Annotated in this window: 53 protein-coding genes, 2 pseudogenes, 1 riboswitch and 1 other annotated feature (1 of these 57 only partly in view); of the genes and pseudogenes, 38 read left to right on the top strand and 17 right to left on the bottom strand. The window is 44.1% G+C overall.

The window, feature by feature from the left end:
* The first annotated feature begins 128 nt into the window (after positions 1 to 128).
* From AB5Z12_RS02850 to AB5Z12_RS02835, 4 genes are all read left to right on the top strand, one after another.
* Positions 129 to 2,087, top strand: coding sequence for an FMN-binding protein (locus AB5Z12_RS02850; RefSeq protein WP_264467151.1), 1,959 nt, complete (start codon positions 129 to 131; stop codon positions 2,085 to 2,087).
* 3 nt (positions 2,088 to 2,090) lie between these two features.
* Positions 2,091 to 2,726 carry an FMN-binding protein gene (locus AB5Z12_RS02845; RefSeq protein ID WP_227200255.1) on the top strand — a complete coding sequence of 212 codons (636 nt, stop codon included), beginning with the start codon at positions 2,091 to 2,093 and terminating at the stop codon, positions 2,724 to 2,726.
* Positions 2,723 to 3,511, top strand: a complete 789-nt coding sequence (locus AB5Z12_RS02840) for a 4Fe-4S binding protein (protein WP_294423272.1) — start codon at positions 2,723 to 2,725, stop codon at positions 3,509 to 3,511. The genes AB5Z12_RS02845 and AB5Z12_RS02840 overlap by 4 nt, the downstream gene beginning before the upstream one ends.
* Before the next feature lie 193 nt (positions 3,512 to 3,704).
* Positions 3,705 to 4,760 (top strand): FAD:protein FMN transferase, encoded by a 1,056-nt coding sequence (locus AB5Z12_RS02835; protein ID WP_227200252.1) that lies wholly within the window; start codon positions 3,705 to 3,707, stop codon positions 4,758 to 4,760.
* 297 nt (positions 4,761 to 5,057) lie between these two features.
* Here AB5Z12_RS02835 and AB5Z12_RS02830 read toward each other — a convergent pair whose 3' ends face one another.
* Both AB5Z12_RS02830 and AB5Z12_RS02825 read right to left on the bottom strand, forming a co-directional pair.
* Positions 5,058 to 5,543, bottom strand: a complete 486-nt coding sequence (locus AB5Z12_RS02830; protein ID WP_148461028.1) for a Gx transporter family protein — start codon at positions 5,541 to 5,543, stop codon at positions 5,058 to 5,060.
* Positions 5,544 to 5,546: 3 nt separating this feature from the next.
* Entirely contained in the window at positions 5,547 to 5,915 is a 369-nt protein-coding gene (locus tag AB5Z12_RS02825; protein WP_226815079.1) for a NusG domain II-containing protein, read from the bottom strand.
* Positions 5,916 to 6,298: 383 nt separating this feature from the next.
* Here AB5Z12_RS02825 and prfB point away from each other — a divergent pair.
* The 11 genes from prfB to AB5Z12_RS02770 all read left to right on the top strand — a co-directional run bounded on the left by prfB (position 6,299) and on the right by AB5Z12_RS02770 (position 18,389).
* A protein-coding gene (gene prfB, locus AB5Z12_RS02820; protein WP_368356738.1) for a peptide chain release factor 2 occupies positions 6,299 to 7,427 on the top strand; the annotation gives its coding sequence in 2 pieces (ribosomal slippage) (positions 6,299 to 6,373 and positions 6,375 to 7,427; 1,128 coding nt in all).
* Between the two features lie 123 nt (positions 7,428 to 7,550).
* Complete coding sequence (locus AB5Z12_RS02815) at positions 7,551 to 8,003, top strand: ACT domain-containing protein (protein ID WP_173735268.1); 453 nt, start codon at positions 7,551 to 7,553, stop codon at positions 8,001 to 8,003.
* Between the two features lie 7 nt (positions 8,004 to 8,010).
* Positions 8,011 to 9,228 carry a homoserine dehydrogenase gene (locus tag AB5Z12_RS02810; protein WP_173735267.1) on the top strand — a complete coding sequence of 406 codons (1,218 nt, stop codon included), beginning with the start codon at positions 8,011 to 8,013 and terminating at the stop codon, positions 9,226 to 9,228.
* Between the two features lie 97 nt (positions 9,229 to 9,325).
* On the top strand, positions 9,326 to 10,534 hold the full coding sequence (locus AB5Z12_RS02805; protein ID WP_118580501.1) for an aspartate kinase: 1,209 nt from the start codon (positions 9,326 to 9,328) through the stop codon (positions 10,532 to 10,534).
* A 31-nt stretch (positions 10,535 to 10,565) separates the two neighbouring features.
* Positions 10,566 to 11,777: a hypothetical protein gene (locus tag AB5Z12_RS02800; RefSeq protein ID WP_148461033.1), complete on the top strand. Its 1,212-nt coding sequence runs from the start codon at positions 10,566 to 10,568 to the stop codon at positions 11,775 to 11,777.
* A 49-nt stretch (positions 11,778 to 11,826) separates the two neighbouring features.
* Entirely contained in the window at positions 11,827 to 12,714 is an 888-nt protein-coding gene (locus AB5Z12_RS02795) for a DegV family protein (protein WP_148461034.1), read from the top strand.
* 162 nt (positions 12,715 to 12,876) lie between these two features.
* Positions 12,877 to 13,704 carry a DUF975 family protein gene (locus AB5Z12_RS02790; RefSeq protein WP_173716544.1) on the top strand — a complete coding sequence of 276 codons (828 nt, stop codon included), beginning with the start codon at positions 12,877 to 12,879 and terminating at the stop codon, positions 13,702 to 13,704.
* Between the two features lie 30 nt (positions 13,705 to 13,734).
* Entirely contained in the window at positions 13,735 to 15,894 is a 2,160-nt protein-coding gene (locus tag AB5Z12_RS02785) for a Tex family protein (protein WP_173771544.1), read from the top strand.
* Positions 15,895 to 15,974: 80 nt separating this feature from the next.
* Positions 15,975 to 16,268: a DUF1294 domain-containing protein gene (locus AB5Z12_RS02780; protein ID WP_368368543.1), complete on the top strand. Its 294-nt coding sequence runs from the start codon at positions 15,975 to 15,977 to the stop codon at positions 16,266 to 16,268.
* 179 nt (positions 16,269 to 16,447) lie between these two features.
* On the top strand, positions 16,448 to 17,356 hold the full coding sequence (locus AB5Z12_RS02775; protein ID WP_226840995.1) for a mechanosensitive ion channel family protein: 909 nt from the start codon (positions 16,448 to 16,450) through the stop codon (positions 17,354 to 17,356).
* Positions 17,357 to 17,450: 94 nt separating this feature from the next.
* Positions 17,451 to 17,588, top strand: a riboswitch (FMN riboswitch).
* Between the two features lie 165 nt (positions 17,589 to 17,753).
* Positions 17,754 to 18,389, top strand: a complete 636-nt coding sequence (locus tag AB5Z12_RS02770) for an ECF transporter S component (protein ID WP_118580386.1) — start codon at positions 17,754 to 17,756, stop codon at positions 18,387 to 18,389.
* Here the strand turns inward: AB5Z12_RS02770 and AB5Z12_RS02765 are convergent.
* Positions 18,353 to 18,532, bottom strand: coding sequence for a DUF6783 domain-containing protein (locus AB5Z12_RS02765; protein ID WP_319017188.1), 180 nt, complete (start codon positions 18,530 to 18,532; stop codon positions 18,353 to 18,355). The two genes, AB5Z12_RS02770 and AB5Z12_RS02765, sit on opposite strands and share 37 nt — an antisense overlap.
* Between AB5Z12_RS02765 and AB5Z12_RS02760 the strand changes: the two genes are divergently transcribed.
* Complete coding sequence (locus AB5Z12_RS02760) at positions 18,464 to 18,607, top strand: DUF6783 domain-containing protein (protein WP_319017810.1); 144 nt, start codon at positions 18,464 to 18,466, stop codon at positions 18,605 to 18,607. The two genes, AB5Z12_RS02765 and AB5Z12_RS02760, sit on opposite strands and share 69 nt — an antisense overlap.
* Positions 18,608 to 18,622: 15 nt before the next feature.
* Entirely contained in the window at positions 18,623 to 19,237 is a 615-nt protein-coding gene (locus tag AB5Z12_RS02755; RefSeq protein WP_118580392.1) for an NUDIX hydrolase, read from the top strand.
* Between the two features lie 31 nt (positions 19,238 to 19,268).
* Here the strand turns inward: AB5Z12_RS02755 and AB5Z12_RS02750 are convergent, their stop codons facing one another.
* Positions 19,269 to 19,778: a hypothetical protein gene (locus tag AB5Z12_RS02750; protein WP_148461039.1), complete on the bottom strand. Its 510-nt coding sequence runs from the start codon at positions 19,776 to 19,778 to the stop codon at positions 19,269 to 19,271.
* 264 nt (positions 19,779 to 20,042) lie between these two features.
* Here AB5Z12_RS02750 and rsxC point away from each other — a divergent pair, with 264 nt between their 5' ends.
* The 4 genes from rsxC (at position 20,043) to AB5Z12_RS02730 (ending at position 25,637) form a co-directional block, all read left to right on the top strand.
* Entirely contained in the window at positions 20,043 to 22,007 is a 1,965-nt protein-coding gene (rsxC, locus tag AB5Z12_RS02745) for an electron transport complex subunit RsxC (protein ID WP_368356739.1), read from the top strand.
* A 1-nt stretch (position 22,008) separates the two neighbouring features.
* Positions 22,009 to 22,629, top strand: coding sequence for a methylenetetrahydrofolate reductase C-terminal domain-containing protein (locus tag AB5Z12_RS02740; RefSeq protein WP_173716540.1), 621 nt, complete (start codon positions 22,009 to 22,011; stop codon positions 22,627 to 22,629).
* A 41-nt stretch (positions 22,630 to 22,670) separates the two neighbouring features.
* Positions 22,671 to 23,549 carry a methylenetetrahydrofolate reductase gene (locus AB5Z12_RS02735; RefSeq protein ID WP_173716538.1) on the top strand — a complete coding sequence of 293 codons (879 nt, stop codon included), beginning with the start codon at positions 22,671 to 22,673 and terminating at the stop codon, positions 23,547 to 23,549.
* Positions 23,550 to 23,915: 366 nt separating this feature from the next.
* A complete protein-coding gene (locus tag AB5Z12_RS02730) occupies positions 23,916 to 25,637 on the top strand; it encodes an MATE family efflux transporter (RefSeq protein ID WP_173716537.1) in 1,722 nt (573 codons plus the stop codon).
* Positions 25,638 to 25,937: 300 nt separating this feature from the next.
* On the opposite strand, the gene AB5Z12_RS02725 is transcribed toward AB5Z12_RS02730, so the two are convergent.
* Both AB5Z12_RS02725 and AB5Z12_RS02720 read right to left on the bottom strand, forming a co-directional pair.
* Positions 25,938 to 26,840 carry a helix-turn-helix domain-containing protein gene (locus tag AB5Z12_RS02725; RefSeq protein ID WP_173716535.1) on the bottom strand — a complete coding sequence of 301 codons (903 nt, stop codon included), beginning with the start codon at positions 26,838 to 26,840 and terminating at the stop codon, positions 25,938 to 25,940.
* A complete protein-coding gene (locus tag AB5Z12_RS02720) occupies positions 26,837 to 27,001 on the bottom strand; it encodes a DUF6783 domain-containing protein (RefSeq protein WP_368072602.1) in 165 nt (54 codons plus the stop codon). Before AB5Z12_RS02720 ends, AB5Z12_RS02725 begins: the two co-directional genes overlap by 4 nt.
* Positions 27,002 to 27,099: 98 nt before the next feature.
* On the opposite strand from AB5Z12_RS02720, the gene AB5Z12_RS02715 reads away from it, so the two are divergent.
* The 6 genes from AB5Z12_RS02715 (at position 27,100) to AB5Z12_RS02690 (ending at position 37,833) form a co-directional block, all read left to right on the top strand.
* On the top strand, positions 27,100 to 28,281 hold the full coding sequence (locus tag AB5Z12_RS02715; protein WP_118580427.1) for a sugar MFS transporter: 1,182 nt from the start codon (positions 27,100 to 27,102) through the stop codon (positions 28,279 to 28,281).
* 212 nt (positions 28,282 to 28,493) lie between these two features.
* Positions 28,494 to 30,251 (top strand): S8 family peptidase, encoded by a 1,758-nt coding sequence (locus tag AB5Z12_RS02710; RefSeq protein WP_347087770.1) that lies wholly within the window; start codon positions 28,494 to 28,496, stop codon positions 30,249 to 30,251.
* A 247-nt stretch (positions 30,252 to 30,498) separates the two neighbouring features.
* Positions 30,499 to 33,513: a glycoside hydrolase family 3 C-terminal domain-containing protein gene (locus AB5Z12_RS02705; protein WP_368356740.1), complete on the top strand. Its 3,015-nt coding sequence runs from the start codon at positions 30,499 to 30,501 to the stop codon at positions 33,511 to 33,513.
* A gap of 179 nt (positions 33,514 to 33,692) precedes the next feature.
* A complete protein-coding gene (locus AB5Z12_RS02700) occupies positions 33,693 to 34,403 on the top strand; it encodes a LytTR family DNA-binding domain-containing protein (RefSeq protein ID WP_173716530.1) in 711 nt (236 codons plus the stop codon).
* Positions 34,400 to 35,740 carry an ATP-binding protein gene (locus tag AB5Z12_RS02695; protein WP_294423269.1) on the top strand — a complete coding sequence of 447 codons (1,341 nt, stop codon included), beginning with the start codon at positions 34,400 to 34,402 and terminating at the stop codon, positions 35,738 to 35,740. The genes AB5Z12_RS02700 and AB5Z12_RS02695 overlap by 4 nt, the downstream gene beginning before the upstream one ends.
* Before the next feature lie 61 nt (positions 35,741 to 35,801).
* Positions 35,802 to 36,055, top strand: a binding site (T-box leader).
* 74 nt (positions 36,056 to 36,129) lie between these two features.
* On the top strand, positions 36,130 to 37,833 hold the full coding sequence (locus tag AB5Z12_RS02690) for a carbon starvation protein A (RefSeq protein ID WP_173716527.1): 1,704 nt from the start codon (positions 36,130 to 36,132) through the stop codon (positions 37,831 to 37,833).
* Positions 37,834 to 37,908: 75 nt separating this feature from the next.
* Here AB5Z12_RS02690 and AB5Z12_RS02685 read toward each other — a convergent pair whose 3' ends face one another.
* The 3 genes from AB5Z12_RS02685 to AB5Z12_RS02675 all read right to left on the bottom strand — a co-directional run bounded on the left by AB5Z12_RS02685 (position 37,909) and on the right by AB5Z12_RS02675 (position 41,101).
* Positions 37,909 to 39,252, bottom strand: a complete 1,344-nt coding sequence (locus AB5Z12_RS02685; RefSeq protein WP_368356741.1) for an MATE family efflux transporter — start codon at positions 39,250 to 39,252, stop codon at positions 37,909 to 37,911.
* Complete coding sequence (locus AB5Z12_RS02680) at positions 39,242 to 39,694, bottom strand: MarR family winged helix-turn-helix transcriptional regulator (protein ID WP_227198892.1); 453 nt, start codon at positions 39,692 to 39,694, stop codon at positions 39,242 to 39,244. The genes AB5Z12_RS02685 and AB5Z12_RS02680 overlap by 11 nt, the downstream gene beginning before the upstream one ends.
* A 273-nt stretch (positions 39,695 to 39,967) precedes the next feature.
* Positions 39,968 to 41,101, bottom strand: coding sequence for an ROK family transcriptional regulator (locus AB5Z12_RS02675; RefSeq protein ID WP_368356742.1), 1,134 nt, complete (start codon positions 41,099 to 41,101; stop codon positions 39,968 to 39,970).
* Positions 41,102 to 41,508: 407 nt separating this feature from the next.
* On the opposite strand from AB5Z12_RS02675, the gene AB5Z12_RS02670 reads away from it, so the two are divergent.
* The 4 genes from AB5Z12_RS02670 to AB5Z12_RS02655 all read left to right on the top strand — a co-directional run bounded on the left by AB5Z12_RS02670 (position 41,509) and on the right by AB5Z12_RS02655 (position 45,269).
* Positions 41,509 to 43,128, top strand: coding sequence for a mannitol dehydrogenase family protein (locus AB5Z12_RS02670; protein ID WP_195590558.1), 1,620 nt, complete (start codon positions 41,509 to 41,511; stop codon positions 43,126 to 43,128).
* Between the two features lie 119 nt (positions 43,129 to 43,247).
* Positions 43,248 to 44,606 carry a GntP family permease gene (locus AB5Z12_RS02665; protein ID WP_368356743.1) on the top strand — a complete coding sequence of 453 codons (1,359 nt, stop codon included), beginning with the start codon at positions 43,248 to 43,250 and terminating at the stop codon, positions 44,604 to 44,606.
* A 13-nt stretch (positions 44,607 to 44,619) separates the two neighbouring features.
* Positions 44,620 to 44,880, top strand: coding sequence for an HPr family phosphocarrier protein (locus AB5Z12_RS02660; protein ID WP_195379637.1), 261 nt, complete (start codon positions 44,620 to 44,622; stop codon positions 44,878 to 44,880).
* Positions 44,880 to 45,269, top strand: a complete 390-nt coding sequence (locus tag AB5Z12_RS02655; RefSeq protein WP_173770033.1) for a VOC family protein — start codon at positions 44,880 to 44,882, stop codon at positions 45,267 to 45,269. Before AB5Z12_RS02660 ends, AB5Z12_RS02655 begins: the two co-directional genes overlap by 1 nt.
* A gap of 35 nt (positions 45,270 to 45,304) precedes the next feature.
* Here the strand turns inward: AB5Z12_RS02655 and AB5Z12_RS02650 are convergent, their stop codons facing one another.
* Positions 45,305 to 45,517 (bottom strand): hypothetical protein, encoded by a 213-nt coding sequence (locus tag AB5Z12_RS02650; RefSeq protein ID WP_202017070.1) that lies wholly within the window; start codon positions 45,515 to 45,517, stop codon positions 45,305 to 45,307.
* Between the two features lie 345 nt (positions 45,518 to 45,862).
* Between AB5Z12_RS02650 and AB5Z12_RS02645 the strand changes: the two genes are divergently transcribed.
* Complete coding sequence (locus AB5Z12_RS02645; protein WP_195590586.1) at positions 45,863 to 46,168, top strand: MGMT family protein; 306 nt, start codon at positions 45,863 to 45,865, stop codon at positions 46,166 to 46,168.
* Between the two features lie 84 nt (positions 46,169 to 46,252).
* A complete protein-coding gene (locus AB5Z12_RS02640) occupies positions 46,253 to 47,728 on the top strand; it encodes a phosphatidylserine/phosphatidylglycerophosphate/cardiolipin synthase family protein (RefSeq protein WP_368356744.1) in 1,476 nt (491 codons plus the stop codon).
* Between the two features lie 374 nt (positions 47,729 to 48,102).
* Here the strand turns inward: AB5Z12_RS02640 and AB5Z12_RS02635 are convergent.
* Positions 48,103 to 48,255: pseudogene (locus AB5Z12_RS02635) on the bottom strand (DUF6783 domain-containing protein).
* On the opposite strand from AB5Z12_RS02635, the pseudogene AB5Z12_RS02630 reads away from it, so the two are divergent.
* The 5 genes and pseudogenes from AB5Z12_RS02630 to AB5Z12_RS02610 form a co-directional block, all read left to right on the top strand.
* Positions 48,205 to 48,321, top strand: a pseudogene (locus AB5Z12_RS02630) (DUF6783 domain-containing protein); the annotation flags it as partial. The pseudogenes AB5Z12_RS02635 and AB5Z12_RS02630 overlap by 51 nt on opposite strands.
* Before the next feature lie 123 nt (positions 48,322 to 48,444).
* Positions 48,445 to 49,839: a magnesium transporter gene (gene mgtE / locus AB5Z12_RS02625; protein WP_148461056.1), complete on the top strand. Its 1,395-nt coding sequence runs from the start codon at positions 48,445 to 48,447 to the stop codon at positions 49,837 to 49,839.
* Between the two features lie 280 nt (positions 49,840 to 50,119).
* A complete protein-coding gene (hisC, locus tag AB5Z12_RS02620; protein WP_237963195.1) occupies positions 50,120 to 51,184 on the top strand; it encodes a histidinol-phosphate transaminase in 1,065 nt (354 codons plus the stop codon).
* A gap of 112 nt (positions 51,185 to 51,296) precedes the next feature.
* Positions 51,297 to 54,125 carry a C1 family peptidase gene (locus AB5Z12_RS02615; protein WP_368356745.1) on the top strand — a complete coding sequence of 943 codons (2,829 nt, stop codon included), beginning with the start codon at positions 51,297 to 51,299 and terminating at the stop codon, positions 54,123 to 54,125.
* Positions 54,126 to 54,213: 88 nt separating this feature from the next.
* Entirely contained in the window at positions 54,214 to 54,366 is a 153-nt protein-coding gene (locus AB5Z12_RS02610) for a DUF6783 domain-containing protein (RefSeq protein ID WP_334297236.1), read from the top strand.
* Here AB5Z12_RS02610 and AB5Z12_RS02605 read toward each other — a convergent pair.
* The 6 genes from AB5Z12_RS02605 to AB5Z12_RS02580 all read right to left on the bottom strand — a co-directional run.
* Entirely contained in the window at positions 54,359 to 55,429 is a 1,071-nt protein-coding gene (locus tag AB5Z12_RS02605; protein ID WP_173717895.1) for a type IV pilus twitching motility protein PilT, read from the bottom strand. The two genes, AB5Z12_RS02610 and AB5Z12_RS02605, sit on opposite strands and share 8 nt — an antisense overlap.
* A 4-nt stretch (positions 55,430 to 55,433) precedes the next feature.
* Positions 55,434 to 55,982 (bottom strand): hypothetical protein, encoded by a 549-nt coding sequence (locus tag AB5Z12_RS02600; protein WP_173717896.1) that lies wholly within the window; start codon positions 55,980 to 55,982, stop codon positions 55,434 to 55,436.
* Positions 55,979 to 56,440, bottom strand: coding sequence for a hypothetical protein (locus AB5Z12_RS02595; RefSeq protein WP_368356746.1), 462 nt, complete (start codon positions 56,438 to 56,440; stop codon positions 55,979 to 55,981). Before AB5Z12_RS02595 ends, AB5Z12_RS02600 begins: the two co-directional genes overlap by 4 nt.
* 61 nt (positions 56,441 to 56,501) lie before the next feature.
* Positions 56,502 to 56,990, bottom strand: coding sequence for a DUF4860 domain-containing protein (locus AB5Z12_RS02590; protein ID WP_173716506.1), 489 nt, complete (start codon positions 56,988 to 56,990; stop codon positions 56,502 to 56,504).
* A complete protein-coding gene (locus AB5Z12_RS02585) occupies positions 56,987 to 57,337 on the bottom strand; it encodes a hypothetical protein (protein ID WP_118584198.1) in 351 nt (116 codons plus the stop codon). Before AB5Z12_RS02585 ends, AB5Z12_RS02590 begins: the two co-directional genes overlap by 4 nt.
* 21 nt (positions 57,338 to 57,358) lie before the next feature.
* Positions 57,359 to 57,671 carry the 3' portion of a type II secretion system F family protein gene (locus AB5Z12_RS02580; protein ID WP_173716505.1) on the bottom strand. It continues 731 nt past the right edge of the window, so only the last 313 of its 1,044 coding nucleotides appear in the window; its start codon lies beyond the right edge, outside the window; its stop codon occupies positions 57,359 to 57,361.

The following is a 57,671-nucleotide window of genomic DNA, read 5'->3' as shown; positions in this document are numbered from 1 at the left end:
AAAGTTTTTACTGGTAACAAATAAGACTTGTGTGAAACAAGGCAAAGGAACGGGGGCCGTTTTTAACAGCCCCTGCTTTTGCTTGTAAAGAGAAATTTAATTTGCTACATATTTTAACAGGAGACAGCATGAAAAAACGAGACAGTGATAAGAATCCTTTTGAAAAAAAGAATCTGGTGAAACTTGCTCCAGCAGCAGTGGTTATTGCGGCTGTGGCTGCAGCAGGTGCTCAGGCTGGCAGCAGTGGAAAAGAAGTGACTGCTGAAACCAGAGAGGTTGTAAAATCCCAGGATCTGGAATCGCTTCTGAAAACAGCCTATTCCTATGAGGCAGCAGATGACGAGGCAAAAGAGGAGAGTCTGCTGAAAGCAGGCAAAAATACATCATCATCTTCAAAGAAAAAAACCTCCAAAATTTCAAAGAAAAAAAGTGGTATAAAAAAAGGAAGCTCAAAGACCCTTCCAGTAAAAACGGCTGCATCTTCAGGGGTAGGTCAGGGCTCCACCACTACACCAACTACAGAAGTTCCAGAAGGCGGCTATAAAGATGGAACTTATCAGGGCAGCGGTACTGGCTTTGGAGGAACGATTACCGTACAGGTAACTGTATCAGGTGGGAAAATCACAGCTGTTGATATATTGAGTGCCTCTGGAGAAACAGGCTCTTATTTTGCCTCTGCACAGGGCGTTGTAAGTAAGGTTTTATCAAGCCAGTCCCCGAATGTGGATGCAGTCAGCGGTGCAACTTATTCCTCAAACGGGATTATCCAGGCAGTACAGAATGCCCTTTCACAGGCAGGAAACAGTGATTCTGCCACACCGGCTGCCACACCAACTCCAACGCCAAAACCTGCAAAGAAACCGAAGAAAGATACTTCTGTCAGCTATAAAGATGGCGTATATGAGGGACAGGCAGAAAGCTTTGATGGAATCGTAACGGTAAAGGTTACAATAAAAAATGGAAAAATCAAAAAAATAAGCAACACAAATACAGACACACCTGAATTTTTTAATAAAGCATGGAAAACAATCAAGTCCAATGTGATTTCCAGACAGAGTACTTCTGAAATTGATACTGTAAGTGGTGCAACATTTTCTTCCAATGGAATTCTTGGAGCTTTATCCCAGGCTCTTTCAAAGGCTGATCAATCAGGAACTACAGACTCAAAGGAAGAAGATATAACTCCAACCCCGACTACTGTACCTGATGAAACTGTAACACCAATTCCAACGGAGATTCCACATCCTACCAAGACTCCGGATAATCCGTCAGATGAACAGCCGGTTGTAAAGCTTTTGAAAGATGGTACCTATACAGGGTCTGCAATGGGATATTCTGGAAAGGTTAACATAACACTGACAATTAAAGACGGAAAAATTACGGAAGTAACCAATACAAACTCAGATACCAGAAGCTTTTTCAATAAGGCATGGAGATCCATACAGCCTAAAATACTGGAAAAGCAGAGTACAGAAGGAATTGACACTGTAAGTGGTGCAACATTTTCTTCTATGGGAATTCTGGATGCGTCCAAAATAGCATTGGAGCAGGCAAAAAATACAGAGGTACAGCCTTCAGTAACGCCAGAGCCCACTGAGGCGCCGGATTCCACCGAGAAGCCAGAACCCACAAATACGCCAAAGCCGACTTCTGTTCCGGAACCAACGACTGCACCGGAGCCTACAGCTGTACCAGAGCCTACTGAAACGCCAGCGCCAACTTCTGCACCGGAACCGACGGATACACCGGAGAATTCTGTGACGCCGGAACCGACAGCTACGCCAGAACCCACGCCTGTGCCTGCTGGTGCATATACAGATGGAACCTACACTGGCATTGGAGAAGGCAATGACGGACCAGACAGTGTACAGGTTACCGTAACAATATCCGGAGGACAGATTGTGGGAGCAACTTATTTTTCCTATGATGATGAAGAATATGCAGATACAGCCTGGGAGGGAATTCTTGGACAGGTTATGGGAAAGCAGTCCGCAGACAGTGTAGATACAGTATCTGGATGCACATATTCCTCCCAGGGATTTATTCAGGCATTTAGAAATGCATTAAATCAGGCAAAAGGAGCATAACCCATGAAATACCAGAGTTTTATTATGAGAGTTTTATGTCTGCTTCTGATCGTTGGTGCCGTCCTTGGCTACAACTCCATGCAGAAAAAAGATAGTGATACCGAAAAAGACCAGCAGATCGCCAGTCTGACAACCAGAGTGGAGGCCTTGGAAAAACAGCAGGATGAGATATTAAGTGCCCTTGAAGAGGCTGCAAAAGCGCAGGAAGAGGCGAAGAAAAAGGCAGAAGAGGAAGCGAAGAATCAGAAAGCCCAGACGGAAGAAGCGGCTTCCGGGGATGCTTCCGAGGACGCGAAAAAAGATGACAAGAATACAGATGAGACAGAGGCTGAGGACGCTTCTTCTGAGGAAGAAAGTGAAGATCTTGTCTACAAAAACGGGACCTACACAGGAGACGGCCAGGGCTTTGGCGGCAATATCCAGGTTCAGGTTACACTTGAAAATGACACGATTACAGACATTCAGGTGGTAAGTGCACCAGGCGAAGACTCTGCATACCTTTCCCAGGGACAGGGCGTGATCAGTACCATTCTGGCTGCCCAGAGTACAGATGTTGACACCATTTCCGGAGCAACCTTCAGTTCCACTGGAATTATCAACGCTGTAAATGATGCACTTGGAAAGGCGGAAAATCAATGAAAAAGAGACAGAGAAAAATCCGGCTGATCCGCGCCGGCATCCAGCTTCTGTTTTTCATTTTTGCTCCGGCACTTTTTTCCACAGCATTCGCAGGCGTGAAGTCCGTTTTTCAGGCAATCGCAGCACATCAGGCAATCAGCTGGAATTCCTTTCTGGATGTGACTGCTGTGCTGCTGGTGGTAACCTGCCTGTTCGGACGGCATTTCTGCGGATATGCCTGCGCATTTGGTTCCCTTGGGGATGCATTGTACGAGCTGACTGTGTTTATCCGCCAGAAGGTTTTTCATAAAAAAGGCCGTCACGGATACTCAGAAAAAGCCATCCGCATTTTGCAGAAGGTGAAATATATCTGGCTTCTGGTGCTTCTTGTATCTATCCTTACCGGCTGGTACAGCAAGCTTCAGGGCATGAGCCCCTGGGATGTGTTTTCCATGCTCACCGCTGGCAGACTTCCCGGTGCTACCTACAAGGTGGGGATTGTGCTGCTGATTCTGCTCATGATCGGAATGTGCACTCAGGAAAGATTTTTCTGCCAGTTCCTCTGCCCAATGGGCACAATTTTTGCTATAATGCCTATAGCGCCCTCTGCGCTGTTCAACCGTGACAGAGGCACCTGTCCGGCGAAATGCGGAGCCTGCAAAAAGCGCTGTCCTGCTCATCTGGACATTGACGGTGATACCCCTCTCTCAGGAGAATGTATCTGCTGCCACGCCTGCCAGGGAATCTGCCCGAAGAGGAACATCCGGATCGGGATTCCGAAGGCGAAAGATGAGAGCCTTTTTTAAACACGAGCTGGGAAAAGATGGGCGAACGCTATTGGAAAATAAGAGAAAATAAAATCAGAAAGAACAGGATATGAGTAAAAAAAGAAGTAAAGTAAGATTTCAGAATGAAGTCGATTTAATTAAGGTACATTATAAAAAGCAGTCCAGAGGTCAATCACTTACCTGCTTGGATATGTTTAATGGGAGAAGGCATTTGAGAAAGAGAAGTGCGGCAGGAATCCTCTGCGGCAGCCTGCTTCTCACTGTCATTTCTGCAATAGTACTGGGAAAAACAATTACAGTTGTTTATGCATCTGACATAGAAAAATACACCAACGCAGATTTCGCAATGGACACGGTAGTTTCCGAAACCCTTTACACCTCAGGCGCGGACATCAATACCCAGATTGGTGAAAAGCTCCGCGAAATGGAAACCACCCTCCTTTCCTGGACAGAGGAAAACTCCCAGATTTCCCAGCTGAACAATGCTGATGGCAAGACCATGGAAGTTTCTGATGATCTTGCCGCCGACCTTGAGAAAATCCGCCAGCTTTCCCAGGATTCCAACGGTGCTTTTGACCCCACCCTTGGAAAAATTATCCGCCTGTGGGACATTGCCGGCGAGAACCCTCATGTCCCAGATCAGTCCGAAATCGACACCCTTCTTCCCGAAGTGGGCTACGAGAAAATTCAGGTGGACGGAAACAATGTAACCCTTCTTGATGGCTGTACCCTGGATCTTGGTGCCGTTGGAAAAGGCATGGGCTGTGATTTGATCATGGATTACCTGCAAACCCAGCCAGATGTCTTCGGTATGATCCTGAACCTTGGCGGCAGCAGTGTCATGACCTACGGCGAAAAGCCCGACGGCTCCTCCTGGAAAGTAGCCCTTACCGATCCCCGTGACACGGAAGGCGACTATCTTGGAGCCATCACCCTGGACGCCAACCAGTTCCTTTCCACCTCTGGTGACTACGAAAAATACTTCATAGAAGATGGAATCCGCTACCACCACATTCTGGATCCAAAGACCGGCTATCCTGTACAGAACGGTCTCACCTCCGTCACCATCGTCTGCGACCAGGGTTACCTGGCCGACGGCCTCTCCACTGCCTGCTTCGTTCTGGGTCTGGACGCCGCGAAACCTCTTTTAGAGAAATATGATGCAGAAGCCGTATTCGTTGATGAAGACAAAAATGTGTATGTGACAAGTGGATTGATGGATAAATTCGAATTAATGAAAGACGGATATGTAGTAAACGAATTATAAGTTGTCCATGATAAATTCATAGAAAATGATAACTTATGGAATAGCAAGAAGAGCTCCCGACGATAGTTCAAAACTATCGTCAGGAGCTCTTTTTCAATCAACAGCATTTGGGCTGAATATATTCCTAAGCGGGGCATTCAAGGCGCGCCTTTAATGGAGCGGAGATCCACTGCTTACGAAGACTTAACATCGAAGGCTCTCCTGAGATGTTTAGTCGCAGTTAGCAGTTAGCTCCGCGGAATGTTGCGCCTCCCCGCGTGGAATATATTCAGCCCAGATGCGTACGGTGGTAACATATTACGGAATCCTCTTAAGCACTTCCTTCGTCAGCACTCCAATCAGCAGTCCTGTAATCACTCCCGACACCATCAGCGCCGGAGCATAATAATACAACAGTCCCACCGTATGCGTTGCCGGAATCGCCACCAGCAGCTGACCGATGTTATGGGAAACGCCACCAGCCACACTTACACCCAGCTGCCCGAATCCAATCTTATTTTTCACAAAAACCATCACAATCAAACTAAGGGTCGCCCCCGCCAGGCTATACATAATACTGGAGCCGCTTCCAAACATAAAACCGATAATAAAAATTCTCACAATGGAAACCAGCGCCGCTTCTTTCCACGTATACCTCTCCAGCACAAAAAGCACCGCCAGATTTGCAAGCCCTAGTTTCATTCCTGGAATTCCCGCAAAAAACGGAATCAACGATTCCACATACCCGAAAATAATGGCAATGGCTGCAAACAGCCCAAGATACGCTGTCTTTTTCTGATTCATCACTTACACCACTGCGTCAAATCCACTTTCGGAATCCTGTGAATCTGAATCGCCCTCTCCCTGAATGACTACTCTGTTTGGCAGGCACACAATATATCCGCCTGCACTGCCCACTGCCGGCTGCTTCATGCAAAGATGATCCGGGCAGTCCGCCTCTGTCATCTTTACCTCGCCGTCCTTAATTTCACACACATTGGTATCCCCAATCTGGATCACCTGATCCTCCGCCAGTGAATAAGTCCCATAAAGTTCCCCATCCACCGTAATCTGGATCGACCCATGAGTTCCATGTGGAACCGCATAAACAAAAATACAAAGCACCACTGAAATAACCAATAGTGCACCAATAAATACCGCTTCTTTCTTCTTCAAAAATGATACCTCTTCATTAATAGCTTTAACCAAAATCATCATATCATAGAACCATGTTCCACAAACGAACCATTAGTTTATGATATAAGAAATACAGAGATTTTTCAACCTATTCTAAAATCCATTTTTGAGAAAAAATCGCAACAGAGAGAATGACTGTTATTCACAGAGGAAACGGTAACGGGTGGCTGTTCCTTTCCACACCGCTTTTTATTGTAATTTCCCACGGAATATGCTATTGTATAGTTTGAAAGTCTGTGTGCCGTGCGGATCGCGGGAATGATTTTTCAAACACGTTCCAGGCCGGCGGCATTGTTGAAGAAATGTAACGATTCAGAAAACACTGGACAGTTACACAGAAATATTAGAAAGAAGGTGAAGCTATGGTTGAATTAGACCAGTTCAAGAGCATTCTTGCAACATACACAGAACCATTAGTGGAAGTGAGGGATTCACTTTGACCTGGCTAACAAAGAAAAGCGGGTTGAAGAATTAGAGCGTGAAATGGAAGCGCCTAATTTCTGGGACAATGCAGAAATATCCCAGAAGAAAATGAAAGAATTAAAGAGCATGAAGGACGACATGGAAACCTATCAGAATCTGGTAACCCAGAAAGAAGATATGGAGACCCTGATCGAGATGAGCTATGAGGAAAATGATCCGTCCATGATCGAAGAAATCCAGGAAATGCTGGATGAGTTCCAGGCACAGTTTGACAGTATCCGTGTGAAGACACTTCTTTCAGGAGAGTATGACGGCGAGAATGCCATTATCAAACTGAATGCAGGAGCTGGTGGAACAGAAGCCTGCGACTGGTGCAGTATGCTGTATCGTATGTATACACGCTGGGCTGAGCGCAAGGGCTTTTCAATTGAAGTTCTGGACTATCTGGACGGCGATGAAGCTGGTATAAAATCTGTTACGTTCCAGGTAAACGGAGAGAACGCATACGGACTTCTGAAGTCTGAGAAAGGTGTTCACCGTCTGGTACGTATTTCCCCGTTCAATGCGGCTGGAAAGCGCCAGACCTCTTTCGTATCCTGCGATGTAATGCCGGATATTGAGAAAGATCTGGACGTAGAAGTCAATGATGAGGACATCCGTATTGATACCTACCGAAGCAGTGGTGCCGGCGGACAGCATATCAACAAGACCTCATCCGCTATCCGTATCACTCATTTCCCAACAGGAATCGTGGTACAGTGTCAGAATGAGCGTTCCCAGCATATGAATAAAGATAAGGCTATGCAGATGCTGAAAGCGAAGTTATATCTTCTGAAACAGCAGGAAGCAGAAGCCAAGCTTTCCGGAATCCGAGGCGAAGTAACGGATATCGGCTGGGGCAACCAGATCCGTTCCTACGTTATGCAGCCATATACCATGGTCAAAGATCACCGTACCAATGAAGAAACCGGAAATGTAGATGCAGTTATGGATGGTGCCATTGATATCTTTATTAATGCATATCTGAAATGGATCGCACTTGCGAAGAGACCTGCAGAGCAGCAGTAAAAGCATGCTGCTGTTCACGAAGTAACGGTAACAGGGCAATGCCAGTTTCCGGATTATGTCTGGATACAGCGGCTGTAATGGCAGAGATTTGCAGGGCGCAGTGAAAGTGGAAGGAAATGCAGGATGCCAAAGACAACAGATAAGAATAAATATTTTGTAGTAAAAGAGCGGGCTGTGCCGGAAGTGCTTCTGAATGTAGTTGCAGCGAAGAAGCTTCTGGAATCAAAGCGGGCAGTTACAGTTCAGGAAGCTGCAGACGCTGTGGGAATCAGCCGAAGCTCTTTCTATAAATATAAAGATGATATTTTTCCCTTCCACGAGGAAGCCAAGGGAAAGACCATCACTTTTATTATACAGATGGATGATGAGCCGGGAATTTTATCCAATGTTCTTCGGGCTATTGCGGAAAATCATGGCAATATTCTGACTATACATCAGAGTATTCCCATCAGTGGTATTGCCACTCTTACCTTAAGTGTGCAGATCCTTCAGGGAGAAGGGGATGCAGAGGCAATGGTGGATGACATTGAACAGATGGAAGGAATCCATTATTTAAAAATTTTAGGCAGGGAGTAACGGACAGATGATAAATATTGCAGTGTTAGGATATGGCACAGTTGGAAGTGGTGTAGTAGAAGTCATCCGCACCAATCATGAATTGATTAACAAAAGAGCCGGGGAAGAGATTAAGATCAAATATGTACTGGATCTTCGTGAGTTCCCGGGAGATCCGGTAGAAGAGATTCTTGTTCATGATTTTGAGCAGATCGTAAATGATCCGGAAGTTAAAATTGTAGTAGAAGTAATGGGAGGAACCGGTGCTGCCTATACTTTTACAAAAAGAGCACTTGAAGCCGGCAAGAGTGTGTGCACCTCAAATAAAGCTCTGGTTGCCAAATACGGTCCTGAGCTTATGGAAATTGCAAAAGAGAAAAAGATCAACTTCCTTTTCGAGGCAAGCTGCGGCGGTGGAATCCCGATCATTCGTGCCATCAACGGTTCTCTTACCGCAGATGAGATCGATGAGGTCAGCGGAATTCTGAACGGAACTACCAACTATATGCTGGATAAGATGATCACAGAAGGTGCTGATTTCAATACTGTTCTGAAAGAGGCTCAGGAAAAAGGCTACGCAGAGGCTGATCCTACCGCTGACGTGGAAGGACAGGACGCATGCCGTAAGATTGCCATTCTTTCCTCTCTGGCATATGGAAAATTCCTGAATTTTGAAAATGTTTATACAGAAGGAATTACAAAGATCACACCAGAGGATATGGAATACGCAAGAGAAATGGGCAGAAGCATCAAGCTTCTTGGCACAAGCAAGAAATTGGGAGACGATTCCTTCTACGCACTTGTAGCACCTTTCCTTGTTGGACAGGATAATCCTCTTTATGGCGTAAAAGGTGTGTTCAACAGTATTTTTGTACATGGAAATATGCTTGGCGATGCCATGTTCTATGGAAGCGGAGCTGGCAAGCTTCCTACTGCCAGTGCAGTTGCAGCAGACGTTGTGGAGGCTGCAAAGCATCTTCATGACACCATTCCGAATAACTGGAGCAATGAAGAGATGACCCTGATGGAGCCGGATTCTGTAGAAGGCCGTTTCTTTGTCCGTGTGAAGGATACTTCCCTGGATGAGGTGGATAAGGCTTTTGGTAAGGTTGAGGCTGTGATCGAGCCGGATTCCCTTCCGGAAGAATTTGGTTTTATTACCAGACTTATGACACAGGGCGAGTACAAAGCGCGTGTGAAAGCGCTTGGAGAGAATGTTCTGGGCATGATCCGCGTGAAAGACTGATAACATGAAACCGCAGTTATTCAGGTAATGGGCAGCTGCGTGAAACTGTCTGTATGCGCAGATAAAAAATAAAACTGACAGCGTGAAAGGAAAAACTATGCTGATAGTTAAGAAATTCGGCGGTACTTCCGTTGGGGACAAACAGAGAATGTATAATGTTGCCAACCGTTGTATCGAGGAATATAAAAAAGGAAATGACGTGGTGGTGGTTTTGTCCGCCATGGGAAAATATACAGATGAGCTGATCCGTATGGCTCATGATATGGACGACAAGCCTCCGAAGCGTGAGATGGATATGCTCCTTACCATCGGTGAGCAGATGTCCGTATCTCTGATGGCCATGGTAATGCACAAGCTGGGCGTTCCGGCGGTTTCCCTGAATGCTTTTCAGGTGACCATGCATACCACAAGCAGCCATCAGAATGCAAGATTGAAAAGAATTGACACAGAGCGTATCCGCCGTGAGCTGGATGCCCGCAGGATTGTCATCGTTACCGGATTCCAGGGAGTGGATAAGTATGATGATTATACCACCCTGGGACGAGGCGGTTCTGATACCACTGCCGTGGCACTGGCAGCAGCGCTTCATGCAGACGCCTGCGAGATTTATACAGATGTGGACGGCGTTTATACAGCCGACCCACGTAAGGTTCCAAATGCCAGAAAGCTGAAAGAGATCACATACGATGAGATGCTGGATCTGGCAACATCAGGAGCGGGTGTACTTCACAACCGTTCTGTGGAAATGGCGAAGAAATACGGAGTGCCCCTTGTGGTCCGCTCCAGCCTGAATAACAGTGAAGGAACGGTAGTTAAGGAGGTAGTTAGCGTGGAAAGAATGCTGATCAGCGGTGTTGCGCTGGATACAGACGCTGTGAGGATCGCAGTACTGGGACTTCGTGATGTGCCTGGTGTTGCATTTAAGGTATTTGATACCCTTGCAAAGAAAAATATTAATGTAGATGTTATCCTGCAGTCTATCGGACGTGCAGGAACAAAGGACATTTCTTTTACCGTAAATAAGGATGATCTGGATGATGCAGTTGCCACTCTGGAGGAGAGCCAGGAGCGCCTTGGCTTCAAGGAGCTTCACTCTGAGCGCAATATCGCCAAGCTTTCCATTGTTGGCTCCGGTATGCTCAGCAATCCTGGCGTGGCTGCCAAGATGTTTGAGAGCCTTTACAATGAAGGCGTAAACATTAATATGATCTCCACATCTGAAATCCGTATTACCGTCCTTATCAACGAAAAAGACGGAATCCGGGCTATGAATGCAGTACACGATGCTTTCGGCCTTGCCGACTGATCAAATATACATTCTAAGGAGGAATTTCTGTATGAAAAGAAAAGTATTGGGAGTGCTTTTTACAGCAATGTGCCTGTGTGCGGTTCCGTCCGCGGCTTATGCAGAGGCACAGGAAGCCGAAACTACAGAGGCAGCAGGAGAGGCTGCTGATGAGCCTGAGGCTGGTGCAGAAACGGTTACAGAGCTGTCCGACAGCCTGTACGATTTTCAGGTGAAGATCGGGGATAAGGTTTACCAGTTCCCTATGTATTACCAGGATTTTGCAGCAGACTGGACACTTGGCAAGAACGAGGACCCGGAGATGGGCGTTGGAACCAATTCCTATGGTTCCATCAGTTTTTACAAAGGGGACGACCGCGTTTCCGTAGATGTGATCAATCTTGGAATCAACCAGCTGCCATTAAACCAGTGTCTGGTAGCAGGAATTGATATTGATGCAAGCTATGATTTTGATGTGGCGGCTACTCCTGTAGAACTGCCTGGCGGAATCGTAATGGGAAAATCCAATTTTGATGATATCAAAGCTGCTTATGGTGATCCAAGCGATACTTACGAGGGAGACCTGTATACCAAGTATTCCTACTCGAAAGATTATTACGAGGAAGTTCATTTCTATGTATATAAGGATGACAATACTCTGAAGCAGGTAGATATGCGTAACTTCGTAGAGCCAGAAGGATATGACAAGGGAAGTGTAAGCGAGGAAGTTCCAGAAATCGTATCTTCCTATACCGCTCCTACTGAGCTGGGAGATGATCTGCTGGCTCCACAGTTGGAATTCTGCGGAGATCTTTATTCCCTTCCGGCTCCGGTGTCTGCATTCCTTGAGAATGGCTGGGAGCTTCAGGATGTGGAAGATGGCGCTTATGTGGCTGGCCGGGATCTGGAATTTGTAGACATGATGAAGAATAACCAGAGTGTGCATTTCAGTGTTTACAATTTTACCCAGGATGCAACTGCCATCGAGAACTGTTTTGTACGGGAGCTTGAGGTAGGCAATTACGACAGTGATGCTCTTACCCTTACTCTTTCCGGTGGATTTACCCTGGGTGCGAAGAAGGCGGACCTGATCGCAGCTGCAGAGGAAAAAGGCTATGCGTGTGATGAGGACGGAGATTACCTGAATATTTATAAGACTGCAGATACCAAGATTGACAACCGGGCACAGTTCTGGTTTAACAAGGATGAGGATCCGGATACAGTGGCAAGTGTTGCGTACAGAAATGAAATTCTTCCAGAATAAGGGAGAACCCGATCTGGAGGTTTTGCAAAATTAGTAACAGGAGGGAAATATGAGCGACTATGTGATCAGCTGCTGTTCCACAGCAGACCTTACGAAAGAACATTTTGAGAAAAGAAATATTTCCTATATCTGCTTTCATTATGAACTAAATGGAAAAGAATATGCAGATGATCTGGGACAGTCTATGCCATTTGACCAATTTTATAAGGCCATGCAGGATGGTGCATCCACCAAGACTTCCCAGGTAAATGCAGATGAATTCGAAGAATATTTCGAAGGATTTCTGAAAGAGGGAAAAGATGTGCTCCATGTCTGCCTGTCTTCAGGAATTTCTGGCGTTATCAATTCAGCTAACGTTGCAAAAGCGGATCTGGAGGAAAAATATCCGGGGCGTAAGATCCTGGTGGTGGATTCTCTGGGAGCATCCTCCGGATATGGGCTTTTTATGGATAAACTTGCAGACCTTCGGGATGAGGGCAGACCCATTGAGGAGGTTCATGCCTGGGCGGAGGAACACAAGCTGAACCTGCATCACTGGTTTTTTTCCACAGATCTTACGTTTTATATCAGAGGAGGCCGTATTTCCAAGGCCAGCGGCTTTTTCGGCACGATGCTGAATATCTGCCCGCTGCTGAATATGGATGATCAGGGAAAACTGATCCCAAGATTTAAGATCCGTACCAAGAAAAAGGTGATCCGGGCTGTTGTAGACAAAATGGAAGAGTACGCTGAGGGCGGACTTGACTATAGTGGGAAATGTTATATTTCCCAGTCCGCATGTATAGAGGATGCCAGGGAAGTGGCAAGGCTGGTGGAAGAGCGTTTCCCGAAATTAAATGGGAAGGTTGAGATCAATAACATCGGAACTACCATCGGAAGCCATACAGGTCCTGGTACGGTAGCGCTGTTTTTCTGGGGAAACAAGAGAACGGCGTAATTAAAAAATTACAGATGTCAGATGGAAGAATGCTATATTGGGAACAACTGGCATGGCTTAATGGAGCAAAAAGTGAAAACAGCGAAATGGTGCTGCAATATATCTGGCCGGGATGCATCAGAATCCCGGCCTGCTGTTTCACTGCAAAGGAGAATGATGATTATGAAAAAAAGAAGTACGAAGGAAATCAAACTGCAGGCAAAAAAGGCATTGCAGGGACATGTTGGAACTGTGATCCTTGGGCTTCTGGCAGTGTATGGTCTGAATACTTTAGGAACAATCCTTTCTACCAATTTATTTTCTGGCACATCCGCGCTGGATCTGGTTCTCAGTGAAGTATTTATGCTGGTGGTGTCACTGATCGTGGGGATCATTTCCGCTGGTCTGGGGTATATGCTTTTGAATATTTCCAGGGGAAAGGAGTTTTCTCTGGGAGATCTGGGCTACTTTTTCAAAAACCAGCCAGACAGGGTGATCGTTGCAGGCTTTGTGCTGGCGCTGATCCAGCTGGTCACAGCAATCCCTTACTATTATGTGAGCTTTACCACAGATCCGGGACTGACTGTGGATTCCCAGATCCAGTGGCTTTCCATGACTCTGGGACTGCTGGCTGTAAGCACTTTGCTGAATTTTCTTATTTCCCTTCCATTTGCCATGACCTACTTTCTCATGGCGGATGACACAGAGCTTGGAGGAATCCAGGCACTGAAAGAGAGCGCAAGGCTGATGAAGGGAAATATCTGGAGATATGTGAAGCTGAATCTCAGCTTTATCCCGCTTTTGTTATTATCTGTGTTCACGTTCTATATTGCACTTTTCTGGATCATGCCTTATATGGAAATGTCCATGGTGGCATTTTATCGGGATCTGGATGGGGAACTGGACTACAGACTGCCAGGAGATGGAACTGCTGACGGCGGCTTTCATAACTGGACCAATGATTCTGGAAACGGATATGATACAGAAAATAATGACGGTTACAGAAATTAGAAATACAAGCAACAAGAGGAGATTGAAAAAATGGATATTTTACAGGTAATCACCCAGGAACTTGGGGTGCAGAAATGGCAGGTAGAAGCTGCTGTTAAATTGATCGATGAGGGAAACACCATCCCTTTTATTTCACGATATAGAAAAGAAGCTACTGGAACCTTAAATGATGAGCAGCTTCGTAACCTGAACGAGAGACTGACTTATCTTCGAAATCTGGAAGACAAGAAGAATCAGGTTCTTTCCAGCATTGAGGACCAGGGAAAACTGACAGAAGAGCTGAAAGCACAGATCCTGGCAGCACAGACACTGGTAGTGGTAGAGGATCTTTATCGTCCGTACCGTCCGAAGAGACGTACCAGGGCAACAATTGCCAAGGAAAAAGGTCTGGAGCCGCTGGCAAATATTATTATGCTTCAGATGACAGGCAAGTCCATCGAGGAAGAAGCAGAAGCCTTTGTTTCCGAGGAAAAAGAGGTTGCTTCTGTGGCAGATGCCATTGCTGGTGCAAAGGACATTATTGCAGAGCATATTTCCGATGAGGCAGATTATCGAATCCACATCCGTGATCTTACTGCCCAAAAAGGAACTATCAATTCTACGGCAAAAGATCCGGAGGCACAGTCTGTATACGAGATGTATTATGAGTTTGAAGAGCCGGTGAAGAAGCTGGCTGGACATCGTGTGCTGGCGCTGAACCGTGGTGAGAAAGAGAAATTCCTCACTATCAAGGTAGCTGCACCAGAAGAAGATATTCTTCGTTACCTTGAGAAGCAGGTGATCACCCGAGACAATCCATTTACTACACCGATTCTGAAAGAAGTGACAGAGGACAGTTACAAGCGTCTGATCGCTCCTGCAATCGAGCGCGAGATCAGAAGTGACTTGACTGAGAAGGCAGAGGACGGAGCCATCAAAGTATTTGGCAAAAATCTGGAGCAGCTTCTCATGCAGCCTCCAATCGCCGGACAGACTGTCCTTGGATGGGATCCGGCCTTCCGTACAGGCTGTAAGCTGGCCGTTGTAGATCCTACTGGAAAAGTTCTGGATACCACAGTTGTTTATCCAACTGCTCCTACTAACGAGAAGAAGATTCGCGCTGCGAAGGATACAGTAGAAGCTATGATCAAGAAGTATGGCATTTCCCTGATTTCTGTTGGAAATGGTACTGCTTCCAGAGAGTCTGAGCAGGTTATTGTTGATATGCTGAAGGAGATTCCGGAAGCGAAGGTTCAGTATGTGATTACAAATGAGGCAGGTGCTTCTGTTTACTCTGCAAGCAAGCTTGCTACAGACGAATTCCCAAATTTTGATGTAGGACAGAGAAGTGCTACCTCCATTGCAAGACGTGTGCAGGATCCTCTGGCTGAGCTGGTTAAGATCGATCCGAAATCCATTGGTGTAGGGCAGTATCAGCATGATATGAACCAGAAGAAGCTTGGCGAGGCTCTGACAGGTGTGGTTGAGGATTCTGTAAATAAAGTAGGTGTGGATTTAAATACTGCTTCTGCTTCCCTTCTTGAGTATATTTCCGGTGTTTCCAAGGCTATTGCAAAGAACATTGTAATTTACCGTGAGGAGAATGGCCGTTTCACAAGCCGAAAAGATCTTCTGAAGGTTGCGAAGCTTGGACCGAAAGCATTCGAGCAGTGCGCTGGTTTCATGCGTATTACAGGCGGCTCCAATCCTCTTGACGCGACAAGCGTTCACCCGGAGAGCTATGAGGCGGCTTCCAGGCTTCTTGAGAAACTGGGATATTCCGCTGAGGATATTGCAGGAGGCAAGCTTGCCGGACTTTCCAGACAGATCAGGGATTACAAGAAGACTGCTGATGAACTGGAAATTGGAGAGATCACTCTTCGGGATATTGTAAAAGAGCTGGAGAAACCGGCACGAGATCCGCGTGATGAGATGCCGAAGCCGATTCTCCGCACAGATGTACTGGATATCAAGGATCTGAAAGAGGGTATGATCCTGAAAGGAACTGTCCGCAACGTAATCGATTTCGGAGCTTTTGTTGATATCGGAGTTCATCAGGACGGACTTGTTCATATTTCCCAGATGAGTGAAAAATTTATCAAACATCCGTTGGAAGCTGTAAGCGTCGGAGATGTTGTGGAGGTTCGTGTTCTCGGTGTGGATGAGAAGAAGAACCGGATCAGCCTTTCTATGAAAGGGTTAAATAAATAAAGAGAAGAGGGAAAGCATTATTTCTCTTCTCTTGACATTGCCTTGCAGAAAGCCTTTTTCAAACACGCTTTATAGCGTGTTTGGCAGAGGAATTAGAGAGTTGGATTAAAATGTTAGAAAATATGCTTGTTGTGTATCTGGTTTTAGTTAATATCGCAGCCTTCGGGATGTACGGCATGGACAAGCAGAAAGCCATCAGAAAACAGTGGCGCATCCCAGAGGCTCAGCTTCTTGCGGTGGCTGCCATTGGCGGTTCCGCTGGGGCTCTTCTTGGAATGCAGTTTTTTCATCATAAAACCAGAAAGTGGAAATTTCGCCTGGGTGTGCCGTTAATTCTGGCAGCGCAGTTGATACTGTGGAGAGTCTTGCAGTAGACGGTGGATAATTTGCTTCCAAAATGAATTTCCTGTGGAAAACAGGACAGATTGCTCTGTTTTAAATGGGTATTAGTTCCTGCCGCTTTTGCGATTTTGAGCGGGGTGGACGAAATTGTTTTTGGATAATAAGGGACAGAGTTGTTTGTGAGAAAGGACTGAAAAAAGGAGATGGGAATTTGGAAGGACAGGTTATAGAGAATGCAGTTCAGGAGACTGTCCAGGAAACAGTGGATAAAGTAAACTCCAACTGGGATCAGATCAAGGCTTACTTTAACGGTCATATGCCGGATTTGATCAGCTTCGGAATGAAAGTGGTTCTTTCTATTGTAGCGTTTTATGTGGGAACAAAGCTGATCAAGTGGCTGCTGAAGGTTGCGAAGCGTTCCATGGAAAAGGCCGGCATAGACATGGGGGTTGCCCAGTTCATCTGTTCTTTTGGAAAATTTTTGCTGTATCTGATTCTGATTTTTAATATAGCTACTAATTTCGGTGTGAAGGAATCTTCCGTAGCAGCTCTTCTGGGAACTGCCGGCGTTACCATTGGTCTTGCTTTGCAGGGCGGTCTGGAGAATCTGTCTGGCGGTGTTATGCTGCTTTTGTTTAAGCCCTTTCAGGTAGGAGATTATATTATACAGGATCAGGCTGGTGGAACGGAGGGAACCGTATATAAGGTTGAGATGTTCTATACGACCCTGATCACCATTGACAATAAGCACGTAATCATTCCAAATGGAAAATTATCCAACAGCACCATTATCAATGTAACTGCGCAGAATTTGCGTAACCTGGAAATCAAAGTGGGAATTTCCTATGATTCCGATATTAAGAAAGCAAAAAAGCTTTTGCAGCACATTTTACAGGAAGATCCCGGAACCAAATCGGACAAAGACATGCTGGTCTTTGTAGACGAACTTGCTGACAGTGCCGTAGTCATGGGTCTTCGCGTCTGGGTGCCTACCGATAAATACTGGAAGATCAAATGGCGCCTCAATGAGAAAATCAAAGAATCTTTTGATGCCAACGGAATTTCCATTCCGTATCCGCAGATGGATGTACATGTGGTGGAGACAAATAAAGACAAATGATAATAGATATATAATAGAAAATATGAAATAGATGTACAAATAGATTTCCTATTGAAATTATCTTATTTCTATTGTATAATCCACCATGAAAAGAAAATTTCTTCGGGGCAGGGTGATCGAAATCCTTGGAAATCGAAATTCCCTACCGGCGGTATAGTCCGCGACCCGCTTTGGCGGCTGATTTGGTGAAATTCCAAAACCGACAGTAAAGTCTGGATGAGAGAAGAACGCGCAGAATATTTAGATCGGTTGATATTTTTTTGTACGTGCTCATTGCCCCGGAAGAGATTCCGGGGCTTTTTATGTGGTGATTTTAATGTTACTGGTTACTGGTAACATTTTAATCCCATACTTGCAGAAATTTTCTTTAAATATTATAATTTAAGGAGCAATGAGTATGAGCGAACAAGTAATCAAAAATGGAAACGTAATGGAACGAAGCCGTACCAGAACCATTGCCCAGGTAGCGATGTTAGGTGCTGTGGCAGGTGTGTTGATGAATTTTGAGGTACCGCTGCCATTTCTGGCACCGTCCTTTTATCAGTTGGATTTCTCTGAGATTCCAGCACTGATCGGTTCTTTTGCAATGGGACCTGTAGCAGGTATACTGATTGAACTGGTGAAAATTCTGGTACATCTGGTAACCAAGGGAACTATGACAGCAGGCGTTGGTGATGTGGCAAACTTCCTCTTTGGCTGTTCTTATGTAGTTCCAGCCGGACTGATTTATCGTTATCAGCATAAGAAGACAAGAACACACGCAGTGGCAGGTATGGCAGCAGGTGTAATTCTTACCACAGTGCTTGCATGCTTTGTAAACGCATTTGTACTTCTTCCGGCATACGGAAAAGCATTTGGAATGCCGGTACAGGCATTTATTGAAATGGGTGCAGCAGTACACAGCGGTGTAACCAACCTTCTTACTTTTGCAATTATGATCCTTGTACCATTCAATTTATTCAAATACACATTAACCTCAGTGATCGTGTTCTTTATTTATAAAAGAATCCGTGTGATTCTTCGCGGTGACTGATTCTCTGTTCCTTGATGAGATCTAGAGCCTGTTTGAAAAATCATTCCCGCAATCTGCACGCCCCACTTTGCGGTATATTTTGCCCGAATTCGGTTGCCGTAGCCCGCTACGGCGCCCTTATCCGGACAAAATCTCCCACAAATTGTGACGCACATCTTGCAGAAAGCTTTTTTCAAACACGCTGTAGCGAGACCTCTGACCAGAACAGCAAGAACTGACGAAAAGAGGTTCCTATGGGAAAAATCAACAGCATTACCAAACAGACAGATAATCGTTATGTAAACCTTTATAATGTAAAAGCCACCAGTGTGCACAATACCCCGGTAAACTATTTTGTGTCTTCCCGTGCAAAAGATGTAGACAGCCTGAAAATGGTGACACATAAGAACAATCCGGACGGTGTGATCATTTATAGCATTTATGGCGAAAAACATGACAAAGTGGTGTTGATTCGCCAGTATCGTTATACATTAGGCGATTATATTTATGAATTTCCAGCTGGTCTGGTAGAGCCAGATGAGAATTACCATGAAGGCGCAATTCGTGAAATGTACGAGGAAACCGGACTGAAGCTTGATCCCATTCCGGTAGCAGAAGCTTACCAGAAGCCCTATTTCACTACTGTAGGAATGACAGACGAGTCTTGTGCGACTGTATATGGATATGCCAGCGGCGAAATCAGTTCCAAGGCACAGGAAGATACGGAAGAAATTGAAGTGATTCTGGCGGACCGCGAGGAAGTGAAGCGGATTCTGAAGGAAGAGAATGTAGCAATCATGACGGCATATATGCTGATGCATTTTCTGGAAGATAAGGAACCATTTGGATTTTTGAATAAGATCAGGTAAAACAAAATCCCCGAAATTTTCGGGGATTTTGTTATTCATAGTATTCAATATCCTGACCGGAAGTATCGGATGAGCTGTCTCTATTATCGGAACCGGTACCAGAGCCATCCTCTGTATAATCAAGGTCTCCGCTGTCTTCTGTTCCGTAGTCCTCTGAAGGATCCTCTGTATAATCAGGAATATCGGTATTATCGGTAGTGTCGCTTCCTGAACTGTCTTCGGAATCTTCTGTAGGATAAGTAATCTGACCACTGTCAGAGGAATCCGTATCTGAATTATCATAGCTGCCGTCTACCTGGCTGCTGTCATAAGAAGTATCGTTCTGGCTGCTATCGTAAGAACTGTCATAGTTGCTGTCCTGGCTGTAAATCGGAAATTCAGCCTGTTCAGCCTGTTCAGCTGCAGTTTCCGGTGCTTCTGTCAAAGTGGTCTTGGCTGTGGGAACACGGCTCTCCTTGGGAACCACTACGGAAATTCCAAACATAGCCATACTAAGCAGAACCGCTGTGGATGCGATATGGAATTCATCTTTGTATCTCATAAATATTACACCTCATAAGTATCTTTATTAACGGTTATTCAACAGATATCCCAATTATAACACATCCAGGAATGATTTTGTAAAAAATAAAAACAGTATGGTTAAGAATAGTTACAAAGTCTGGATAAAATAGTCAGTTTATGTTATATTATATAGGAAAAAAACAGTAACTTATTTATCTGCTTTTATAAGTTTTTTTGTGGAGGGAACGGATAAGAACAGATAGTATAAGAATATAATTTCTATTATAAGGAAGGTGAGCAATTGGAAAATTATACTAAGTACAAGCTGAAAAGCAGTGATGAGCTTGCATCAGTGCTGAACGGCAAGGACAACCTGTTTGTGATTGCCTGTAATAAGTGCTTTAAGGAATTTGAGACGGTTGAGGAACCGGATTGCGATGAATTCCTGAAGTTTGCAAAGGAGCAGGGAAAGACTGTCACAGGTAGTGCGAAAGTTGATTTCTTATGCAACAAAATGCATACAGAAAGAAAATTGCAGGATCTGCTTCCGGAAGGAACAGAGAATGTGGTAGTAATTTCCTGTGGTCTTGGTATTCAGACTGTTGCAGATCTGGCAGGTAAGCCGGTTGTTGCTGCAAGCAATACCCTTAACTACAGAGGTCATCATGGCATGGCACTTACCAAGAAGAGCTGTGATGCATGTGCACAGTGTTATCTGAATATTACCGGTGGTGTCTGTCCTATCGTCGACTGTTCCAAGAGTCTTGTGAATGGTCAGTGCGGTGGAGCAAAGAATGGAAAGTGCGAAGTAGATCCCAATAAGGACTGCGCATGGGAGAAAATTTACCAGAGACTGGCGAAACAGGGACGTCTGGAAGAATTCCTTAATCAGCCCGTACAGGTTCGTGATTTCTCCAAGGTTAATTTCAAGGTGATCAATGATTATGTGAAATCAATCAGAGAAAACAGACTGGATGGTTATTATGGTGGTGTTCATCCGTCAGAGCGCAAGGAATTCAGTGAGCACATTGCTCTTAAGAAGTTCCCGGATCCGAAGACGGTTGTAATTTCCATGTCTCAGCATCTGGGTGCTCCGGCGAATCCCATCGTTCAGGTTGGTGACATTGTAAAAGTCGGTCAGAAAATCGGCGAAGCTGCCGGATTTATCAGCGCTCCTGTACATTCCAGCGTAAGCGGAACGGTAGTTGCTGTTGAACCTCGTATGCACGGCACAAGAGGCAGTGAAGTGATGGCTGTTGTTATTGAATCGGATGGAAAAAATACTCTACACGAATCCGTACAGCCACATGGAGACCTTGACAAGCTTACTCCGGATGAAATCATTGAGATCATTCGTGAAGCAGGAATCGTTGGTATGGGTGGTGCAGGTTTCCCGACCTGTGTCAAGCTGAAACCAGCGAAACCAGTTGATACCATCCTTCTCAATGGCTGCGAATGTGAACCGCTTTTGACAGCAGATCACAGAGTACTTCTTGAGTATGCAAATGATATTATTTTTGGTCTGCGAGCAGTTCTTAAGACAACCGGTGCCCAGAAGGGTATCATTGTTATTGAGGATAATAAGCCGGATGCCATTGAATTAATGCAGGAAAAAGTTGCCAATATCGGAGATATGGAAGTATTTGTTGCCAGAACCAAATACCCACAGGGCGCTGAGAAAACTCTGATCAAGCGTGTTATGGGCAGAATTGTTCCAAGCGGCGGTCTTCCGGCAGATGTTGGTGTTGTAGTAGATAATATCAGTACAGTAAAGGCAATTTCAGACGCAATCCAGACAGGAATGCCTCTGATTGAGCGTGTTGCCACTGTTACAGGCGAGAAGATCAAGAATCCTGGAAACTTTATCATCAAAATTGGTACAAGTGTAAGAGAGCTGATCGACTACTGCGGTGGATTTACAGATGAGGATGTTCTGGTTAAGATGGGTGGACCTATGATGGGATTCCCTCTGAATACACTGGATGTACCTATGATGAAAGGCTCCAACGGTATCATTGCAATTGATACAGATGAGACCAAAGAGCAGCCATGTATCAAATGCGGACGCTGTGTAGATGTCTGTCCGATGGAGCTGTCTCCGCTGTACTTTGTAAAATATGCCAAAGACGAGAACTGGCAGGGCATGAAGGACATGAATGTTATGGATTGTGTTGAGTGCAGATGCTGTCAGTATATCTGTTCTTCCAAGATTCCGATCATCGACAGTATTAAAGCCGGAAAAAATGCAGTAAGGGGGATGAAGTGATATGTTGATTACCCAGTTAAAAGCAAAAGAAGCAATCACATCACTGACAGCCGGAAAAAAAGTTTTCATTATTAACTGTCATGGATGTAAAGAGGTTCATTTTCCGGAAAAAGAAGCTGTTGAACTTCAGAAGGAGCTTTCCGCTGAAGGAAATGTGACAGGAATTATGACTACTGATTATATTTGTAATCCGGAGAACATGGAGCTGCGTATTCAGAAACATATGAGCAAAATTCAGGAAGCAGATCTGGTTCTTGTATTTTCCTGTGGTGTTGGCGTGCAGACAATTTCTGAATATCTGGAAGATAAGATGGTCTGTGCTGCCTGTGATACATATCCGGTACCTGGTTTCCAGGGAGTGACACCATTAGAATATAAATGCGATCAGTGCGGTGAGTGTTATCTGAATCTGACAGGTGGAATCTGCCCGATCACAGCATGTTCCAAGAGCCTTGTGAATGGTCAGTGCGGCGGTTCCAAGAATGGAAAATGCGAAGTGGACAGCGAAATGGAGTGTGGATGGGAGCGTATTTACAGACGCCTGAAAGAGATTGGACGCCTTGATGTGCTGAAATGCCCGACACAGATCCACAATTTTGCTACAGATGATGAAGTGAAATAAAAGGTTAATCCTAAATTTTTAATGATTGGAGCAAATATAATATGAAAATGAAAGAATTATTCGATCGTGGTGAATTTGCAGTTTCAGCAGAAGTAGGACCGCCGAAAGGAATCCATGTAAATGAGCTGGTAGAAGAAGCCAAAACATACCTTACAGGTGTTCATGCAGTTAACGTAACAGATAACCAGTCTTCTGTTATGCGTCTTGGATCTCTTGCAATGTGTAAGGTTCTTAAAGATGCAGGCATGAATCCCATTTTCCAGCTTGCATGCCGTGACAGAAACCGTATCGCTCTGGAGTCTGATCTTCTCAGCGCAGCTATGTTTGGTATTGACAATATTCTCTGTCTTACCGGTGATCATACTAAAATGGGCGATCATCCTCAGGCAAAACCGGTCTTCGACCTTGATTCCGTATCCCTTCTTCACACAGTGAAGCTTCTGGAGTCCGGTGTGGATCTTGGCGGAAACCAGCTTGTTGGAGAGCCTCCGAAATTCTCCAAGGGTGCTGTTGTGTCTCCATGCAGTGATTCCGTTGATGCACAGCTTGCGAAGATGGAGAGAAAGGTTGCTGCTGGTGCTGATTATTTCCAGACACAGGCTGTATTTGAGCCGGAGAAATTTATCAAATTTATGGAAAAAGCAAAACAGTTCGGAAAACCTGTACAGGTTGGAATTATTATTCCGAAGTCCGCTGGAATGGCGAAATTCATGAATAACAATGTTGCCGGCATTCATGTTCCGGATGAGATGATTGAGGAACTGAAGGCTGACAAAGAAAAGACAAAAGCTGGAATTACCGGTGTTGAGATCGCTGCACGTATTATCAAAGAGTGCAAGCCATACTGCCAGGGTGTTCATATCATGGCACTTGGCTGGGAGTCCAAGATTCCGGAACTACTGAAATTAGCTGAAATCTAAAAAGTCAAGCGGATATTCGCAACCCCAGCAGGGGACTTACTTTATTCGGTAAAATTACACGGGCCGTCCGAACCATGAATGCAGGAATCTGCGTTTGTGGAAGATGGCTCGTTTTTTTACTTGCTATGAAAGTCCTGGACGGCAACCAAGAATGAGCCATGCTTGCATGAGCGAATTCTTGGGTATCGGACGGGCTAGACCGTATGAGTAAGTAGGGCGATAGCCCGGATTACGAATGCGGTCGGCAACTGTGGGAGTGCCATAGGCGCGGAACAGCTGACTTTCATATAAAAATAGTATTGTTTTAAACAGAAATGAACGATATAATTTTATTATTGGGAAGTGATGGGGCAGGAGGAAAATTATATGGAAACAAACTATGCAAAAAGTGCATACAGAACCTTTTTATTCTGGGGAGTATGCTCTTCTCTTGGGGTTACCGTATCCACCCTTGTGGATGCTACTCTGGTAGGAAATTTTATAGGCAGTACCGGACTGGCTGTGGCGAATATTGCTACACCGGTATTTCTGCTTTATTTACTTATGGGGATCACCTTAGGAGGCGGTGCAGGCGTCTTAATTGGGAAAAAACTCGGTGAAGCAGATCTAAAAGGTGCAAATCGGGTTTTCGGCTCCGTATTAAGTGCAGGCCTGATAACAGGTGTGCTTTTCGCAGCAGTATCTCTCATATTTCGCAGCACATTATGCAGTCTGCTTGGTGCCACACCGGAGCTTTTGCCACAGGCCCTGCAGTATCTGACGGTAGTGTTTGCTTTTGCCCCAATTTATGTGGTATATAATATTCTTTCCATAGCAGTGCGGACAGACGGAGCACCAAAGCTGGCTGCCATTTCTTCTGCTGGCGTTATTGTCACCAATTTAAGCCTGGATCTGTTATTTATGAAAGTACTGAACTGGGGACTTGTTGGGGCTTCGGCGTCTTTATGTATTGCGGAAACAGTAGGAACTCTGATTCTGCTTACTCATTTTTGGAACAAGCAGGCGCTTTTAAGCTTTCATTTTCACATTCCTACAGGAAATGAGATCAAAGAATATGTGGAAAATGGATTTGGCGTAGGCTCTGCATTTATTTTTCAGGCGGTGGTTATGCTGGTGTTTAATACTATGCTGTTAAAGGGAAACTCAGAAAATGGCACTTTTTCTGTGGCTGTATTTGGTGTTATTTATACCATGAGTACCATTCCGGGGGCTATGTTTGACGGTGCCGGAGCTGCTGCTTCTACGGTTATCTCCATTTTAGGCGGAGAGAAGGACTGGAAAGGAATGCTGGCGGTGTATCACGATGGACTGCGGATTGTTGCAGCAGCAGGAATGATTATGGCATTGTTTTTTGCAGCCGGGGCAAAAAACATACTGATATTCTTCGGTCTGAATGATGGTCCGGCACTGGAAACAGCAGCGACCGCATTTCGTATTTATGCATTAAGCGTGGCTCTGGCAGGAGTGAATGTGGTAACCACGTCCTTCTGGCAAACAATAGGAAAGACAAGATATGCTTCCGGGTTATCTGTTTTACGTAACTTCATTCTCATGCTGGTGGCCGGATTTTTACTGATTGAGAAAAAGGGAATCGTAGGGCTTGCGCTTGTGTATGTAATAAGTGAGGGAGTTTGCCTGCTGCTGGTTTTTGCAATACAGATATTTGGAAAAATAAAAGATTACATAAAAGAAAAATACAGTTTTACCAACCGGGTTTTTGAGGAATATTATCCCATCGAGGAAGGCAGTATGGAAAAAATGTCCCAGAATCTGGAAGGGTTGTGCGATGAATGGGAACTTGATTTTAAACAGTCCTTCTTTATCCATCTGATCGTGGAGGAGCTGCTTCTGAATATTATGAAATTTGGTATCGGTGAAACAGATAAGAAATATTATGTATCCGTAAAAGTAATGGATAACAACGGTGAATGCATCCTGCGGATCCGGGACAATGTCAATTCCTACAATCCTTTCGACCTTCGCGGTGACGAGGTTGACCGTGCTGTAATGGAAATGATCAAGAAAAAGGCGAAGTATTATGAGTATCAGAGAAAGCTGGTGTTCAATTATCTTTATGTGACGATATAACTTGTTTTACATATGGCAACATGCTAAACTGAGTTTAAATAAATTACCAGATGGAGGTGACCACTCATGAGCCAGACTGTGTTTCTGGGAGAATAAGGATTCTGTTACCTTGATCACACGTTCCCGGTATTTGGAAAGACATTTGTACTTGATAAAAAGGTAAAGAAAGTCCGCCTGTATGCAACCGCATATGGTGTTTATGAAGTGGCAGAGCTGCTTGGTGCTGCACCGCAGGCGAAACCGCTTTATGACGCTGTTGTGAATGCACTGAATGCGAAATGTAAAAATAACAAATAACAGCTATTTATCCCACTTTTCTTTCCGATATTCCCCAGGTGTCACCTGGTAGTGCTTTTTGAAAGCTCTGCAAAAATAATCTACATTGTGAAAACCGGTTTCGGCTGAAATGGTGCTGACTTTTTTCTCTGTATGGGAGAGCAGAAGAGCAGCCTGTTTCAGCCGATAGTTTATGAGATAATTGACCGGCGTGATGTGAAGATAGCTCCGAAAAAGATTTAAGGCAGAGCTTTTGCTGATCATAGACTGTGCAGCAATCTCATCCAGGGAAAGATTTCTTCTGTAATTTTCGTGAATAAACTGCATCATCAGCTGGAGTCTTGCGCGGTTTACAGAGAACTGTCCAGTGATTTCCGGCATAGTGGAAAGATCTGTATGCTTGTATATTTCCAGCCAGAGCTGCTGCATAAGGGCAAAGGTCAGAAGATGGCAGGAAGAACCGGAAGTCTGCGCAGAAATAATCTGCTTCATAAGATCAAGAACTTTGGTCTGCCAGGAAATCTCCCTGCGAAAAATCCAAAAAGGAATATTCGAAGAAATGATAGGCTTCACATAATTCTGGTAAATATAGCTGTCTGTAGCTGCAAGGAAAGAGGGCATGCAGAGAAAGTTTGGGATGACAGCATCCACAGGAGAGGAAAAACGGTGAAGGAATTTGGAATTAATAAAAATGCCGCTGTCAGATGGCAGCTCCAGCTGTTTTTCCCCAATCCATGCAGTTACGGTTCCGGATTGAATATACACAAATTCCAGCTCCGTATGCCAGTGCCAGTCTATGCAGTTAAAATCAAATTGGGCTAAATGCTCATAATAGTAGCGAAAGGGATAGTCCTGGCTTCCGTGGGGAATGGTCTCCATTAAATTTTCGTCGGTAATAATTTTGGTATATACGTTGGTTTCTTTCATATCTTGTTTATCCTCAAATCGAGACCTGGAGCCTGTTTGAAAATCATTCCCGCAATCTGCTCGTCCCACTTTGCGGTATATTTTGCAGAAAACCTTTTTCGAACCGCTCTGGGAAGTGCCCCGAAAAAATAGAAAATTAATGTTTTTACGATATTATACAATAAAAATCAGAAATAATCCAATGAAAAACACATTTAAATATAATATAATCCAATAAGACAAAAATCTTCTTTAAAGAAGAAAAAAAGGAGAACCAATCATGCCAAATTACCAGAAAACCAAACGAGCCTGTTATATGGGCTTTATCACCCAGGCTATAGCAGCAAATTTTGCACCTTTGCTGTTTCTGAAATTTCACACAGATTATCATATTTCCCTTGGAAATATTGCACTGATCTCCACCTGCTTTTTCTTTACCCAGCTGCTGGTTGACTTGTTTTGTGCCCGATTTGTGGACAAAATCGGATATCGCGTGTGCATTGTAACCTCTGAGATCAGTTCCGCTTTAGGACTGGTGGGGCTGGCATTTCTTCCGGAGCTTTTGCCAGATCCTTTTATGGGAATTATCATCAGTGTTATTGTTTATGCTGTTGGAAGCGGACTGATTGAAGTGCTGTGCAGTCCTATTATGGAAGCATGTCCTTTCAAAAATAAAGAAGCGACCATGAGTCTTCTTCATTCCTTCTACTGCTGGGGCTCTGTGGGAACCATTGCAGTTTCCACCCTGTTTTTCGCAGTTTTTGGAATGGACAGCTGGAAGTGGCTGGCAGTTTTGTGGGCAATCGTTCCGGCCGTTAATGTTTACAACTTTGCCACCTGTCCCATCGAACATCTGGTGGATGAAGGGGAAGGCATGAAGATCAGGGAACTGTTTCGTAAGCCTGTGTTCTGGATTGCCGTGTGTCTGATGGTGTGTTCAGGGGCATCAGAGCTGTCCATGTCCCAGTGGGCATCTGCCTATGCAGAGGCGGCACTTGGACTGTCAAAGACCATCGGAGACCTGGCCGGTCCCTGCATGTTTGCCATTACGATGGGAATCAGCCGTATGATCTTTGGAAAATACGGAGATAAAATGGACTTGATGAAATTTATGGCAGGCTCCGGAATTTTATGCGTATTCTGCTATCTTCTTGCATCTCTGTCCTCCAATCCGGCAGCAGGACTGATCGGCTGTATTGTCTGTGGATTTTCTGTTGGAATCATGTGGCCTGGTACCATCAGTATTTCCTCTAAGAAATTTCCAGCCGGCGGAACCGCCATGTTTGCCCTTCTTGCCATGGCAGGAGACCTTGGAGGCAGCATAGGCCCTGGAATCGTGGGGCGTGTCACACAGAATGCAGGAGATAATATCCGCGTGGGTATGGGCGTAGGACTGATTTTCCCAGTGGTGCTGCTGGTGATGATTTTTCTGCTGAAAAAGGTGAAAGTAGAGGAAAAATAACTGGTATTTGAAAATCTACAGAGGGTTTAGAACGTGTTTGAAAAAGGCTTTCTGCAAAAAATTTCCATAAAGCAGGGAGTACAGATGGTGGGAATGATTTTCAAACACGCTCTGAAATATAATAGGAAGGCTGAGGTATTATTTAAAACGGGTTGGCGTAAATTAAAGATAAGTATATTCTGAGTATGCATATGCTGCAAAATGGAGGAAATATGCCAGATCAGAAGCTGGATAATCTTTTGAACCTTGCGCTGGATGCCACAGAAGAGGAAAGAGAGAAATCCCGAAATCTGAATGTGGGGTATGAGAAGCAGACACGAAAGTGGGAAATTATTGTGAAGTATAGTGAAATGGGTGATTCTGTTGAGGCGTTGCTTGGTGGATCCGGAATTTCCGTGGTTCCTCTCCTTGGCGGGTATGCCATTGTGACGCTTCCTGAAAGTATGCTGGAAGAATATTCCCGACGTCCCCAGATAGAATTTATAGAAAAGCCCACCCGTCTGTATTTTGAAGATCTTTTTTCAAAAGAGGCAAGCTGTATTACCCAGGTACAGCGCGATGAACCGGGGAATCTGCAGCTGACAGGGCGCGGCGTGTTGATCGGAATTGTGGATTCCGGGGTGGATTACAGGCATCCTGCATTTCTTACAGCAGATGGAAAGTCCAGGATTCTGCGTTTGTGGGATCAGAGCATTCCCGGTAATCCCCCGGAGGGCTATGCAACAGGAACTGAATATACCAATGAGGAAATCAATGAGGCGTTGTCCCTCTCTGTGCAGGAGGGGCGGCGCCTTGTTCCGTCTGAAGATGGAAGCGGTCATGGAACCGCTGTGCTTGGAGTGGCAGCTGGCAGCGATTTTTCCCGTGGGGCAGTGAACCGGGGTGTGGCATATGAAAGTGACCTTCTGGTTGTGAAAATGGGTATTCCAAGACAGGACTCTTTTCCAAGAACTACAGAGCTGATGCAAGGTGTAGATTATCTGGTTCGGCAGGCTATACGGCTTGGAAGACCAATCGCGCTCAATTTAAGCTTTGGAAATAATTATGGCTCACACAGAGGCGATTCTCTGCTGGAAACTTATCTGGACAATGTGTCCGGTATGGGGAAAAATGTGATTTGTGTAGGAATGGGCAACAATGGAAATGATGCTCTGCATACCGGAGGAAAGCTTTCGCCAGGTGAAATCCAGGAAATTGAACTTGGTGTTGGTGCCTTTGAGCCTACCTTAAATGTGCAGCTTTGGAAAAATTACGAAGATGAGATGGAAATCTATCTGGAACATCCAGCCGGGGAGCGTGTTGGCCCCCTTTTTGAAACACTGGGCGCCCAGCGTTGGCAGGCGGGAAATACGGAACTTCTGATTTATTATGGAAAACCGGCACCGTATCATGTGACGCAGGAGATTTATGTGGATTTTCTGCCGCAGGATGAGAAAACCCCCTATGTAGACAGCGGTGTGTGGAAAACAATCTTAGCAGCAAGAAATATAAAAAACGGGGAATATTTCCTGTGGCTTCCAGGTGGCAAAACGCTAAACCCAGGCACAGCCTTCTATCTTCCACGTCCTCAGGGAACCCTCACAATCCCTGCCACTGCCAGACGCGTGATCAGCGTCGGCGCCTACGACGCCCGTCAAAACACCTATGCTGATTTCTCTGGCCGCGGCTGTCGTGCCCTCCCCTATCCAAAACCCGACCTTGTCGCTCCCGGTGTTGATATCTATGCTCCCCGCTCTGGTGGAGGCTATGCATCCTTCACTGGCACTTCCTTTTCCACGCCTTTCGTTACCGGTGCAGCCGCCCTCCTTATGGAATGGGGAATCACCCGCCGAAAAGATCCCTACCTCTATGGCGAAAAACTAAAAGCCTATCTCCGTCGTGGTGCAAAAGCCTTGCAAAGATCGGAAAAGTTGCCAAATGACTTAATCGGGTGGGGACGGCTCTGTTTGGAAAGTAGCCTGCCAGAATAGGATAATTAATGTACAAGATGTAGCAATTTAAAGTGTCCCAATCTGAACATTTTAAAAAGCAGGTCGGATTATTGACTTTTACACCAAGTGTTTCCGAATGGATTAATAAAACGAATGCCATAAAAACTACCGTTTATGTAAAAAAAAGAACCGTTTATGTAAAAAAAGAACCGTTTATGTAAAATACAACAGAATCTGCTGAAATCTGATAGAATACTCCTGAAAATAACAAAGGGAGGAAATGATTATGACAGGATTTTTAGTAAATTTACTGAGCCCGGTTTTCAGCAGTCTCGGTGTAAGTCAGGCTGACCTTACATCCTATATTGAGAAGCTGATCGGCTATGTTATCGCAATCCTTGCTTTACTTGTTGTGATGATCGTAGTAATGGTTGTGGCTCATAAAGCCAAAAAGGGATTCCGTCATGTGATCCGCTGGCAGGCTGCCATTGCATTTATTGCAATTGTTGCAGTGCTTGTAAATGTAATCTGCTACGGACCGATGTACAACAACGTATCAAGTGTTTTAAACGCAAAGAAAGTAGTACTTGCACAAGAGACTACAGACCAGAGCCGTGCAACCATTCAGAAGGTTGCTGAAGAAGGAATGGTGTTACTGAAAAACGATGGTATTTTACCTCTTTCCTCAGATACAAAGAAACTGAATGTATTCGGCTGGGATTCTACAAACCCGCTGTTTGGCGGAACAGGATCAGGATCTTCTGATTCTTCCACAGCAATCGGTATTCTGCAGTCCTTAAAGGATGCCGGATATGAGACAAACGAGTCTCTTACCAAGATGTATACTGACTACAGAGCTGACCGTCCTACAATTGCTATGGCACAGCAGGACTGGACACTTCCTGAGCCGACAAAGGATTATTACACAGACAGTCTGATGGACGAAGCAAAAGAGTATTCTGACACAGCTGTAGTTGTAATTGGACGTTCCGGTGGAGAGGGTGCAGACCTTCCAACCGATATGAAGTCTGTAATTGATGGAAGCTATGCAAAGATGGCAGAGGAAGTATCGGTTTCCCCGGATAATTACGGATATGTAAAAGGAAGCTACACAAACAATGGAGACTATGATGACTTCGATGAGGGAGAAAGCTATCTCGAGCTTTCCAACACAGAGGAAGATATGCTGGATACAGTATGCTCCCAGTTTGATAATGTTATTGTAGTTGTAAATGCAAATAATGCAATGGAACTGGACTGGGTTGACAAATATGAGCAGATCGGTGCTGTTATCTTTGCTCCTGGAGCAGGTGCAACAGGCTTCGAAGCACTGGGCGAGATCATCAATGGTTCTGTAAACCCATCTGGAAAAACAGTAGATACCTTTGTAAAGGATCTGACAGAGACTCCATACTACAACAATATGGGTCTGAATGCTTATACAAACGTAGAAGATCTGAAAGAGCAGATCGCAGCAAATGATCCGGCTTACGAAGGAAGCATGGGATTTGTAAACTATGCAGAAGGAATCTATGTAGGATATAAATTCTATGAAACAGCAGCTGAAGAGGGTCTTATCAAGTATGAGGATATGGTACAGTATCCATTTGGATATGGACTCAGCTACACAACCTTTGACAAACAGATTGAGAATTTCAAGGATAACGGAGATACCGTCACCTTTGATGTAACAGTAGAGAACACAGGCTCTGTTGCAGGAAAAGATGTTGTGGAAATTTATTACACAGCACCTTACACAAACGGTGGAATTGAGAAAGCAGCAGCAAACCTGATCGCTTTTGAGAAAACAGATTCTATTGAGCCGGGAGAATCCCAGACAAAATCATTTACTATCAACAAAGAAGATATGGCTTCCTATGATTCCGAAGGAATTAAGATTTCCGGAGGAGGTTATATCTTAGAGGCTGGCGAATATACAATTTCTCTTCGTTCAGACTCTCATACAGTTCTTGGTGAAGAGAAGTTCACCGTTGATGAAGATATTGATTACAGCAAAGATGGTCGCTCTTCTGACAAAACTGTTGCAACAAACCAGTTTGAGGATTATGCGAGAGGCGACTTTGAGCAGCTTTCCCGTGAGGACGGTTTTGCAAATTATGACAAAGCATGCGGTGTGCCGGAAGAGGATGCTTATGTAATGAGCGACGAGACAAGAGCAGCCGTAGAAGAGAATGTATTTGGCATTTATGATGGAACCAAATATAACAATGATTCTGATGAAATGCCGGAAATGGGAGCAGACAACGGACTTCAGCTTGCTGACCTTACCGGAAAAGATTATGACGATGCAGACTGGGATAAGCTGTTAGACCAGCTTAGCTTTGAAGATATGACTACTCTGATCAATGTTGGTGGATGGCAGACTGCAGAAATCAAATCAGTAGGTAAAATTGCCACATCTGACTGTGATGGACCTGCAGGATTAAACAACTTCATCACAAAGGCATATGGAACTGCTTATCCATCTGAAGTTCTTATGGCTCAGACCTGGAACAAAGAACTTGCAAATGAAATCGGCGTTTCTATGGGACAGGAATATGTAGATGCTGACAACTACGGATGGTACGGACCCGCTATGAACATCCACCGTACAGCGTTTGCAGGGCGTAACTTCGAGTATTATTCAGAAGACAGTCTGTTGTCCGGATACATGGCAGCAAATGAAATGAATGGAGCAGCCACTAAGGGTGTTTATCCATACATGAAGCATTTTGCATTAAATGATCAGGAAACAAACAGATGCTCCTTCCTTCTCACATTTGCTTCTGAGCAGACCATCCGTGAAGGATATCTGAAAGCATTTGAGCTTGCAACAAAGGGCTTTGAGGGAAAAGCAATGGCAGTTATGTCCTCCTTCAACTGGATCGGTACAGTGCCAAGCTGTGCAAACAACGAGCTTTTGAACAACGTGCTCCGTGGAGAATGGGGATTCGTTGGAATGGTAGAAACCGATTATGACGGTTCCTATGGTTACATGATCACCGATCATTGTATCAGAAACGGAAATGATCTGATGCTTGGATTTAACAGTGCAGAGTCCAACAAACTGACAGATGAGAGCGCAACAGCAGTTCTTGCAATGCGTCAGGCTTGCAAAAATATCCTTTATACAGTAGCAAACAGCGGATATTATGCAGATGGAAATCCGGCAAGCGGAATGACCAATATGACAAAACTGTTTGTAATGATTGATGTGATTCTTGCAGTTGTTCTTATTGTAGTTGATACAATTGTAATTGTACGTTGGAGAAAAAAGAAAAAACAGGCTGTAAACGAATAATTAAACAGTAATCTGGAGACATAAGTCCCCCTTTTAAATCTGGAAAAAGCAGAGCAAGGAATCTGTAAAAGTTTCAGAGAAAAAAGGGGGATTTTTTTATGTGATTTTTGTCTTGCAGAGTGAGGGAAAATTATTTATTATGAAAGGAGTTGTAATAACAGGAAAAAAGGAGGACTGGTATGATCAGCATTGCGATTGTAGAAGATGAAGAACTGTATGCAAAGCAGCTTCAGCAGTTTCTGCATCAATATGAAAAAGAGAACAAAGAGATGTTTGACATTACAGTCTATTCAGATGGCGATCAGATTGTAAATAAATATAAATCCCAGTATGATATTATCCTGATGGATGTGGAAATGAAATTTATGGACGGAATGTCTGCCGCTGAAGAAATCCGTAAAATTGACACGGAGGTTGTGATCATTTTCATTACGAATATGGCACAATATGCGATCAGGGGATATGCAGTGGATGCGTTGGATTATGTACTGAAGCCGGTGTCCTATTTCGCATTTTCCCAGAGGCTTAACCGTGCTATCAGCCGGATGAAAAAGCGGAAAACGAAGATCATCATGGTGAATATGAAAGGCGGCATGGTCAGGATTAATGTTGCAAATATTTATTATATTGAAAGTCAGGGACATACTCTGATACTCCATACCATACTGGGAAACTATGAAACAACAGGGAAAATGAAGGAGATGGAGGAAAAGCTTTCGGAGATGAATTTCTGCCGTGGAAATAAGGGATATCTGATCAACCTCCAGCATGTGGACCGGATCCAGGATGGATGTGCTTTGGTGAAGGGAGAAAATCTGACATTGAGCCGTGCACGAAGAAAGGTCTTCATGGAAGCCCTGACCAGATATTGGGGAGAGGTGATAAAATGACAGAATATTATCTGCCGGATATTCCGAGAATTTATACGGCACTTGCAGAGTGGATGGCTTGTCTGATTTTTATTTTGCCTTTCAAAAAAAGATTTTCACCGGCTGTAACAGGCTGTCTTGTGGCAGGTGCATTTGGAATACAGAGCGTATTTCTGATTTCTACCGGTGGGGTAAGACTGATTTTTTGGATCCCCTGTATGATATTTGCGGTTTTTCTGATGGTTGCTTTTGTTTTTTGCTGCTGTGAGATCAGGCTGACAGATGCGGCATATTTTGGAATGATTGCTTTTGTAGCAGCTGAATTTATGGCTTCTGCCGGGTGGCAGATCCTGTGTTATACAGGGAAAGAAGCATGGATGTCCTGGTGGCAGCAGGGAATGGCAATTCTTCTGATCTATGGTGTGATTGCAGTGATATTGTACAAAATTCTTCATATTCATATGCCAAAGGATGGACAGATGGAAATCACCAGAAGGGAATATTTTTCCGGACTCCTGATCAGTATTGCCGTATTTGCTGTCAGCAATATGAGTTATGTGAATGTGAACACGCCATTTACAGGCAGATATTCTTTTGAAATGGGGAATATTCGTACTATGGTAGATGTTGCAGGAATTGCAATTTTATATGCACATTTGATACAGTGCTGTGAGCTCCGGGTGAGAAAAGAACTGGAGGCGGTGCAGAATGTGCTTCAGAATCAGTATGCGCAATACAAACAGTCAAAAGAAAGCATTGAGCTGATCAATTATAAGTATCATGACCTGAAGCATCAGATTGCTGTGCTAAGAAGTGAAGCTGATCCTGGAAAAAGGGAAGCATTTCTGGATAAAATGGAAGCAGATATAAAGAAATATGAAAGTCAGAACAAAACAGGAAATAAAGTGCTGGATACCGTGCTGACTACCAAGAGCCTTTATTGCGCAAAGCATAACATAACCTTTACCTGCGTTGCAGATGGAACCCTGCTGGATTTTATGGATGTTATGGATATCTGCAGTATTTTTGGAAATGCATTGGATAATGCCATTGAATGTGAATTGAAGATTCCGGATAAAGAAAAAAGATTAATACACGTCAGTGTCTCAAAACAGAAAAACTTTCTGCTTCTCCGGTTTGAAAATTATTATGATACCGAACTGAATTACCAGGGCGGAGCGTTTATCACAACGAAGCGGGACAAAGAATTCCACGGTTATGGACTGAAAAGCATTCGCTATACGGTAAATAAATATGATGGCGCTGTTTCCATTGATACAAAGGAGAATTGGTTTGACCTGAAGATACTGATACCGGCCAGCGAAAATGCACAAAAACAGATCGATAAAATCGTATAATATATACAAAAAATGTATTGCAATTTTCTAAAAAAAGTAGTAAAACTTTAGTTAGATAAAGAGAAATGCATTGAACAGGACAAATTACAAAAGATAACCGGAACACAGAGAGCCGCAGACTGGTGAGAGGCGGCAGAAGGTATTTTGTGGTATCACCTGGGAGCATCCCGCTGAAAAAATAATAACTAATTTCAGTAAGCTGGGACGTAGTCTTCACGTTACAGAAGAAGCTGTTTATACAGACAGCAATGAGTGGTCGTATTTAGTAATAGATACGATAATACAAAGTGGTACCACGGAAATTCCGCCTTTGTTATCCATTGGATAGCAAGGGCGTTTTTTATATATATTAACCACTTGACTACAAATGAAAGACGAGGAGAAAGATTATGAGTGGAATTATGATGATGGTAATCGCTATCGTAGTTCTGGGTGGCGCATATCTTCTGTATGGCCGTTACCTCCAGAACAAATGGGGAATTGACCCGAAAGCAAAAACTCCGGCTTACGAAATGGAGGATGGAGTTGATTATGTACCGGCTGATACCAATGTAGTATTTGGACATCAGTTCGCATCCATTGCCGGTGCCGGCCCGATCAACGGACCGATCCAGGCAGCCATTTTTGGATGGCTTCCGGTACTGCTTTGGATTCTGATCGGTGGTGTGTTCTTTGGAGCAGTTCAGGACTTTGCATCTATGTATGCCTCTGTAAAGAACAAAGGACGTACAATCGGATACATTATTGAAGCGTACATTGGAAAACTTGGAAAAAAATTATTCCTTTTATTCTGCTGGCTGTTCTGTATTCTGGTTGTTGCGGCATTCGCAGATGTTGTAGCCGGAACCTTTAACGGATTTGCCACAAATGATGCAGGAGAAGTGACAAAGGTAGTGGCAAATGGAGCTGTTGCAACAACTTCCATGTTATTCATTTTTGAAGCAGTTGGACTTGGATTTTTCCTGAAATACACAAAGTTCAATAAATGGGTAAATACTGCTTTTGCAATTGTGCTGTTGGTTGCAGCAATTGTGCTGGGACTGCAGTTCCCGATGTATGTAAGCCTTGGAACATGGCACATTATTATCTTTGTATATATTCTGATTGCTAGTGTAGCTCCTGTATGGGCGCTGCTTCAGCCACGTGATTATCTGAACAGTTATCTTCTGATCTTCATGATCGTGGGCGCTGTTATCGGTGTATTTGCAGCGAACCCGGCATGTAATCTTCAGGCCTTTACAAGCTTTAATGTAGATGGACAATACATGTTCCCAATCTTATTTGTAACAATCGCCTGTGGTGCAGTTTCCGGCTTCCATTCCCTGGTATCTTCCGGTACTGCTTCCAAGCAGATTAAAAATGAAAAGAACATGCTTCCAGTTTCATTTGGTGCAATGCTTATGGAAAGTATGCTTGCAATCATCGCATTGATCGCAGTTGCATCCTTTGGACAGGGCGAGGCAGCTGCACAGGGACTTACCACCCAGCCCCAGATTTTCGCAGGTGCGATTGCAAACTTCCTTTCTGTGATCGGTTTGCCTCACTCACTGGTATTTACATTGATCAACCTTGCTGTATCTGCTTTTGCGCTTACATCACTTGACTCTGTAGCCAGAGTAGGACGTCTGTCCTTCCAGGAATTTTTCCTTGATTCTGACACAGATGAGAAAAATATGAGTCCATTCCAGAAAGTAGTAACAAACAAATACTTTGCAACCATCATTACACTTGTACTTGCTTACCTGCTTACAAAGGTTGGATATGCAGAAATCTGGCCACTGTTTGGTTCTGCAAACCAGCTGTTATCTGTACTGGCACTGGTAGCCTGCGCAGTATTCTTAAAGAAAACCAAGCGTCAGGGCTGGATGCTTTGGGTACCAATGGTATTTATGATGGCAGTTACCTTTACCGCACTTGGAATGACAATTGTAAAGCTTTCCAAAGCATTTGTAACAACAGGTCTGGATCTTGGAAATTCTTTACAGCTGATATTTGCAGTATTACTGTTAATACTGGGTGTGCTGGTTGCAATCCAGGGTATTAAGAAGCTTTTGGAAAAACCGGAAACTGAAAAGAAAGCAGAACGGGTATAATAAGAATAACCCCGTCACAAAATAAGTCCCCAACGCAGTACATTTTACAGACTGCGTAGGGGACTGTTTTTTTACTTATTGCCTGTTATTGATTTTTTTGTTGAAGTACAGAAAGAAAATTACATTAAGCAAAATGCCTACCAGTGTGGAGGCAGGTGCTGCCAGACCGATTTTTGTCAGGCTGGCAGCAGGCTGAATGCTCATATAATATGACATTGGAAGACGCACCAGAAGTGTCTGGAACAATCCCTGAAACATAACCCATAAGGTCTGATTATTTCCGTTAAAATAACCAACCATACTAAACATAATTGCTGTTAAAATTGTTTCAGGCGCGAAGCCCTTCAGATACTCAAAGCCTTTCTGGATAACTGCTGCATCAGTTGAGAACAGGCTGGCAAGTACATCACCCTTCAATAGAATCAGAACAAAAACCAGACATCCGAATAGCAGTCCGACTCCGATTCCGGTGAACATGGACTGCTTTGCACGCTTCGGCTTTCCCGCTCCTACATTCTGGGAAACGAAGGATGCCATGGACTGCATCAGTGCGCTTGGAATCAGCATGGCAAAGTTTACAATTTTGCAGGCAACTCCATATCCAGAGGAGGCTTCCAGTCCCAATCTGTTTACAAATGCACAAAGTGCCAGGAAAGACATCTGGGTAAGAAATTCCTGGAGAGCCAGGGGCAGTCCGATTCCCAGAAAACGTTTACATTGGGAATTAAAACAGAAGTCGGATCTTTTGATGGAAAAGGGAAGCTTCTTTTTCAGCAGGATGACGATCGCACATACTACACTGACCGCCTGTGCGAAAACGGTTGCGAGAGCTGCGCCGGCGGCATCCAGATGAAGTCCTGCAACCAGAAATAAATCTCCGAAAATATTTACAATACAGGCTACCAGAACGAATAAAAGCGGCGATTTACTGTCACCAAGCCCGCGGAAAATAGCAGCAAGCAGGTTGTAGGCAACAATGAAGAAAATACCGCTCCCACAGATTCTTACATAGCTTGTGGTAAGTGAAACAGCCTCCGCAGGAGCCTGCATAAGCACGGAAATAGGGTGGGCGAAAACAATCATTACAATAAAAAGTATGGCAGAAATGACAGCAAAAACAACTGCAGCACCGCCAATAACAGAGCCAATTCGTTCCGGCTTTTTTTCGCCAAGATAGCGGGCTATGAGGACTGTGATTCCCATAGCAAACTGTGTCACCACAAAGGTAACAAGGTTCAGTACCTGGCTTCCGGTAGAAACAGCAGACAGTCCGGATGTAGAGCCGAAGCGTCCAACTACTAGAAGGTCTACGGCACCGTATGCTGCCTGCAGTACAAGGGCCCCAAAAATCGGAAGCATAAAAAGGGCAAGCTTTTTCAGAATGCTTCCCTGTGTAAAATCATTCTGTTCATTTGTCAAGGTCGATTCTCCTTTCACACATAATCTTATAAAATTTCTCCATGGTCCGGATGGTACACAGAATGTCCTCATCTGGAATACTGTCTACATAACCGGACAGGATAGTAAAGTACTGCTTATTGTACTTTTCGGAAAGGGCTTTTCCGGCTTCTGTGACAGTAAGATAAGTAACCCGGCCGTCCTCTGCAGATGCAAACTTTTTCACATAGCCTTTGGCTTCCATGTCCTTCACTGTACGGGTTACACCGGGACGTGGGAGGGAAAGAGCATCACTTACATCTGATACCTTCACTTGGATTCCCTGCTTTTCCAGCTTTTCAATGATATCCAGATATTGAATATAAGAAGATGCAACTCCATCTGGCAGAGGCGGCAGCATATCCCGGATCCGCTTGCCCTGATAACAGGCATCCATCATACGCTTGATAAGTTCAATGTCCATAGGTATTTCTCCTTACAAAAAAAATAATTACCACTATTAATTAACAGTGGTAATTATAATAAGAGCGAAAACTTTTGTCAAGAAAAATGTGTAATTACATATTTTGCATTGATTTTTTGGTTACTGTTTATTGGTAACATTTTGCGAGGTGTTTTTTGTAAGCAAAGCTCACAGAAAAACCGAGAACCTCGGCGCGAAATCATGCGAATGCATGATTTCTGTGCATCCCGAAGCGTGTTGCTGGTCACGGAGTGAACAGTAGCTTTTTTTGTGTCAAACTGAATGGATAAATTCCTCCACATAAAAAAGTGCAGCCCCGATCGCCGGCGTATACTGTCCATGTGTACCCACGAGAATCTGTTCTTCTTTCAGCTCAAATGGAGTCATGGAATTGATCTGCCGCAGCAGATAATCCGTGTCATCTTCCGTAAAATAAGGTGCCAGATATCCACTGATAATGATTGGTGCATCAATAACCAGATTCAGGTTTTTCATTGCAAAAGCCAGATGCTTGAGATAATCCTCCCAGATTTGTATAAGCTGAGGGGATTTTTTTTCTCTTAAAAGAGGGAAAAATTCCTTTACAGCCATGCCGCTGGCCTGTTCCAGAGAGTTAGCAGAGCAATAGGTTTCCAGACAGCCCCGGTTTCCGCAGTAGCAAAGCGGTCCGTCAGGGTTGACGCATATATGCTCGATTGTTCCGCTGTGCATAGAACGTCCCTGGTGAATCTGGTGATTGGTGATAATGGCACCGCCAAGATTTCGATTCAATAAAAGGACAACAGCGCTGTCAAGCTCCGGATGATTCCATAATTCCAGAAAAGCAGCTGATTTGGAGTCATGTTCCAGATGGCAGGGATAAGGCAGATGCCTGGAAAAATCCTTTAGACGCATACCGGTGTTGTTCATAATGTTTCCGTAGATAACAGTGGTATTATCCGGGGAAGTAATTCCCTGGGTAGCGATGGAAACCCCCAGAATTTTATTCTCCGGATACTGGTTTTTGTCAATAAAGTCCTTGACTTTGTCAGTGATCTGCTGGTAATACGCAGCTGTGTTTGAGTAGGTAAGCGGAATTGTATCCGTATAGACCGTGTTTCCGTACAGATCAATGGCGGTGATATGAAACATATTTTTTAATATTCCAACACCAATGGAAATTCTGAAATCCGAAACAATCTGAATGGCATTGGCCTTTCGTCCTCCGGTGGAATCAAAGTAACCATTTTTCTCAATCAGCCCTTCATTTTCCAGAAGATTTAAATTCTGGCTGACAGTAGACAGACCCATCTGCAGATCTTGAACGATCTGTAGCTTTGAGGTCAGTTTGCTCCGGTAAATGTATTGGTAAATTTTGGAACGGTTTATTTTCTTTAAAGCAATGGTGGTTAATCCTTTTTCACTCATGATGGTCTCCTGGTTATGTCTTTAGTACAACATAAGGTTAGTGACTGCTAATAAATATTCAAATAGGTAATGTTACTGTCCATTGGTAACAAAGCTTGTATTGCAGACTATGAAGTGAACAGTAATCATGTAATCTTTACTTTATCAGATAATGTTAAGTCTTACTTGCATTTTAGTATAGAACAGTTAAAAAAGCAATAAGCAGAAAATTACTGGTAAAACCATACAAAAATTAGAAATAAAAATTAGGATTTCTGTCAATGGATTTTTGAAAAGAAAAGATATATACTCAACTTACAATTAAGGCATACACATAAGTTAAAACAAAAAGAAACATAAAGAACAACAAAACAGATTGGGATTGAGAATCAGATCTGTACAATAAGAAAATTAGGGAGGAACAGAACATGAAATTAACATTAAACGGAATCAAAGAGCATGAAGCATGGGAAAATGCAGGAATTCAGCTTCCAGGTTATGATGTGGAGAAAATATCTGCCAAAGCGAAAGAAGCTCCGGTATGGGTACATTTTGGAATCGGCAATATTTTCCGTGTATTTATCGGTGGTATTGCAGACGGACTTCTGGAAGACGAAATTCTGGACAGAGGAATTACCTGTGTGGAGACCTTTGACTATGATGTAGTGGATAAGATTTATGAACCATATGACAATCTTGGATTAAATGTAATCCTTCATGGAGACGGAACCCGTGAATATAAGGTTCTGGGCGCTCTGGCAGAAGCTGTAAAGGCTCAGTCTTCAGACTTGGAACAGTGGAACCGTCTGAAAGAAATTTTCACCAGCAAATCCCTTCAGATGGCATCCTTTACCATCACGGAAAAAGGATATGCATTACATAAAGCTGACGGAACCTGGTTCCCATTTGTACAGGCTGATATCCAGAATGGTCCGGATAAGGCCACAGGTGCCATGGCAGTTCTGGTGGCAATGCTCTACGAGAGATATAAAGCAGGCGAATATCCGATCGCTCTTGTATCCATGGATAATTGCTCCCAGAATGGTGCGAAGCTTCGTGAGTCTGTGCTGACTATGACAGAAGAATGGAAGAAAGCCGGATTTGTAGATGATGGATTTATAAGCTATGTAAGTGATGAGAAAGTGGTTGCTTTCCCATGGACCATGATCGATAAGATCACACCTCGTCCCAGTGAGCAGATTGCAGCTGACCTTGAGAAGCTTGGCGTAGAAAGCATGCAGCCTGTTATCACAAGCAAGAAAACATATATTGCACCATTTGTAAATGCTGAGAAACCACAGTATCTTGTAATCGAGGACAGCTTCCCCAATGGACGTCCTGCTCTGGAAAAAGGTTTCGGCGTATACATGGCAGACAGAAATACAGTAAATCTTTCTGAGAGAATGAAAGTAACGGTATGTCTGAATCCGGTTCATTCTGCAACTGGTCCTCTTGGCGTGGTTCTTGGATATGACCTTTTTGCCCATATGCTGAATACAAATGAAGACATGATGAAAATGGCACGTATGGTAGCCTATAGTGAGGGACTTCCGGTAGTTGCTGATCCTGGAATCCTTTCCCCACAGGCATTTGTGGATGAGCTTTTTAACGATCGTTTCCCAAATGAATACCTTGGCGATACCAACCTTCGTCTTGCTGTGGATGTATCCCAGATGGTTGGAATCCGTTTTGGAGAGACTGTAAAGGCATATGTGAAGAGATTCGGGAATGCATCTAAGCTCACAGCAATTCCTCTTGGAATCGCTGGCTGGTTAAGATATATGCTGGCAGTGGATGATGCAGGGAATAAATATGAACTGGCACCAGATCCGATGAATGAGGAACTCCAGGAACAGTTAAAGGATATTGTTATTGGAAAGCCTGAGACTTTTAAGAATCAGCTGAAACCGATCCTTTCTAACGAGCGCCTGTTTTTCACAGATCTTTACAAAGCTGGTGTGGGAGAGAAGATTGAGAACATGTTCAGGGAAATGATCGCAGGGCCGGGAGCTGTGAGAGCTACAATTCATAAATATGTTACAGCGTAATAAATTTATCTGGGATGCACTATGCTGATAAGTCCCGAATATAGGATAGCAAAAATGCGGGTGTTGTTATCTGTTTAACTGTAGACTATTGAATGAGAAATTTGGGGAGGAAATACAAAATGACAGAACCGGTATTTGTGGCAGAGTCAGCCAGACTGCTGATCGCGGCAGGGACAGGAATTATATTGCTTCTGCTTCTTATCATTAAATTTAAGATTCATCCGATTTTATCACTGCTGATTTCAGCATTGGTTATTGGGCTTGGAGCCGGAATGCCGGTTCCAACTCTGGTAAGTACAGTGGAAAAAGGTGCTGGGGATACCCTTCAGGGCATTGTCCTGTTAATTGGACTTGGCTCTTTGTTTGGAGGAATCCTGGAAGTATCCGGAGGTGCACAATGTGTTGCCCAGACGTTGATCAATAAATTCGGCGAGAAAAAATCCGGAATTGCACTGGGAATCACAGGGCTGGTAGTTGGTACAACCGTATTCTTTGAGGCTGGTGTGGTGATTCTCATTCCACTGGCATTTGGACTTTCAAAAAAGACAAAGAAATCTACTTTATATTATGTGATTCCTCTTCTGGCAGGACTGGCCACAGGCTTTGCCTTTATTCCACCATCTGCCGGCTCTGTTCTGGTGGCGAATATGCTGAACGTGGATCTGGGAGTTATGATTGCAGTAGGTGTGCCTGTTGGAATTTTGTCACTGATTTTTGCAGGTATTTTATGGTCAAAATTTATCGGCAGTAAAATTGATGCAGGGCTTCCTTCAAATATTCAGGAAGTTCGGGAAGCCGAAGAAGGTAATCTTCCGAAGTTTTCTACCGTGTTATGCATTATTCTTGTACCGTTGGTATTGATTTTGTGTAACACAATTTCAACTTATATTCCCGGGATTGATCCAGTGAGACCAGTACTGGAATTTCTGGGAACTCCATTTGTAGCACTGATCATAGCTGTGCTGTGTGCCATGTACTTCCTTGGTAAAAAACAGGGATATGATGGAGAACAGTTAAAGAAAATCCTGGACCGTTCCCTGCGCCCTACAGGACAAATCCTTCTTGTAATTACTGGCGGCGGAATTATCCGCTGGGTGCTCCAGGACTGCGGTATGGGAAATATTATCGGACCAGCCCTTGAAAAAAGCGGTCTTCCATTAGTATTGGTTGCTTTTCTCATCGCAGCACTGATCCGCGCGTCTGTTGGAGCTGCTGTGGTAGCCATGACAATGGCAGCCGGAATCATGGCCGCTATGCCTGGAGTAGCAGGACTGTCACCACTTTATCTGGCGGCTATGGTCTGTGCCATCAACGGAGGCGCGACCGCTTTCAGCCATGTAAATGATTCAGGCTTCTGGCTGGTCAGCTCCCTTCTTGAGATTGATGAGAAGACGACCTTGAAATCCTGGACCATGATGGAAACTATCATTGGAATTACAGGTCTGGTCTGTGCGATTGTGCTCAGCCTGTTTGCGTAGGAGCGTGAAAGCGATGAAAATAAAAGTAATATTGGGAACTATGCAGAATGCAAGTAAACTGGTCAGTATTGCAGGATCAATTGCATATGATGTGGATTTGTGTTATGGCCGTTACATAGTAGATGCGAAATCCATGCTTGGAGTCTTAAGCCTGCCGGATTTTGCATATGGAGAATTGCAGATTCCAGTTGAAAGCGAAGTGGAAAAGAAGCAGATTTTAGAAAAGCTGGACGAAGCCGGGCTGTTATATGAGAAAAAGCAGGAGGAAAAATAATGTTAAGGGAGCAGTTAAATGGAATTCAGCATGTAGGAATTCCCACAAATGATATAGAAGCAACCATTGAATTTTATGGAAAGCTTGGATTTGAGGTCGCTTTGCAAACTGTCAATGAGGAAGCAAATGAGAAAGTTTCATTTCTCAAGCTGAATAATCTGGTAATTGAGACCTATGAGAATAAAGCCGCAAAAATGGAATCAGGTGCTATTGATCACGTCGCAATTGATGTAAAAGATATCGAAAAAGTATATGAACTGATCAATCAGGCGGATCTGAATACCACCAGGGATATAATCCATTTTTTACCATTCTGGGAAAATGGTGTCAGATTTTTTACAATTGAGGGGCCGAATAAGGAAAAGATAGAGTTCAGCCAGTATCTGTGATTCCCCAGCGGGAACATCAATTACCCATCCGTAAATCAAAATGCCATCACACTTGGAGTATCCGGTGTGATGGCATTTTGAAATTGCACCTTTTCCACGGGGAACAGAAGCCTTGTCAAGAAGTGCGAATACTTTAGTGAGTTCGGAACCTGGATTAGAGTTTTTTTGATTTCCAAAGGATTCAGTATCCCATCATGTTCCAGAACAATGTCAATTTCTCTGGCATCTTTATCACGGTAGTAATACATATATGGTTCTTGTCCACAGTTCAAATAGGTTTTTGCAATTCTACAGAAAAAACGGCTGATTTTATATTATATGCAAGATTAGCCGAAACATTCTTTCGAAAATAGAAGTGGAAATGTTAATCATATTAGTTATTGACGAAAAGCATAGCTGAATATATTATGAAAATAATGATGAAATATGTGATTTTACAGATGACATAAAGGAAATAAATAAAAATGAATGATATGTACATTAGCAGTTGTAATACTACACAGCAAAATAGAAATGAATAAAAGTGGGTGACAAAAGTTATGATTGACGATCCTTTTTCAGATTTACTGAAAACAAACAAGCGCAAAGAAAATATCTCCAAATTAAACGATGATCTTGCCTATGAGATTCTTTCCGTGGTGGAGGAAATTCCGGCGGGGAGAGTGGCAACCTATGGACAGATCGCAAAGCTGATCGGGCGGGAGAAGAATTCCAGATTGGTGGCGAGGGTGCTGTCTCATGTAGGAAATTATGGGGAGTTTCCATGTTATCGGGTGGTGAATCATATGGGAAGACTGGCGCCTGGTTGGGCGGAGCAGGAGTGGCTGCTGAAAGGGGAAGGAGTTACTCTGAAAGAAAATGGTTGTGTAGATTTGAAGAAATATTTGTGGGAATGTTGATTTTAGAAAGGGTGTATAACGATAAAGAAAAATCTAAAACGAATACGGAATATATTTTTATGGTTTTTACTTATTGTAGTTCTGGTGAATGTTTTTGCACCGCTGTATTGCAGGAAGCCAGATGAAAAATTTGCGGAAACGCTGAAACAGACAGAATTTACTTCCGATACGCCAGGGGGCGAACGGATCCGCTGTATTGATGACAATGAAGAGGCACTTTTGTGGAGACTGCGGATGATTGGAGCAGCGAAGAAGAGTATTGTGCTGGCAACCTTTGATCTGCGGGCGGATGAAAGCGGAACGGATCTTCTTGCGGCGCTGAATCACGCTGCTGAAAAAGGTGTGGAAATCAAGCTCTTAATTGACGGAATTTACCAGCAGTTGTTCTTGAATGGAAGCAAGGAATTTCAGGCACTTGCGTCGCGGGAAAATGTGGAGGTAGGTGTTTACAACCCGGTGAGCCCGGTTGGCTTATTTAAGCTCAATTACCGTATGCATGATAAATATGTGATTGTGGATGACAAAATGTATCTGCTGGGTGGCCGCAACAGCAATGATATTTTCCTTGGAGATTATACCTCAGATATCAATGTGGATCGGGATATTCTGGTATGCGATACAACAAATGGAAAGGGTGAATCCCTGCAGGAACTGGAAGCATATTTTCAGCAGATTTGGAATGAAGATTGCGTGAAAATAAAGGGTGGAAGAAAAAAGAATAGTTCGGAAATTTCTGTGTCAGAAGAAGCGGCAGATGACAGTGAGGGTGCAGAAAGTGATTCGAAAAACTCGAATGTTGTGAATGGAATACCGAATGCTGAAAATGAAATAACAGACGAGACACAGGAAAAGCTTTCAAAGTACGAAAAACAGTACCAGTCTTTAGAAATGCGTTACGCTTCCCTGAAAGAAAAATACACCGATATTGAAGATTACAGCTCCTGGCAGGAGGATACCATTCCGGCGAATAAAATTACGCTTGTCAACAATGGAACCCATGCAGGCCCCAAAACGCCTCTGGTACTTCAGACAATCCGCTATCTGGCGCAGAACGCAGACAATGTAACAATCCAGACCCCATATGTGATCTGCAACGGATACATGTACGACACTTTAAATGAAATCGCGTCCCATGCCCGGTTAAAGATCATTCTTAACGCAGTAGAAAAAGGTTCCAACCCCTGGGGCTGCACCGACTACCTGAATCAGAAAAAGAAAATCCTGAATACCGGTGCCGATGTATATGAGCTGATGAACGAGGTTCCAGTTCACACCAAAGCAGTCCTGCTTGACGACCGACTCTCTGTCGTCGGATCCTATAATCTGGACATGAGAAGTACTTATCTGGATACGGAATTAATGCTTGTTATCGACAGCAAAGAACTGAATCAGCAGATTCAGTCCACGGAAGGTACTTACATAGAAAAAAGTAAAGAAGTTCTGTCAAACGGACAGGAGACCGAAGGGGCACAGTACGAAACGAAAGTGCTGAACTGGCAGAAAAAGCTGTTCTATGGAGTATTAAGAATTATAATAAGACCATTGCGCCAGTTGCTGTAATTTATAGCGTGTTGATTCTTTTGAGACGGCTTTTGCCGTCTCTCTTTTTCTATTTGCCCACAGGAAAATGACAGCTATGTAAAGAAATGGAAAGAAACTTGAAAAAAACAGGTGAAAAATCAGGTAAATAGCAAAATAGGAATTGATTTTTTGTATAAAAGCAGTTAGAATGACCTGTGGGGATAAAATATATTCCCATAAAATCTAAGAACAAAGGCAGGTGAACAGAATGGATAGTTGCGATTCTCATGGGCGAAGTAGTTGCATAGGATGGAAAAACGAAATGACAGATGAGCATCGTGCACATTCTGTTCTTCTTTTCATGTAAAAGGCGCATTGCGCTTAAGAACACTGTTTCATTTCTTTTTTCTATCCTATGAGTTCTTCAGAAGAATCCAATATTCCCTAGAACCTGTTTGAAAAAGCATTCCCGCAATCTGCACGCTCCACTTTGCAGTATATTTTACCCGAATTCAGTTGCCGCAGCTCGCTATGGTGTTCTCATCCGGGCAAAATCCCCCACAAATTGTGACGTACATCTTGCAGAAAACCTTTTTCAAGCACGCTCAAAGAACAGAAAAGCTACACGCTAGAATTCTGTTTAAATACGGATTTTACTGTCCGTAAAAACGGACTTTGTATAAGTCTGTCAAAAATACATAAGATAAACACCTGGAAATGGTGAACTGTCTTATTGTCAGATTGGAGAAAGTAGGATGGAGAAAAGAGTGCAGGACTACACCCAGGACATTCTGGCTGTAGTAAGAAGTAATACCTCTCCGGCAGCTATGAGCGATAAGCTGGGAGATTTTCATGCCAATGACATTGCAGATGCAATGCCGAGGCTGACTGTTCAGGAACGCTGCAAACTGTATCGTATTCTGGAACTGGATATGCTGTCCGATATTTTTGAGTATACGGACTCAGATAATGCAGCAGAATATGTGAAAGAGATGGATGTAAAAAAAGGTGCAGCCATTCTTTCACGCATGGAGACTGATGCCCTTGTAGAGGTTCTTCATAAGATTGATAAAGCCAAAAAGAAATTGCTGTTCGAATTAATGGATGATGATGTCCGCCACGATATTGAGATGATCGCTTCCTTTGATGAGGATGAAATCGGCAGCCGTATGACGACTAACTGCATTATCATTCGTGAGAACCTGACTGTGAAGCAGGCTATGAACAGCCTTGTAGAGCAGGCTGCTAAGAACGATAATATTTCCACAATCTTTGTGGTAACCGAGTCACAGAAATTTTACGGAGCCATTGATCTGAAAGACCTGATCATTGCAAGACAGGATAAATCCCTGGAAGATCTGGTGGCAACCTCTTATCCATATGTATATGCCGAAGAGGATATTGACGACTGTATCGAAGAACTGAAAGCGTATTCCGAGGATTCCATCCCCGTGCTGGATAATGACAACCGCCTTTTAGGTGTTATCACATCTTCCAATATCATCGACCTGGTTGATGATGAAATGGGAGAGGATTACGCCATGCTGGCAGGTCTTACCGCAGAGGAAGATCTGAAGGAACCGCTGAAAGAGAGTATGAAGAAACGTATGCCATGGCTGATCGTTCTTCTTGGTCTTGGAATGGTTGTATCCTCTGTAGTTGGTGTCTTTGAGAACGTAGTTACCCAGCTTCCCATCATCATGGCCTTCCAGTCCCTTATATTGGATATGGCCGGAAACGTCGGTACGCAGTCCCTGGCTGTTACCATCCGTGTCCTGATGGATGAGTCCCTCACCGGCAAGCAGAAGCTGGAACTTGTATTTAAAGAAATGCGGATTGGCCTTTGCAATGGTGCGTTGCTTGGTATATTGTCCTTTGTACTCATTGGACTTTACATTTACTTATTTAAAGGAAAGACTTTGGTATTTGCATACGCCGTATCCGGCTGCATCGGAGTCGCCCTGCTTCTTGCAATGCTGATCTCCAGTGCCGTAGGTACCTGTATCCCACTGTTTTTCAAAAAAGTAGGTGTAGACCCTGCCGTAGCCTCTGGCCCATTGATCACCACCGTCAACGACCTTGTTGCTGTTGTGACATATTATGGACTTGGATGGGTATTCCTCATCGGAATCCTTCACCTGGCAGGTTAATAAGATTGTATATTGAAAGCTCTTTGGGAAGTTAATAAAAATTCCTAAAGGGCTTTTTTATGGTTAAAAAGTTCTTCAGGAGGGACGCATTTGGACAATGTGTATTACTCACTCGCCGGCGCAACGCTCCACAATAGAAGCACCGCAACACCCCACAATGAAATTTGACAAACTCCAAGGAAAAAAGTAAAATATTAATAACTATGCAGAAACATGCATACTACAGATTTTTTCAAAAAGAAATTATAATAAAAATACGAAGAAGCGAGGATGGACCGAAATGAATACATGGGAAGCAAACATTCGTAAAGTAGTACCTTATACACCCGGCGAGCAGCCCAACCAGCCGGACATGATCAAGCTGAACACAAACGAGAACCCATATCCCCCTGCACCAGGCGTGGAGAAAGCATTACACGGGATTCAGCCAGATACCCTCCGCCTTTATCCGGATCCTACAGCTGGCGATCTGGTACATGCAATTGCCCGGAACTATGGACTGAAAGACGAGCAGGTTTTTGTAGGTGTTGGCTCAGATGATGTACTTGCCATGAGCTTCCTCACCTTCTTTAACTCAGATAAACCGATCCTTTTTCCAGATATCACCTATTCTTTCTATGACGTATGGGCGGATCTTTTCAGAATTCCATATGAATGTAAAGCTCTTGATGAGAACTTCTGTATCCGCAAAGAAGATTACTTCGGAGAAAACGGCGGAATTATTTTTCCGAACCCCAATGCACCTACAGGAGTGGAGCTGCCCCTCGGTGACATCGAGGAGATTCTCTTACACAACCGGGACGTCATTGTGATCGTAGATGAAGCATATGTAGATTTCGGAGCGAAATCAGCACTAGAGCTTATAGAGAAATATGACAATCTTCTGGTAGTTCAGACCTTCTCCAAATCCCGTTCCATGGCTGGAATGCGTATCGGCTTTGCGTGCGGCAATCCACAGCTGATCAGATTTCTGAACGATGTAAAATATTCCTTCAATTCTTACACTATGGATCGTACCACTCTTGCAACCGGTGTGGCAGCTATCCAGGATAAGGCATATTTTACAGAAACCTGTGAGAAGATCATTGCTACCAGAGAATGGGCGAAGAAAGAACTGGCTGCCCTTGGTTTCACATTCCCGGATTCTAAGACCAACTTTATCTTTGCTTCTCACAAAAGCTGTCCGGCCAAAGAAATTTTTGAGGCCCTTCGTCAGGAGCATATTTATGTAAGATACTTCCCGAAGCCGAGGATTGACAATCATTTGCGGATCACTGTAGGGACTCAGGAAGAAATGGAAAAATTAATACATTTTCTGGAAAAATATCTAAAAAATCATAAATAAGTGAAAAATATCTGTTTGAACGAAAATTCTGTTCTGGTGATTTTTTTAATACGCTCTGGAGCCTGTGTGAAAAATACTCCGGAACAGGAAGCTCAGAACGACAGGAGTAAATATGAAATATAAGAAATTATTGAAAAAAGCAGCTGTAAGTCTGTTACTTGCCCAGTCCCTGATTTTTACAGGCTTGCCCATTCAGGCAGCAGATATTGCCGGGCAGGGTATGGTCTGGACAGAACGTGCGGAAATGGAAAATGCAGGAGACACTGTATCCGCTGTGTCGTCTGATAAGATGGCTGCGGAAGAGTCTTATGTGCAGGATGATTTTTCAGCAGGTGATGATCTGTCAGGGAGCGGAAGCACTTTAGATGATGCCGGTCAGGCTGGCAATGGAAGTGCAGAAGATGATGACAGCCAGGCTGGCAATGGAAGTGCAGAAGATGATGACAGCCAGGCTGGCAATGGAAGTGCAGAAGGCGATGCCGGCCAGGCTGGCAATGGAAGTACGGAAAACGATGCCGGTCAGCCAGGCAATGCCAGCTTCATAGGCATGACAGATGGAAATCCCTCCCAATCGGAAGACCTGTCAGACGGTTTCTCAGATGGTGGTACTGATGAACTTCAGGAACAAGATTCTGGCTTTGGCAGCATGGATCCGGATTCTGCCGAAGAAGAGAAAAGTGAAGACAATCTGACCGATGCGGAGATTGAGGCTCAGCTGGAGCCGATTCGTGAGCTGCAGCCCATAAGCTATGTAGACCCGCCATCTGGCAACGGGAATGGTGATACAGGAAGCGTAGGTGCTGCCAGAGCTGCGTCTTATCCTGCGAATTACGATCCCCGAAGCAGTATTTCCATCCCGGTAAGGAATCAAAAGCCTTCCAATATGTGCTGGGCATACACATTGGCTGCCAACCTGGAAATCTCATTTTTGCAGGCAGGAGCTGGACTGTTTGATCTGTCAGAAGAACATCTGGCATATTTCTTTGCCCACCGAATGAACGATCCCCTTGGAAATACGGCTAATGACAAAAACGAGGTTCTCCATTCATACAGAGATGGAGGAAATCAGACCCTGGCTGCCATTTTTCTGAGTACGTGGAGCGGTATGGCTTTGGAATCCCAGGTTCCTTATGAGACAAATGCAGATCATACCCTGGACTCTGACAAGGTGCCGTCCTCCCAAATGGCATATCAGACCACAGCATATCTGGAAAATGCAGCGTTTTCCTCTTATTCTGTAAATAACATTAAAAGTCTGATATCAGAGTATGGGTCTGTTTCCATGTCCTTTGGAATGTATGATACCTATTATAATCCGTATACGTATGCATACAGCTACCCGGGAAGTGCAGGCGTGAATCATGCAATAACCCTGATTGGATGGGATGACAATTATTCCAGGGAAAATTTCAATTCTGCCAGCAATGTTACTTCAAACGGGGCATGGATCGCCAGAAACAGCTGGGGAGATGACTGGGGAGAAGCCGGTTATTTTTATATTTCCTATGAGAATAAATGTAATTATAATATTGTAGCAGCGGAAGCCACCACCAGTCCGAAGTACCGGAACAACTATTTCTATGATGGTTCCAGTGCACTGAGCAAACTGAAGCTATATCCTTCTGGCAGCAGTGGGATTTCCTCCATTGCCAATGTTTTTCAGGCAAAAGCTGGAAATGGGAACGGAGAAGCCCTTGGAGAAGTGGTCCTGGCTACTTACACTGACGGAGGGAGCTACAGCATTCAGATCTATACAAATCTGAAGGATAAGAGCAATCCGGTAAGCGGAACTCCGGCCTATGCCAATCCGGTTACTTTTTATCAGGAACATGCCGGTATTTCCACGGTGGAAGTGCCAGAGGTAAATCTGATGAATGGAACCCTTTATTCGGTAGTGCTCACCAATATCGGTTCCGACACAGTGGAATACTTGTGCGAGACTAACAGTGCTTATGACTGGGTGGAGTTTCAGGCTGGTCTGGAGGCGGATCAGAGCTTCTGTTACCATGAGAAAAATGGATGGAGTGATTTTTCCAAAACAAGTCCAAGTGCCTGTGCAAGAATTAAAGCTCACACAAGAACCTTGAGCAGTGCAGTGAATGTAACCAGACCTGCTTCCTTTCAGGCTGCGGCCCACGCCTATAACCAGATCAGTCTGACCTGGAGTAAAGCAGCTGGAGTTTCCGGATATCAGATCTATAGAAGAACCTCCGGCGGAGAGTATCAGAAGGTAGAGACAGCCTCCTGGTCAGATACTTCCTGGACAGATACGAAAGTTCAGCCGGGAATTACGTATACATACAAGATCCGTGCGTACAGTATGGTGAACGGTACTGCGAAATATTCCGATTATACTGCGGAAGCTGCTGCGAAGACCGTGCTTGCCACTCCGTCAGTGTCGGTGAAGGTTTCTTCCGGACTTTACAATACAGTAAACTGGAATAAGATTTCCGGTGCAGCTGGCTATGTGGTTTACAGGAAAACATACTCTGGAAAATGGACGAAGCTTGCAAACATAAAGAAAGTAGCTACTACATCCTACAAAGATAAAAAGATAAAATCAGCTACCGTTTATGAGTATACAGTAAGAGCTTATTGTACTGTGGATAAGAAAACAGTGGCAAGCAGTTACAAGTCCAGTGGAACGTATAAATCAGCACCCTCCAGGCAGACCGTCTCATCGGTTTCCAATACGAAGAAAGGTCTGAAATTAAAGTGGAAGGCACAGAAGAAGTGTGATGGTTATTACATTTACAAAAAAACCGGAAACGGAAAATATAAGCTGGCGGCTACTATTAAGAAGGGAAAAACTTCCACCTGGACAGATACGAAGGTGAAAAAAGGAAAGAAGTACCGTTATTATGTGCGTGCTTATGTAAAAGAGCCAAATGGTGTTGTAAAGGGAAAGTATAAAGCATCGGCGGCTGTTACAAGAAAGTAGGAAATCAATTACAGAGAAGAAACAGAATCTGCAGTAAAGCATTGTGAAATAGAAGACAGTTTATAGTAAAAACTATGATGGCTTTTATGTGACAGAATATTTAGATACTAGAGCGTGTTTGAAAAAGCATTCCCGCAATCTATACGCCCCACTTTGCGGTATATTTTGCCCGAATTGTGACGCACATCTTGCAGAAAGCCTTTTTCAGACACGCTTTAAAAAACGGAAGCCCATTACATGAGCTTCCGTTTTAACATTTCTGGATTAGATGAATATTTAAGTGCAGTTTCTTTTGTGATCTGGCGGTTTCGATAAAGCTCCAGCAGGCTGTTATCCATGGATTTCATGTCCGCCTGGGAGGAAGAGGCGATTACACCGTCAATCTGATAAATCTTGTTGTCGCGGATCATATTTCGGATGGCAGGGGTAAGCCGCATAATCTCAAAAACCGGAATATTGTGTCCATTCACATCCGGCACCAGCTGTTGGGAAATAACAGTCTGCAGAACCATGGAAAGCTGAATGGCAATCTGATGCTGCTGGCTGGGCTCGAAAACATCCATAATACGGCTGATGGTATTGGCAGCTCCTGTAGTGTGAAGGCTGGAAAGAATCAGATGTCCGGTCTCAGCAGCAGTCATGGCAGTCTGGATAGTCTCGTGGTCACGCATTTCTCCAAGAAGGATCACATCCGGGCTCTGACGCAGGGTGGCACGCAGGGAAACCAGATAATTGGCAGTATCCGTACAGATCTCGCGCTGGCTGACAATGCATTTGTCATGTCTGTGCAGGTATTCCAATGGGTCTTCCAACGTGATGATATGGCCTTCACGGCTGTGATTGATCTTGTCGATGATACAAGCCATGGTGGTGGATTTTCCGCTTCCGGCAGGACCTGTGATCAGAACCATTCCCTTGGTAAGATCAGCGGCTTCCATAACGGCTGGAGGAATGTGCAGATCCTGCGGATCAGGCAGATTAAATGCAATAATACGAATGACAGCGGCAAGAGAACCGCGCTGCCGGTATGTATTTACACGAAATCTTGAGAGACCCGGGATAGCCATGGAAAAGTCATCGTCACCGGTTTCCAGCATAGGTTCTATATTCCGGTCGTGAGCAAGCTTGTAAATGATCCGGATAAATTCATCTGTTTCCGGAGGCATGAGCCGTTCTTCAAAACCATCCAGTGTACAGAGCTTTCCGTCAATTTTTACGGAAAGGGGACGACCGGCAATAATAAATATATCAGAGGCTTTTTTCTGAGTGGCAAGCTCCAGAAAAGCCTTTACTTTTTCTTCCATAAAATTATTCTCCTTTGTAGACGGACTGGCTGTTGTCCGGATTCCAGTCTGCAGTTACAACCGTATTCCAGGAGAGAATCCCGGCGATATTGCTGCTGGTCACGTCCAATCCTGCATTAATGGTATCAGAAGCAACGTTATCAGAAGCAGTGGAATCAGCTGTACAGTCAGTCCGGAATACAGCAATTTTCACAGCCAGACTCTGGGTGTCGGAAAATGCTTTCGCATATTCAGCAGTATGTTCCTCTGAATCCCATTCTATATTCTCCTGTGAATTCAGATAATCGGAGACGAGCTGGTAATATGCAGTCTCTGTTTTTGCCTGTGCCTTAAATCCTTCCAATGCCTGAACCAGCTCGGAGTAAAAATCAGCTGCCTCACTGCAGGCATTATAATAAGCTGATGTCTGCTCCAGGGAAAGGCTGCTGGCGCGCAGATCCTGTCTGGAAGTACCATAGCCCAGCAGGGACAGGATCACCAGCATAAGAACTCCAAAGATTAGAAAAAGGGAAGGAATTCCAGTTGCGGAAAAAAGATGATTCTTCTCTTTCATGAATCTGCTTCCTCCTTTGCGGAAAAAACTGGAAAGCGAATTGTCTGGGTATAAAGACTGGTTTCCTCATTTGCATTCTGGAGTTTTTCAAAAGTGACCTGAACTTCTTTGACCTTGTCAGAAGCAGAGCAGACGAGCCTCATTTTATAAACCGCGCTTTCTTCGGAAGTATTCTGCCAGTGCTTGTCAAAATAATAGCAAATACTGTCCTGATCTGCAACTCCATCTGGCATCAGTGCCAGAAAATTTTGAACAGTGCCGTCAGTTCCTTCCAGAATTTCACCGGCGCTGGTGATAAGTTCCTGGATATGAGAGTCCTCCCGGGCATGTACCCTTGCCATGTAGGAAGCCGCAAACAGTCTTACGCAGACACCGCAGGTCAGCCCAAGAAAAAGAAGGACAAATATCATTTCCATAAGAAAGAGCCCGGATTTGGAATGGGTAGTGATTTTTTTCATAAAAACTTCCTTTCAGCACATCATTCAGAAGTGACCTGCCCCAAATTCAGGAGCCTGCGAATCAGGCAGGAACCCCTGGATGAAGCAGAAAACTGGAACAATGTCCATCTGTGTCCGTTAATGTGATTCTGTAAAAAGTGTTTTCTAAAGCGTCAATCTGGAAATCCTGAAGCTGTGCAAGGTTGGTCCCCATAGAAAGATCGGCCTGGGAATCCGATGCTGTAAAAAGCTCTTTTAAATGACTGCCATCAAAATAAATGTAAGTGCAGTAATCTTTCCCCTCAATAGCTTCCTGAAAGCAAAGAACCTGTGTTCCCTGAAGCTCTGTAAGGGAGGTCATTCCGGGAATATCGTGCTGACGAAATTTGGTAGTGATGTAAGAGGCTGCCGTATAAAGATTGTTATTAGTGTCCAGGCTTTTTACAGAGGCCTGATAGTTCCCGGCACCAAAAAGCATCAGAAATAGAAGAAACAGCACATACATTGCAAAAAGCAGCAGGGCTGCCAGTGAATCAATGCTGTGGTTCTTCCGGGTAAATCTGGAATTCATCTGGCACCTCCTTTTCTGGCATTTACCGGAAGTACGCTGATCGATGGCAGAAGATTGGATCCGTTTGGAACATATTCTACCACAAATTTCTCAGAATCATAGGTAATATGGTAATCTGAAAGCAATTCATCCAGGCTCTGAGGGTATTGGCCTGTGAGGGCGTAGGTGCGGATGGCACCTCCTTCAAGTGCCTGCGTTAAAGTAACCTGTTCTTTTTCCAGGGAATCAGTCTGTGTACGTGCAATTCCAAGATAGAAGATCAGGCAGAGGACTGCAGCGAACAGGATTGGAACAATAAAGCGGAAAATCCGCCTGACACGAATGAGTCTGGTTTCAAATATATCCATTTTCACTCTCCCTTACAGTTGTTATGCGATCATTTCAGATAACAGTCCCAGCAGCGGCATCATAACAGAAAGAAGGACCAGTCCTACCAAAATTGAAAGGACGATCACAATAGTAGGCTCCAAAATTGACACAATGTGGGAAACAGAGTCTGTGGATTTCTCTTCATACTGCTCAGCCAGTTTTTCCATTACTTCGTCAGATGCACCAGCCTGAAAACCAAGGGAGATCAGACGAAGCTCCATAGCCTTAAAAAGTCCGGATTCCGTGATGGCTTCTGTAAATCCATATCCTTCCGCGAGCTGCTTCTGAATGGAAGCAAGCTTTTCCCTGATC

It is taken from the genome of Ruminococcus sp. RTP21358st1_G6_RTP21358_211008, assembly GCF_040908885.1.
Taxonomy (GTDB): domain Bacteria; phylum Bacillota; class Clostridia; order Lachnospirales; family Lachnospiraceae; genus Blautia_A; species Blautia_A faecis.
The sequence above is the reverse complement of the archived record's forward strand: the minus strand, read 5'-3'. Positions and strand labels throughout refer to the sequence as shown.

Excerpts from the sequence above, each read along its gene's own strand:
- AB5Z12_RS02850 (WP_264467151.1), top strand. The coding sequence starts at position 129 with ATGAAAAAACGAGACAGTGATAAGAATCCTTTTGAAAAAAAGAATCTG.
- AB5Z12_RS02845 (WP_227200255.1), top strand. The coding sequence starts at position 2,091 with ATGAAATACCAGAGTTTTATTATGAGAGTTTTATGTCTGCTTCTGATC.
- AB5Z12_RS02840 (WP_294423272.1), top strand. The coding sequence starts at position 2,723 with ATGAAAAAGAGACAGAGAAAAATCCGGCTGATCCGCGCCGGCATCCAG.
- AB5Z12_RS02830 (WP_148461028.1), bottom strand. The coding sequence starts at position 5,543 with ATGAATCAGAAAAAGACAGCGTATCTTGGGCTGTTTGCAGCCATTGCC.
- AB5Z12_RS02815 (WP_173735268.1), top strand. The coding sequence starts at position 7,551 with ATGCCAAAGACAACAGATAAGAATAAATATTTTGTAGTAAAAGAGCGG.
- AB5Z12_RS02810 (WP_173735267.1), top strand. The coding sequence starts at position 8,011 with ATGATAAATATTGCAGTGTTAGGATATGGCACAGTTGGAAGTGGTGTA.
- AB5Z12_RS02805 (WP_118580501.1), top strand. The coding sequence starts at position 9,326 with ATGCTGATAGTTAAGAAATTCGGCGGTACTTCCGTTGGGGACAAACAG.
- AB5Z12_RS02800 (WP_148461033.1), top strand. The coding sequence starts at position 10,566 with ATGAAAAGAAAAGTATTGGGAGTGCTTTTTACAGCAATGTGCCTGTGT.
- AB5Z12_RS02795 (WP_148461034.1), top strand. The coding sequence starts at position 11,827 with ATGAGCGACTATGTGATCAGCTGCTGTTCCACAGCAGACCTTACGAAA.
- AB5Z12_RS02790 (WP_173716544.1), top strand. The coding sequence starts at position 12,877 with ATGAAAAAAAGAAGTACGAAGGAAATCAAACTGCAGGCAAAAAAGGCA.
- AB5Z12_RS02785 (WP_173771544.1), top strand. The coding sequence starts at position 13,735 with ATGGATATTTTACAGGTAATCACCCAGGAACTTGGGGTGCAGAAATGG.
- AB5Z12_RS02770 (WP_118580386.1), top strand. The coding sequence starts at position 17,754 with ATGAGCGAACAAGTAATCAAAAATGGAAACGTAATGGAACGAAGCCGT.
- AB5Z12_RS02755 (WP_118580392.1), top strand. The coding sequence starts at position 18,623 with ATGGGAAAAATCAACAGCATTACCAAACAGACAGATAATCGTTATGTA.
- AB5Z12_RS02750 (WP_148461039.1), bottom strand. The coding sequence starts at position 19,778 with ATGAGATACAAAGATGAATTCCATATCGCATCCACAGCGGTTCTGCTT.
- AB5Z12_RS02740 (WP_173716540.1), top strand. The coding sequence starts at position 22,009 with ATGTTGATTACCCAGTTAAAAGCAAAAGAAGCAATCACATCACTGACA.
- AB5Z12_RS02735 (WP_173716538.1), top strand. The coding sequence starts at position 22,671 with ATGAAAATGAAAGAATTATTCGATCGTGGTGAATTTGCAGTTTCAGCA.
- AB5Z12_RS02730 (WP_173716537.1), top strand. The coding sequence starts at position 23,916 with ATGGAAACAAACTATGCAAAAAGTGCATACAGAACCTTTTTATTCTGG.
- AB5Z12_RS02725 (WP_173716535.1), bottom strand. The coding sequence starts at position 26,840 with ATGAAAGAAACCAACGTATATACCAAAATTATTACCGACGAAAATTTA.
- AB5Z12_RS02715 (WP_118580427.1), top strand. The coding sequence starts at position 27,100 with ATGCCAAATTACCAGAAAACCAAACGAGCCTGTTATATGGGCTTTATC.
- AB5Z12_RS02710 (WP_347087770.1), top strand. The coding sequence starts at position 28,494 with ATGCCAGATCAGAAGCTGGATAATCTTTTGAACCTTGCGCTGGATGCC.
- AB5Z12_RS02705 (WP_368356740.1), top strand. The coding sequence starts at position 30,499 with ATGACAGGATTTTTAGTAAATTTACTGAGCCCGGTTTTCAGCAGTCTC.
- AB5Z12_RS02700 (WP_173716530.1), top strand. The coding sequence starts at position 33,693 with ATGATCAGCATTGCGATTGTAGAAGATGAAGAACTGTATGCAAAGCAG.
- AB5Z12_RS02695 (WP_294423269.1), top strand. The coding sequence starts at position 34,400 with ATGACAGAATATTATCTGCCGGATATTCCGAGAATTTATACGGCACTT.
- AB5Z12_RS02690 (WP_173716527.1), top strand. The coding sequence starts at position 36,130 with ATGAGTGGAATTATGATGATGGTAATCGCTATCGTAGTTCTGGGTGGC.
- AB5Z12_RS02680 (WP_227198892.1), bottom strand. The coding sequence starts at position 39,694 with ATGGACATTGAACTTATCAAGCGTATGATGGATGCCTGTTATCAGGGC.
- AB5Z12_RS02675 (WP_368356742.1), bottom strand. The coding sequence starts at position 41,101 with ATGAGTGAAAAAGGATTAACCACCATTGCTTTAAAGAAAATAAACCGT.
- AB5Z12_RS02670 (WP_195590558.1), top strand. The coding sequence starts at position 41,509 with ATGAAATTAACATTAAACGGAATCAAAGAGCATGAAGCATGGGAAAAT.
- AB5Z12_RS02665 (WP_368356743.1), top strand. The coding sequence starts at position 43,248 with ATGACAGAACCGGTATTTGTGGCAGAGTCAGCCAGACTGCTGATCGCG.
- AB5Z12_RS02660 (WP_195379637.1), top strand. The coding sequence starts at position 44,620 with ATGAAAATAAAAGTAATATTGGGAACTATGCAGAATGCAAGTAAACTG.
- AB5Z12_RS02655 (WP_173770033.1), top strand. The coding sequence starts at position 44,880 with ATGTTAAGGGAGCAGTTAAATGGAATTCAGCATGTAGGAATTCCCACA.
- AB5Z12_RS02650 (WP_202017070.1), bottom strand. The coding sequence starts at position 45,517 with ATGTATTACTACCGTGATAAAGATGCCAGAGAAATTGACATTGTTCTG.
- mgtE (WP_148461056.1), top strand. The coding sequence starts at position 48,445 with ATGGAGAAAAGAGTGCAGGACTACACCCAGGACATTCTGGCTGTAGTA.
- hisC (WP_237963195.1), top strand. The coding sequence starts at position 50,120 with ATGAATACATGGGAAGCAAACATTCGTAAAGTAGTACCTTATACACCC.
- AB5Z12_RS02615 (WP_368356745.1), top strand. The coding sequence starts at position 51,297 with ATGAAATATAAGAAATTATTGAAAAAAGCAGCTGTAAGTCTGTTACTT.
- AB5Z12_RS02605 (WP_173717895.1), bottom strand. The coding sequence starts at position 55,429 with ATGGAAGAAAAAGTAAAGGCTTTTCTGGAGCTTGCCACTCAGAAAAAA.
- AB5Z12_RS02600 (WP_173717896.1), bottom strand. The coding sequence starts at position 55,982 with ATGAAAGAGAAGAATCATCTTTTTTCCGCAACTGGAATTCCTTCCCTT.
- AB5Z12_RS02595 (WP_368356746.1), bottom strand. The coding sequence starts at position 56,440 with ATGAAAAAAATCACTACCCATTCCAAATCCGGGCTCTTTCTTATGGAA.
- AB5Z12_RS02590 (WP_173716506.1), bottom strand. The coding sequence starts at position 56,990 with ATGAATTCCAGATTTACCCGGAAGAACCACAGCATTGATTCACTGGCA.
- AB5Z12_RS02585 (WP_118584198.1), bottom strand. The coding sequence starts at position 57,337 with ATGGATATATTTGAAACCAGACTCATTCGTGTCAGGCGGATTTTCCGC.